Here is a 57,671-nt window from a genome sequence, read left to right on the forward strand (position 1 = left end):
GGTTATCACAAGTTCAAGGAGCGGGTGCTGCGCGGCGTCACCCTCAACCCGGAAGCCATGGTCGCTGACCGCATCTTCTGGGCCGAAGATCAGTACGTCGCCAACATGCACGTCAAAGCGGTGCAATAGGAAAAACCTCGTTTGGGGAAGCGTGATCAAGTGGCCGACACCGGTGGGGATCTGTCGTTGGCCCGGGCGTAGATCACCCTTCCCCTTTTTTATTCCCGTCGGGGGATCTTTCCCCCGGCCATCCGGGGTGCGTCACGGCGCGCCCTGCTATCTCGCCCGGCGCGGCATTGCGAGCGGGCCAGCATCCGGAGCCTGTTATGGACTTTCTCCCTCTCTTCTGTCAGCTGCAAAACAAGCCGGTCCTGATCGTCGGCGGCGGTGAGGTGGCGGTGCGCAAGGCGCGCCTGCTGCTCGATGCCAAGGCGAAGATCACCATCAATGCCCCGCATCTGGAACCCCAGCTGATGAGCTGGGCCGAGCAGAGTCGCCTGACTGTCTGCGCCGCCAATTTTCATCCCGAACTGCTCGATGGCAAGTGGCTGGTGATCGCTGCCACCAACCAGCAAGAGGTCAACCAGCAGGTCTTCAACGAAGCGAACCTGCGCCAGATCTTCTGCAATGTGGTGGACTCCCCGGCCCACTGCAGCGCCATCATGCCCGCCATCATTGACCGCTCGCCGCTGATGGTGGCCATCTCCAGCGCAGGCGCGGCGCCGGTACTGAGCCGCCAGCTGCGGGAAAAACTCGAAGCGTTGCTACCGCAACACCTCGGCCAGCTCGCGGCGCTGGCGGGCAAGCTGCGCGAGCGGGTCAAGGCCATTCCTGACAAGCTGGCCCGCCGTCGCTTCTGGGAGCGGCTCTTTAGCCACGATCGCCTCGCCCGCCAACTGGCCCGCGGCCAGCAACAGGCAGCCGAGCAGAGCGTCGCCGAGCTATTGAATGAGCCGCTGCAGAGCAAGGGAAGCGTGACCCTGGTGGGCGCCGGCCCCGGTGATGCGGGGCTGCTCACCCTGAATGGCTTGCAGCAGTTGCAGCAGGCGGATGTGGTGGTCTATGACCGACTGGTCTCGCAGGAGGTGTTGGCGCTTGTTCGCCGGGATGCCGAGCGGATTTTTGTCGGCAAGGAGGCGGGCCGCCACTGCGTGCCCCAGCAGGCGATCAACCAACTGTTGCTGGAACAAGCGCAGCTGGGCAAACAGGTGGTGCGGCTCAAGGGGGGCGATCCCTTTATCTTTGGCCGGGGTGGCGAGGAGCTGGAAACCCTGGCCGAGGCGGGCATCCCCTTCTCGGTGGTACCGGGCATTACGGCAGCCTCAGGCTGCGCTGCCTACAGCGGCATTCCCCTCACCCACCGCGATCATGCCCAGCGGGTGCAGTTCATCACCGGGCATGACAAGGAGGGCAATATCGCCCAGGAGTGGTCGGCACTGGCGGCCCCCCGCCAGACCCTGGTGTTCTACATGGGGCTGGCCCACGCCGCCCGCATTCAGGATGCGCTGCAAACCCACGGCATGCCCGGTCACACCCCGGTGGCGCTGGTGGAGCAAGGCACCCAGCTCAGTCAGCGGGTGGTGCGCGGCGAGCTGCAGCAGCTGGCCGAACTGGCCCGTCAGGTGAAGAGCCCGAGTCTCATCATCATCGGCTCGGTGGTCACTCTGGCCGACAAGCTGGACTGGTATGGGGAAGCCAACGCCATCCACGGCATCTAACCCCGCACGGCTATCACCCAATAGAGACAACAAAACAGAGAGCGGCCATGCCGCTCTCTGCTTTTTGCATCAATGACCAAGCCGTGGCACAGCGCGTCTGTTACTCGAGCCGGATGGGGCCGGTGTTCTGAACATCGATGTCATTCCAGTCGCTCTCATCGCGAATACGCGGATCCCCCTGCAAGGTGTAGAGGATGGTGCCCTGACGAAACTGCAGCGCACCATCGGCCCGTTTCGCCTTCACCTTGACTCCGTTGACCCACACCTGCTCCTTGCCATCCACCTGAATATTGGCCACCGTGGCGCCTGTCTCGCGGTTTTTGGCGATCCACTTGCCCTGATAGGGCGAGTCCCCCTTGGCCATCGGCAGTGCGGCAGCCTTGCCCGCCGACCAGGCGTGCACGGTGCAAAAGCCGTGGGCCCGGCGATCATGCTTGATGACGTAATCCAGGGTGGGTTCGCTGGCGGGCAGATCGAAGGTGATCCCGATGACCACCTTGCCGCTCGTGGCCGAATAGGCGGCGGGCGCCAGCGTTTTCAGGGTCGCCTTCTTGCCATTGATAAAGACGTTGCCCCCTTGCGACTTGACCCGGATATCGGTGGGGCAAGTGGCGCTGAAGTTGGGCAGCGCCGCGAGGGCACTGCCGGCATGGGCGGTCATGGCCAACATGACAAGGGTCAGCAGAGCAGGTTTTTGATTCATAGTGATACGCCTTCAAAAGAAGAGAACCTCGTCCGTGAGCGGTGTCGTTCCTGATGGCGGCACTCTAGCTTGCCCCTCTCGGGCTACCCAGTGAAAAAAAATAAAACCGGCCAGTGGAATTATTAATAAATATAAATATTTAAAATCAATGGGTTGAGAAAAAACCTTACCAACAACACGTATCTGCCAAGCAATAAAAAAGCCGATAACCCGGTTATCGGCTCATTGCCCATGCAGAGGCTGGTGCCCGATCAGACCACCACGGCGGTACCACTGATGCTGACCATCAGCATGCTGCCGTTTTGCCCCACCACTTCGTAGTCGATATCGATGCCGACCACTGCGTTGGCACCAAGGGCGGCGGCACGCTCTTTCAGCTCATCGAAGGCGATATCGCGGGCACGGGCCAGCTCTTTTTCATAGGCGCCGGAGCGGCCGCCGATGATGTCGCGGATCCCGGCAAAGAGATCCTTGAAAATGTTGGCGCCGAGAATGGCTTCGCCAACCACGATACCGCGGTATTCACGAATGGTTTTGCCTTCCAGCGTGGGGGTCGTCGAGAGGATCATCTTGAACTCCTGTGAGTAGCAGAAGGGCTCAGACTACCCCAACTGCCCGAAAATCCCAACCGGGGGGTGACCTGTACGACGCCGTCCTTAAAAATCACGACAGCCAGATAAAAAACACCGCGCACGGGGCACGGTGTTTGTTTCAGAGGGCGATTACACCGCTACGGGTTGTAAGAGACTACCGAGCCACTGAGGCCGGTCATCTGGGAGATCCTCCCCTGCATCCCCTGCAGTTTGGCCTTGGAGACATCCGGCCCGATAAAGACCCGGTTGAGCTGACCCTGCACCGGTGTGCGCGGCGAGGTGTGGGCAGAGTAGCCCGCCGCCCGCAGCTTGCTCACCAGCGCGTTGACGCTGTCGACGTTCTTGAAGGCGCCAAGCTGAAGGATCCAGCTGCCCTGCGCCGGTGCCGCAGCAGGCGCGGGTGTGGTCGGCTGGGTCATCTTGCTTTCAATCAGATCGTCGAGGGACTTGATCTGACCCGCCTGCGGCTTGGCCGGTGCGGGCGCCTTGGCCACTTCAACCGGTTTGGCTGGCGTCGGCTTGGGTGCTGGCTTTGGCGGTTCTACCGGTTTTTTGGCCACCACTTCCGGCTTGGGCTGTGGCTTGGGTTGGGCATTCTGTTGCGGCTGGACCGGCGCCGGTGCGGCAGGGGTTGTCGCCGGCTGCGCACCGTTGCCCTGACCGGCGAGGGTCATGGGATCAGCCACCTCTTCCACTTGCCACTGCTGGGCCGCAGAGGCCTGTTGCTGGCTGGCCAGATGATCGGCTGGCAGGCTGCTGGCTGCCGAGACCTGCAGCGCAGGCTTGGCAGGCTCCAGCTCGGGGCGCAGCGGGATCTTGGCAAAGGCCTCCTCCTTTTGTGCCAGCTTGTGACCATCCAGCAAGTCAGGCAGGAAAATAACAACCAGGGCCACCAGGATGACGGTGCCCACCAGACGGTTTTGAAACTTCGAGGCCAAGTTGAATCCTACCTTTACGTAACTCAATATGCGATTTGGCTCCCCGCCCGAAGGCCGGGGAGCCGGGGTGTGGCCTAGACGGCGACACCCGCCAGAATGTCGGCGACAGTGTAAAACGAACCAAACACAATGACCATATCGTCCGGACTCGATGCGACCAACGCAGCCTGATAAGCGGCGCTGACATCATCAAACTCTCTGGCAGGGCCCTTGCCCTCCCCCAGCGCCGCAGCCAGTTGCGCAGCAGTGGCGGCGCGCTGGCCGGTGAGACTGGCCAGATACCACTCGCCAATCAAGCCATCGAGTTCGGCAAGGGAACCCGCCATGTCCTTGTCTTTGAGCATGCCGACCACTGCGCGGCGTACACCCGAGCTGGGCATCTTGCGCAATTGCGCTGCCAGATAGGCTGCCGAATGGGGGTTATGGGCCACATCGACGATCACCAGCGGCGCACTTTGCAGCTGCTGCATCCGGCCAGCCAGCCGGGCATTGGCAAGCCCGTCACGAATGGCGGACTCCGGCAGCGGCAAGCCGAGGGACTCCAGCGCAGCCAGTACAGTCACCGCGTTCATCAGCGGCAGGGCAGGTTTGGGCAGATCCCGCCACTGGTTGAGGCCGTGATAATCCCAACCGCTCTCGTGCTCATCGCCACGAAAATCGATACCGACCTGACGCAGGTTGGCGCCGATACGCGCCGCCTCGCTGGCGATAGTTGACGGGGGATTGGGCTCGCCGCTGATGGCAGGTTTGCCGGCGCGATACACCCCGGCTTTCTCCACCGCCACCGCCTCGCGGGTATCACCCAGCCAGTCGCAGTGATCGAGGGCAATGGAGGTGATCATGGCCACATCGGACTCCACCACATTGGTGGCATCGAGCCGACCACCCAAGCCCACTTCCAGCAGCAGCACGTCCGGCGCGGCGCGGCAGAAGAGCCACAAGCCAGCCAGGGTGGCAAACTCGAAGAAGGTAAGGGCAATCTCGCCACGAGCGGCTTCCACCTCGGCAAAGGCGGCGCAGTGATCGCTGTCGGGCAGCTCTTGCCCGTTGACCCGCACCCGCTCGGTAAAGCGCAGCAGATGGGGCGAGGAGTAGACGCCGACCTTGTAGTCTGCGGCCATCAGAATGCTGGCCGCCATGGCACAGCTGGAGCCCTTGCCGTTGGTGCCCGCCACCGTGATCACCTTGAACGGCAGCTGGGTAAGCCCCATACGCCGGGCGACAGCACCGACCCGATCCAGCCCCATGTCGATATTGACCGGATGGATCTGCTCCAAATAAGAAAGCCAGTCGACAAGCGACCGGCTTTGGGATTGTTGCATGTTTGAACTCATCTTCACTCTTCGATGACGTGAGTATTCAGCATTTTGGCGAGCAGGCTGGCCAGACGGTTACGCATTTCACGGCGATCGATGATGATATCGATGGCACCCTTTTCCAGCAGGAACTCGGAGCGCTGGAAGCCTTCCGGCAGTTTCTCGCGCACGGTCTGCTCGATAACGCGCGGGCCGGCAAAGCCGATTAGAGCCTTTGGCTCGCCCACGTTGATGTCACCCAGCATCGCCAGACTGGCAGAGACGCCACCCATGGTGGGGTCGGTCAGCACGGAGATATAGGGCAGGCCCGCCTTGGTGAGTCGGTCCAGCGCTGCACTGGTCTTGGCCATCTGCATCAGGGAGAAGAGGGCTTCCTGCATGCGAGCACCACCAGAGGCGGAGAAGCAGACCAGGCCACGGCCTTCCTTGATGCACTCCTCGACGGCGCGCACAAAGCGGGCACCGACCACGGAGGCCATGGAGCCCCCCATGAAGGAGAATTCGAACGAACAGGCGACAACCGGTACCCCTTTGAGGGTCCCTTTCATCACCACCAGCGCATCTTTCTCCGCCGTCTCTTTCTGAGCGGCAGACAAACGATCCTTGTAGCGCTTGGAATCCTTGAATTTCAGTACATCCTGCGGCTCCAGCTCGGCACCGATCTCGGTACGACCCTGCTCATCGAGGAAGCTCTCGAGACGGGCGCGGGCGCTGATGCGCATATGATGATCACACTTGGGGCACACTTCGAGGTTGCGCTCCAACTCTGCCCGGTAGAGCACCTGTTCACAAGCACTGCACTTGGTCCACACCCCTTCCGGAATGTTGTGACGACGGGGCGCAGTAATCTTGCTCTTGGGAAGAATCTTCTCAAGCCAGCTCATGGAATTCCTTAATGCTTTTGTGCCTGACAAAACGCATCGAGCCTAGATTGTTCAATGACTTAATAGCTCGATGGCAACAAATGACGGGTCATTAAACCACAATTTTTCGGGCGCAGTTACTAAAAACTGGTCGTACCCGGTGCCGAGTCCGGCAGCCACAGCGGGCCGAGCGGCAACTGCGGTAGAGCAAACTCGGCTGGGTAATCCACGTCGACCAGATAGAGGCCACCGGCCTTGGCGGTCGGCCCGGCCAGATTACGATCCTTGGCAGCCAGCACCTCGGCAATCCACTCCACCGGTTTGAGCCCCTGCCCCACCAGCAGCAGGGAGCCGGTGATGTTGCGCACCATATGGTGCAGGAAGGCGTTGGCCTTGATGTCGAGCACGATGTAGGGGCCGGAGCGGCTGACACACAGATGGGTCACATTGCGCCACGGGGTGTTGGATTGGCAGGCGACAGCACGGAAGGTGCTGAAGTCGTGCTCCCCCAGCAGGCTCTGGCCCGCCTGGTGCATCAACTCCGCATCGATGGTCTCGTGGTAGTGGCTGACGCCACTGCCGAGGATCGCCGGCCGGTAGTTGTGGTTGTAGATGACATAGCGGTAGCGACGGGCGGTGGCGCTGAAGCGGGCGTGGAAGCTCTCGTCCACCTGCTTGACCCAGCGCACGGCGATATCCGGCGGCAGGTTGGAATTGAGCCCCAGGGTCCAAGCCCCTTCGGCACGGTTCGCCTCGGTATCGAAGTGGATCACCTGACCGGTCGCATGGACACCGGCATCGGTGCGCCCGGCACACTGGATGGAGACAGGGTGGTTGGCAATCCGGCTCAGCGCCGTCTCCAGTTCAGCCTGCACGCTGATCACTTCACGCTGACGCTGCCAGCCGAAATACCGGCTGCCGTCATATTCAATACCTAGGGCAATTCGCATGGATAAACTTGTCTTGTTGTGAAAACGCAGTGAAAGAAACGGGGCGGATTATACGCGCTCAGCCCGAAAAGTCCCACCACACGCGCAATTGGCCTGGATGGTCAGCCTGCGCGGCCATGATCCCCCCATCGCAAATCGCCAAAAGAAGAGGGCAGCCTGCTGGCTGCCCCCGTTTTGCTGACCCCGTGATGGGAGATGCTTTAGCCCAACCGCTTGAGTAACTTCTCGGCTTCGGCACGCAGGTGATCGCTACCCTGCTCCGCCGCCTCTTGCAGCAGCTCGCGGGCGCTATCCTTGTCGTCAATCTCGAGGTAGGCACGGGCCAGATCCAGCTTGGCTCCTACACCGCCGTCGTCGGCATCCACATCAAACCCGGTGGATTCCGGCAGCACCTCGGGGAAGCCATCGAGCCCCACATCCAGCGAGAAGCCCTGATACGGCTCCTGCTCCGGCGCGGTGGCATCCGCTTCGGCCAGCAGCTTGTCGATCTCGACGTAGCCGCTCTCTTGCGCCTGCTCACGGGGTTGAACATCTGCCGGATGAGACTCCACCTCGGCGAACGCATCTTCGAAATCGGAGAGCGCCAGCTCGTTGGGATCCCACTCCAGATCCAGCTCCGCTTCTTTCGCCTTGACAGGCTCAAGACCGAGCTCGGCCAGCATGGCATCCGCACTCTCGTCAGCGTCCTCTACGGCACTGAGATCAATGGCGTTATCATCTTTGCCAGCAGCAGGCTCGTCGAGGGCACTGTCGAAATCGCCGAGATCGAAGCTCGCCAGATCGTCGTCAGCGGCGCCGACTTCGTCGATGGAGCTCAAATCGGGCTCGAGGTCAGCTGAGAGATCCGCATCCAGCTCGGCAAACAGGGCTGCCTGCAGCTCCTCTTCGCTCATGATCTCGTCAGCGGCCTTGGGCTTGGGGTTGAACTCGCTGGCCAGATCCATGGCGGGCTCGTTGGCCAGCGCAATGGGCTCATCCAGCGAGAGATCGAGATCCGGCACCAGATCCGGGTCACGACTGGCTGGCTGGGCCGCCATCCGCTCGGGCTCGAAGCCCTGCAGCTCCATCTCGCCCTCGTCGCTGAACACCAGATCGACATCCGGCTTGGCGGCCGGCTCGTCAGGCTCCATCGGCATAAAGCCATCCGGGGTGTTGAGATCCGGCACCGGGCGCACCGGCTCGTTGTCGGTCACATCGACGCTCAGCAGATCATCAAACTCGCTCTGCTCCTGATCCATCATCATGGCGGTGGATTCGGAGAGGCTCTTCTCCTGCTCTTCCAGTTCGCGGCGGGCACGGGCACGCAGCCACAGGGTCACCAGCGCCAATACCAGCAGCACTGGCAGCAGGATGATCATGGCGAGGTTGAGCGGTGAGGAGAGCAGATCCATCAACCAGTTTTTCTCAGGCTCCAGCTCGGCTGCCACCGGCGGGACCGGTTGGGCCTTGAGCTCGGCAATCTCTTTTTGCAGCGCCGTCTGATCCTGCAGCTGTGCCTTGAGGGTCTCCACCTCTTCGGTCAGGGATTGCAGACGCAGTTTGAGCCTGTGGTTCATCTCGGTCACCTGGCCGAGCTGGGCATTGGCATCTTCCAGTGCCAGCGCCATCTCGGTAGCCGGTTTGCCCACCGGTTTATCCAGATCGGAAGGCAGAGGCGCCGGGGTGGTGCCTTCTGCTGCGCTCGGAGCAGGTGCTACCGCCTCTTTCGGCGCAGGCTCGCTCACCTTGGCCACTTCTTTGGTTTCAGCAGCCGGTTGCGGAGCCACCACCGGGGCGGGAATGGGGGCGGCTTTCGCCACTGACAGCGGCGCAGGCGCAGCCTTCACCGGCTCGGTCTTGGCGGCTTCCACCTTCGCGGGTTTGGCGGCAGCCGGCTTGGCGGTATGGGCCTGCTTGTCAGCCAGATATTTGGGGCTTAACCCCTTCCAGCTGGCGTTGTCGCTGCGGAACTTGGCGCGGGCCTGTGCATCAGTGATGACGCTCGCCTCGGCCGCGGTCGGCAGCAGAATGCGGGAGCCCACCAGAATGTGGTTGATATTGCCATCGGCAAAACTGCGGGGGTTTTTCTCGTAAATCGCCACCATGGTCTGGTAGACGCTGACCCGATTGGAGGGGCGATATTTGCTCGCCAGGCTCCAGAGGGTATCGGTCGGACGAACAGGGCCATAGCTACCGGCATTGGCAGTGACCTGACGCGTCACCGGCTGGGCGGTTGCACGCACCGGTTGTGCGACGGGTCTGGCGACCGGCTGCGCCAGCGGCTGGGAATTGACGGCGGGAGGTGCGGGTTCGTCAGGGCCTTTTAGCTCGACAAAAAAAGGCTCCCGCGCCGAGTCTTCAGCCTGGACGGTGCCCAGCAGACCCAATGCGAGTAGCGTTGCCAATGTTATGCGGGAATGTCCCATATTCGTTCCTTCGTATGACGGCCCTATCACATTGAAAAATCTGGATAGTTACCCCAAAACAGTCGGTTCAATATAAATCAGGCTCGCCTGGCAAGCCAGCAGTCCGACACATTTAGCACCCAACTTGACCCTGAGTGTAGGAAAAAACTTAATCAGTTGATATCGCAACAGAATCTTGAAGTGACGGAGTGCGGCATGGGTCACACCCCGGTTTGATCACAGGCCGGATGCGCAGCACTCCCTGCTGCGCATCTGTGGCATCTGACCGGCCTTACAGATAGTCGCGAACCAGCAGCTCGGCAATCTGTACACTGTTGGTTGCCGCGCCCTTACGAACGTTATCGGCCACGATCCACATATTGATACCACTTGGATGAGAAATATCCTGGCGCACCCGACCCACCAGCACCTCATCCTTGCCGGTTGCGTCACGCACCGGGGTCGGATAGTCCCCTTCGTCATCAAACAGGGTCACACCCGGCGCATTGCGGAGCAGCTCCTTGACCTGTTCGGCATCGAGCGGCTGGTGCAGCTCAACGTGTACCGCCTCGGCGTGGCCGTAGAAGACCGGCACCCGCACGCAGGTGGGGTTCACGGCAATGCTGGCATCGCCGAGGATCTTCTGGGTTTCCCACACCATCTTCATCTCTTCACGGGTGTAGCCGTTGTCAGTGAAGCTGTCGATCTGCGGGATCAGGTTAAAGGCGATCTGTTGCGGATAGAGGGTCGGTTCCACCGGACGACCGTTGAGCAGATGAGCGGTCTGGCCTGCCAGCTCACTAACCCCCTCTTTGCCGGAGCCTGACACGGATTGATAGGTGGCCACGTTGATGCGGGCAATGCCCACTTCGTCGTGCAGCGGCTTCAGGGCCACCAGCATCTGGATGGTGGAGCAGTTGGGATTGGCGATGATGTTGCGATTGCGAAAATCGGCCAGCGCATCCGGGTTCACTTCCGGGATCACCAGCGGGATATCTTCGTCGTAACGGAAGCAGGAGGTGTTGTCGATGACGATGCAGCCGTGTTCGGCAGCAATCGGCGCCCACTTGGCAGAGACATCGGCACCGGCGGAGAAGAGTGCGATCTGCACCTGGCTCCAGTCAAACTCCTCCACATCGAGGATCTCGAGGTTCTTGCCGCCAAAGCGCACGGTATCACCGGCGCTGCGGCTGGAAGCCAGCGGATAGAGGGTCGCTACCGGAAATTCGCGCTCTTCCAGGATCTCGATCATTGCCTGACCCACGGCGCCGCTGGCACCCAATACCGCTACGTTAAACTGCTGGCTCATTCTGTTCTCCTCTGATAATGCTGCAATGGCGCCGGGTGGCGCCATGGTCGGCAGGCTCCCGCACGGCGAGATGACGCAGCCTGATATGGCTGAGCCGGCGCAGTAGCATCTGCGCCAGCTCAGTAAAAAATGGGGTCGAGGTAGGCAGTACGGCTCACCCCTTCCGGTTATCTTCCAACTCCTAGTCCCCGATTCAGGGGCGTGACAGCGCAAATCCCAACGCGCCCAGCGCCTGGTCGGCAAACGCCCCCTCAACCTGCAGGGAGGATAGTTCACGGCGCTCGGGATAGTGTTTGCGCTGCTCGTCAAAGCTGCTGGGCAGACCGAGTCGGGCCCGGAAACGGGCATCATCGCGACGCACGTCATAAACCAGATGCACCAGCTGCTTGATCAGCGCCTGATCCGGCGCACGGCCCGGCACCACCGCCTGCACATCGGGGGCGGGCAACAGCTGACTCAAATCCTGACGAGGCTGGCGTCCCAGCTGCTGGCAGAGCGCCTGATAGAGCATCCAGGTACCGCGGGCCTTCCCCTCCAGGCTGTAACCGGCGATATGGGGGGTGGCAATCTCGGTATGGGGCACCAGCGCAGCCAGTGGCTCGGGCTCGTTCTCCCACACATCCATCACCAGTCGCAAAGGCGCATCGCCCAACTGGCGCGCCAGCAGGGCCCGGTTATCCCACACCTCGCCACGGGATGCGTTGATCAGGATCTGTCCGGCAGGGCGCGCGGCAATCTGTTCGGCATCGAACAGATGGTAGGTGGCATCCAGCCCTTCACGGGTAATGGGCACATGGAAGCTGACGATATCGGCGCCAAGAGCGGTCTGATAATCGACAAAACCCGCTGCGGGATTTTCCCGCGCCTTGGGCGGATCGCAGCGCAGCACCCGCATGCCGAGCGCTTGGGCCTTGCCAGCCACGCACTCGCCGGTATTGCCCGCGCCAATCACCGCCAAAGTCATGTCCGAGAGGTCGAGTTCGTAACGCTCGGCCAGCACCAGCAGGGCGGAGAGTACATAATCCCCCACCGAATACTTGTTGCAACCGGGGGCGCTGAAGAAGGGAATATTGCGGCTTGCCAGCAACGCCTTGTCCACATGGTCTGTGCCTATGGTGGCGGTGCCGACAAACCCGAGTTTGGGGCTGGTCGCCAGCAAATCGCCGTTGACGCGGGTGACCGAACGCACCAGCAGCACATCGGCATCCAGCAGATCGCGGGCCTGCATCTGCCGTCCGGGCAAGGCGACCACCTCGCCAAATTCGGCAAACAGTTCCACGGCATGGGGCATATTCTCATCAACGACTATCTTCATCGGGCTCTCTTTGGTCACAACCGCCACGGGGGCGCCATTCTAGCGCAAAGCCGCCCGAGATTTCAGCCTGTGATGCAATCCGGCGCGAAACGGGACCACATTGCGCGGCAGCCGCTCCATCCGCCCGCTCAAACAGAGGATGTCGCCACAAATGTGTAAGCAGAGGTAACAAACGTGCTGCTCGGCTTTGTACGAGCATATCACGGTGGCACAATGCCCCTCTTTTTTCGCGATCGCCCATACCCACCATGCCGCCACACACTTCGTCGCACCCAACATCAACCGCCTCACTCACCCGCAGCCAGGTGCTTGGCTTCACTGCCCTGTTGATCCTGCCCCTGTTACTGCTCGCCACCCTGCCCTGGCAGCCTTTTCTGACCGGCTCCCTGCAATCAGGCTGGTTATGGTGGTCATACGCCCTCACCCGCATGGTCGATCTTCCCGGGATCGGGGTCAGTGGCGCCCTCTTGCTGATGCTGACTCGCTACAAACTGAGACTGGAGTGGGCCTCCTTCATTGCGCTGGGGTGTGCACTGGCGGCCCTGCTTGCCAGCGACTGGGTGCTCAAAAGCCTGATCAAGCACCTGACCGAAGAGCCCAGACCCTATCTGCTCTGGCTGGAGAGTCAGTCGCTGATCCCGGCCATCAAGCACTTCTACGCCAGTAGCGTCGATGTGCGCAGCGAACAGGTTCACGCCGCCAGCCAGCTGCTGGCCCTGCCCGAGTGGCTCGGCCACCACTGGCAGGCCGAGGTAAACTACGCCTTCCCCTCTGGCCACAGCATCGCCGCCATCAGCCTGGCCCAGTTCTTTGGCCTTATCTGGCTGGCCCGCGCCCCCACAGGCGTCTGGCTGCTGCCACTGTGGGCACTGGGAATTGGTCTGTCGCGCATGGTAATGGGGATGCACTGGCCGGTGGATGTACTGGCCAGCGCTCTACTGGGTACGCTCACAGCGCTGATTGCAGCCCGCTGGTGGCTGCACAGATATTGAATCCGGCGCCATCTTGGCGCGGCATCCTGCGTGGGATGGGAGGACAAGCCTGTGCTTTTTTGCCATAATGCCGCCTCATTTTATCCCGACCGAGCTCCCATGACCGACGCAGTTCATACCCTCAAGGGCCGTTTCCGTGGTTTTTACCCCGTCGTCATCGATGTTGAAACAGCCGGGTTCAACGCCAAGACCGATGCCCTGCTCGAAATCGCGGCTTACACCCTGAAAATGGATGAGCAGGGCTGGCTCGTTCCCGATCAGGTATTCCACTTTCATGTCGAGCCCTTCGAAGGGGCCAACCTGGAAAAGGCTGCGCTGGAGTTCACCGGCATCGACCCCTACAACCCGTTGCGTGGCGCTGTCTCTGAAAAAGAGGCACTGACCGAGATCTTCAAGGGGATCCGCAAGGGGATGAAGGAGCAGGATTGCGGCCGAGCCATCATAGTGGCCCACAACGCCACCTTCGATCACGGCTTCGTGATGGCTGCCGCCGAGCGCGCGGGCCTCAAGCGCAATCCGTTCCACCCGTTTGCCACCTTCGACACCGCTGCTCTCTCCGGATTGGCGCTGGGTCAGACAGTGCTGGCCAAAGCGTGCCAGAGCGCCCGCATCCCGTTTGACAATAAAGAGGCGCACTCGGCCCTCTATGACACCGAACGCACCACAGAGCTGTTCTGTCATATCGTCAACCGTTGGAAGAGCATGGGGGGATGGCCGCCAGCGCATCCGGATGATGACACAACCGATGCCCCTGCCGATGATGAGGGGCAAGAATAAACGGACGAAGGCTGCCACTGGCAGCCTTCGCTTTTTGGGGAAATGATTGATTGCACGGCGCACCGGAAATAGCCATCAATGTCACTATCAATCGCTGCGCATGCGATGAACGGAGACAAACAGGTCACAACCCCTCATGTTGAGCAACCTTGTGCCACATGCGGCTGCGATATGAGAGGTTTGACTGATTTTTTACTCGACATTTGTCACATTTTTCGCAAACTAACTCCCCTTCACATGACAGACAGCAATAACAAACTATAAGGAAATCAAATGAATCCAGTTGTTATCGCAGTCGGGCTGATGCTGGTGCTCAGTCTGCTGCGGATCAATGTGGTGGTCTCGCTGGCGCTGGGGGCCATTGCTGGCGGCCTGGTCGGTGGGCTGTCGTTGACCGATACCCTCACCACCTTCAGCGGTGGCCTGGGCGGTGGCGCCGAGATTGCTCTCTCCTACGCCATGCTGGGCGCCTTTGCGGTTGCCATCTCCCGCTCCGGGATCACCGACCTGCTGGCCCGCAAGGTGATCAACCAGTTGGGCAAGGATGCCAGCTCGACCCGCATCATGTGGGTCAAAACCCTGCTGCTCTCTTCCGTGCTGGCCGTGGCGATCTCCTCCCAAAACCTGATCCCGGTTCACATCGCCTTTATTCCCATCCTGATCCCGCCGCTGCTGCATGTGATGGCGCAGATGCAGATTGACCGTCGTCAGGTGGCCTGTGTCATCACTTTTGGTCTGACCGCCACCTACATGGTGCTACCGGTCGGCTTTGGCGGCATCTTCCTGAACAACATTCTGGCCAAGAACCTGATTGATAACGGCGTGCCCATCACCACCAGCCAGATCCCGCTGGCGATGGCCATTCCGGTCGCCGGTATGGTACTGGGCCTGCTGATTGCGGTATTCATCAGCTATCGCAAACCGCGCCAGTACGATCTGGCCAAGATCCTGGATGCCGAGCCCGAAGCGGTCGAGCTCAACCTCACCCACATCTGGGTGGCTCTGCTGGCCATTGGCGTAGCGCTGGGGCTGCAACTGATGACCAACAGCATCGTACTGGGTGCACTGGCCGGTTTTGTCATCTTCACCTGCGGCGGCGTCATCAAGTTTCGCGAAAGCCAGGATGCCTTCACCCAGGGGGTGCGGATGATGTCGCTGATCGGCTTCATCATGATCTCCGCTGCCGGTTTTGCCGCCGTGATGAAGGCGACTCACGGGGTCGACTCTCTGGTACAGGTGGTCGCCTCCGGCATCGGTCAGCACAAAGGCATCGCCGCCTTCCTGATGCTGCTGGTGGGCCTGCTCATCACCATGGGGATCGGTTCTTCCTTCTCCACCGTGCCTATCATCGCCACCATCTATGTGCCGCTCTGTCTGCAGCTTGGCTTCTCACCGATGGCGATCATCGCACTGGTCGGTACCGCTGGCGCGCTGGGGGATGCGGGTTCACCGGCCTCCGACTCGACGCTGGGCCCCACCTCCGGCCTCAACGCCGACGGCCAGCACGACCATATCTGGGACAGCGTGGTGCCCACCTTTATTCACTACAACATCCCGCTGGTGATCTTCGGCTGGATTGCCGCCATGGTGCTCTGATAGCCCCTCGGGCTGCGAACTCTGCACGTCACAATGCACAACAAGAAGGCGACCTGATGGTCGCCTTCTTTGTTTATTCGGCTAGATGAACAACAGCACGGTAGCTTGTGGTAACGGTGAAAAGGCACTGCTCGCTAACCCAGCGCCACCTCCTGCATGATGCTCCGATTGATAAAATAGCGATGGCAGAACAGCAAAAAGTCCTGTAGCGGCAAGGGCCTCGAGTAGAAATAGCCCTGAATTTCATCCACGCCGATGCTCAGCACTGCCTTCAGCTCATCATTGTTTTCCACCCCTTCCGCCACCACCCGCACACCGAGTTGATGAGAGAGGCTGGTGATCGCCTCGACGAACAGCGCCTGACGGGTATCGTTGTCGATGGCCGTGATAAATGAGCGGTCAATCTTGAGCTTGTCGAAATAGAGTTCCCGCAAGTAGGAGAACGATGACCAGCCGGTACCGAAATCATCGAGGGCAACCCGTACTCCAATCTGGCGCAAGGTGTCGATGATCTGCTTGCTCAGCTCGATATCATCCAGAGCAATCGTTTCGGTCAGCTCGACGATCAGCTGTTGCAGGCTTAGCGGCCCCTCCCTCATGTTCTCATCCAGCTGGGCTGCCAACTCCATAGTGAACATGGAACTCGAGAGGTTGACCGAGATCTCCAGCGGTTCAATCAAGTCGCTCGGGAAAGTAGCGAGATCAAGCTGCAAGCGCCGGAAGATCCATAACCCGAGCGCCTCCCCCAGCCCGTTATCTTCCGCCAGCGAAATGATATCGAGGGGCGGAATAAAACCGTACTCCGGGTGATTCCAGCGGATCAGTACCTCGGCTCCCAGTCGCACCGTGCCTTGACCACGGACAATCGGCTGATAGTAGAGGCTCAACTGCAAATTGCTGTGGTGCTGGATCAGCTCGCGCAACTCGGTCGACAAACGGCGGTTACGCAGATAGTGCTGATACATGCTGCTGGAGAAAACCACGTAACGATTCAGCCGCTTGCGCTTGGCACTGTCGAGGGCGATATCGGCAAACAGCAGCATCTCCTCCGGCGTGTGTACCGGTCGCACGTACTGGCTGACCCCCATAAAGACCCGCACCCGGTGGGCGGGATCAGTCGCCAAGGCGAGCCCGGCAAGTTCGTTACGCAGCTGCTCCAGAAATGGAAAGCGCAAATAGGTGGGCATAACGCCGGAAATAATGATGGCAAACTCATCGCTACCGGTACGGGCGGCAAAGAGACCGTCAACCGATACCGCGCGGATCCGCTCGGCCAGTTGCGTCAGCAATGCATCCCCCACCTCGTAGCCCAGGCTGTCATTTACCTCCCTGAAATGGCCAAGATCCACCAGACAGACGGTCACGCTACTGCGCCCCCCTTTATGTCCCGTCAGCTGCTTGAGGTGTTTGATCAAGGAGGCCCGGTTTGGCAAGCGGGTTAGCGCATCATTCCACGCAAGAAAGTGCTGGTGGCGCACTTCGCGAAACAGCATCAGCAGCATCACCACGGTCGCCAACATCAAGAAAGCCAGAATGAAGAAGTTCTGAATACGCGACGAGTTGAGTACCTCCCGCTGGGCAATAGCGGATGGGCCGGTGAAATTTTTCACCATCACATCGCGGATCGCAGCCAGATCCCGAGCCAACTCCTCGGCAAAACGAGCAAGTTCTTTTGAATCTCGCTCTCCGCTAACCACGGCCTGCTCATACTTCTCGAACAGGGCCATGATCTTGCCTGCTGCCTGTTCAGCCCCAAAGCGGGTTCTCACCGGCTTGGCCTCCTCCCCGTGCAGGAAGACATCGAGGCGGTTCCAGGCAATATCAAAGCGCTTGTTCATCTCTTCCTGACTGGTCGAACCGGTGCGATAGAGAGAGAGCGCTTCATCAAAGCCATGGATTTCCAACTCCAGCTGCGCCAACGCCCAGGCGGAGAGCTGGGTATAGCGAGTCACTGCATTGAATGCACGGTCATAGTTCCAGACCGACCAGATGGCAACCCCCAAAAAGGTAGTCACCATCAGGATCAAGCTCAGAAACTTGCCGCGCAGCATCTTATTTGCTCTCGATCGCCGTCAGTTGCCACACCATCCGGCTGTGATAGAGCTCCTTGTTCAGCTCCGGGTGATCAGAGAGGGGATAGATGATCCAGAGCGGCCCCTTGTTGCGCAGGGTCAACGCCTTGCCATCCTGCTTCTCGGCCAGCAGTACCGCATACTTATCTCCATCTTCCAGCGGCACCGCCGCCCAGTAGTCATTGATGGCGACCGCCTTGACCTCCCCACTCTTGAGACCATATATCTTGACCAGCTCTCGCAGCAGCACGCCACGATAGGTGTGGTCCCCCTCGGTCCAGGGGGTCTGGGTCTTGACCTCTGTCTGAGGTAAAGCCTCAAACTCGGCCCGGGTCAACACGACCTCCCCTTTACCATTGCAACAGCCATCCCCCTTGATCTTGAGAAAGGGATCATCAGCCAACACCATGCCAGAAACGAGACAGCCGGATAACAGCAGTATCCTGCCAAGCCATCCACCCATGATAGACCTCCGTATCGTACTGTTTATTTTATTGGTTTCACTCTGCTCACCCACATGACAACGGCAGAGTCACAATGTAAAACCATGTTGCTGCAACCAGCTCACCACAACAGGCAACCAGCATCAGGCTGTACCCGAATGCCACCAAAAGCATGGCATCCTGGCTCCGAATGTCACAACTGCATCGGAAAATATTCATGTCCCTTTGGCTCACGACTTGGGTTATGGAACAGATATATGACCCCCACACAGACAAACTGACGGTGCAGTCCCTATCGCAGATACAAAAAAGGCCGCTCAATGAGCGGCCTTCTTCATAACGGGATCAGCAATCAGCTTTCGCGACGCTTGCCACCGAATTTGCGATCTTTGTTGAAGCCACCTTCACGGCGCTCCCCGCTCTTGTTGAACGGACGGTCACCCTGGGGACGGCGATCCTTGTTGAAAGGACGGTCGCCACGGAACGGACGATCACCACGGGGCGGGCGGCTGCTGGTGTTACCACCGGCTGGCACTTCGGTGTAGCGGGTGATTTGCAGCGGACGCTGGCAAACACGGGCTTTCTTGATCACTTCCAGTACATCTGCGGTCATGCCTTTCGGCAGATCGACGGTGGAGAAGTCATCAGCGATGTCGATGTTGCCGATGAAGCGGCTCTCGATGTTCGCTTCGTTGGCGATGGCGCCTACGATCTGGCCCGGCTTGACGCCGTGATGCGCACCCACGTCTACGCGATAGCGCTCCATCTCCACATCCGGGTTGTCTTTCAGCGGACGCGGTTCGAGGGACGGCATGCGACGGGCAGGACGATCGCCACGGTCACCGAAGTCACGACCACCACGGTCGTTGAAGTCACGGCGCTCGAAGCCACCACGATCGTTGCCAGCATTCAGCAGCGGATCCGGAATGGAGTCATCCAGCAGCAGCGGTTGGTCACCCTGTACCAGCTTGGCCAGTGCGGCAGCCAGCTCCAGCGGATCGGCAGAATCCTCTTCGATCAGCTCGTTCACCAGGTTGTGGTAGATCTCGAGCTCTTCACCCATCATGGTTTCGCGGATGCGCTCCTTGAACTTGGCCAGACGATGCTGGTTGATGTCCTCGGTGCTCGGCATCTTCATCGGCTCGATGGCCTGACGGGTTGCGTGCTCGATGGCGCGCAGCATACGACGCTCGCGGGGAGCGACGAACAGGATGGCTTCGCCTTTACGACCGGCACGACCGGTACGGCCGATACGGTGTACGTAAGATTCGGTGTCGTACGGAATGTCGTAGTTCACTACGTGGGTGATGCGCTCAACGTCCAGACCACGGGCGACAACGTCGGTGGCGATCAGGATGTCCAGCTGGCCCTGACGCAGCTTGTCGACGGTACGCTCACGCAGTTTCTGCGGGATGTCGCCGTGCAGCGCTTCACAGGCGTGACCACGGGCGGCCAGCTTGCCAGCCAGCTCTTCGGCAGCGTTCTTGGTACGTACGAATACCAGCAGGGCTTCGTAGGATTCCACTTCCAGCAGACGGGTCATGGCGTCCAACTTGTGCAGACCGGTCACTTGCCAGTAGCGCTGGCGAATAGTGGTAGCGGTAGCAGTCTTGGAGGCGATCTTGATCTCTTTGGGCTGCTTCAGGTGCTTCTGGGCCACGCGACGGATCTGCTCCGGCATGGTGGCAGAGAACAGGGCAACCTGACGAGTGCTCGGGCACTGCTCCATGATCCAGTCAACGTCGTCGATGAAGCCCATACGCAGCATTTCATCAGCTTCGTCCAGTACCAGAGCTTTCAGGCCGGAGAGGTCCAGGTTCTTGCGACGGATCAGGTCCATCACGCGGCCCGGAGTACCGACGACCACCTGGGCACCGCGACGCAGGGCGCGGGTCTGGGTTTCGTAGGAAGCACCGCCGTAGATGGGCAGTACGTGGAAATCAGGCATGTGGTGGGCGTAGCGTTGGCACGCTTCAGCCACTTGCAGCGCCAGTTCGCGGGTAGGCGCCAGCACCAGGATCTGGGTGTTGCGGTTACCAGCTTCCAGACGAGACAACAGAGGCAAGGCAAAAGCAGCGGTCTTCCCTGTACCGGTTTGCGCCTGCCCCAGCAGATCGTGTCCCGCCATCAGGTGGGGAATTGCTGCGGCCTGGATCGGTGACGGGCGCTCATAGCCCACGTCCTGCAGCGCTTTCAATACAGGCGCGGCCAGTCCAAGCTCACTAAAAAGGGGCAGTTGTTCGGTATCAGACATAGATTCTTCCAGATTAAGGCAGGCGGCTAACACCGCGGAATAGCAAAAAGGCGGCGATTATAGCGCCACTTTGTTCTGCTGTCTTGAAAAATGTGATAAGCCTCTCAAGACGTTGGCAATTATAGAGGGATCTGACGAGTATGGCTTGCTTATTTTGCACTCATAGTGCGTTATTGCAGATCACTCCTCGCTGGAGTCCTTGCCCCGCTTGTGTTTGAGCACCGCCATGGTCAGTCGGCTGGTGCACAATAAACGCTCACGTTCGTCCCGAATTTCAATCTGCCACACCTGGGTTGTTGCTCCCAGATGGAGCGGTTGACAACGCCCTGTCACCACCCCTTCCCGCTTGGCTCGCAGATGGTTGGCATTCACCTCTAACCCCACACAGTAGCTATCTGGCCCGACCGCCATATTGGCGGCAATCGATCCCAAGGTTTCCGCCAGCACCACGGACGCGCCACCATGGAGCATGCCAAGGGGCTGGTGAGTGCGATGATCCACCGGCATGGTCGCTTCAAGCCAATCGGTGCCAAAAGCCGTGTAGACGATATCGAGATGGGCCATCAGGGTGTTGCGAGAGGTGGCGTTGAGCCCCTCCAGACTCATGGGTTTACGCCAGATGGGCGCAATATCGTGACTCATTGCGAGCAGACTCCTTATGTAAGCGATGAATGCGTACCGATATGGGTGAAACGCCCTCCATCGGCAAAATGGTTCTGTTATATGAGTTGTTGGTTACCGGGTGACGTGGTAACAACGCAGCCCCGACCCGGAACTGCGTGTTACACAATCATGCCCTTAAGCGGGATGTCACCAGGGATAGGTAACGCCGGGCCACTCGGACCAAGGCACTTCTCGCCCCGGCAGACGGGGTTCTGGCCACGGCCACACCCTGGCGAGCCAGTCGCGCAGCTGAATCTCCAACTCCTCATCCGTGATAGGCGCCTCGGCCACCTTCCAGAAGAAGAGCTCCACCGCTACCTCAGGCAACACCGAGGGGTAGAGATAAACCCCGCCCCAAAATTGCGGCTCCCGATCCGGGCTCCAGAGGCCATAGGCGAACGAGCGCTTGGCCAGAAACTCCGACTGCTGCCACTCCAGATCTCCTTCGTGCTGGCTCAGGCTGAAGTTGGCCGAGGGCCAGATATCGTTCGGGCGAAACAGTTGATGGAGTTGCTCGCGCTCGCGCAACATGGCAACAAACTCCACCACCGCCTGAGCAGGAGTGGCGGGTAACAGCAAGAAACGCGGGTGCCGATAGGCCTTCGGCACCCGAAACCGCTTGGGAAACGTCAGCATCAGAGCAGCTCCAGCAGGGCTTGCAATGGATGTTTGAGCTTTTCCCCCTCCATCCGTTTGACCTGACTGCGGCACGAATAGCCGGTTGCCAGACAGCGTCCCTTGGGCAGGCGCGCGAGTGGCTCAGCCCAGCTCAGTCCATAGATCCCCTTGGAGTTCTCCACCTGTTTGACGTCATGACCATAGGTGCCCGCCATACCGCAACAACCCACAGAGACCGGCTGCAAACTGGCCCCGAAACGGCCAAACAGGGTGCTCCAGTCACCGTGAGTGGAGGGCTTGGCGGTCTTCTCGGTGCAGTGGGCAAACAGATACCAGGGCTCGCTCCCCTCCTCGCTCTTGGTCTTGTCGGTTCGAGCAGGCAACTGAGCTACCGGCAGCGAGAGCAGCCACTCCTGCGGCAACAACACCTGAAAATCGCCGCGAGCCGACCCCAACGCCTTGGCATACTCGTCGCGATAGCAAAGCACCATGGCCGGATCCACCCCCACCATGGGAATGCCAAGCGCCGCCACCTTGTTGAGGAACTGGGCGCTGTTGGCGGCGGTGCGGGCAAAGGCGCGCAGGAACCCCTTGATATGCTGGGGTTTACCGTTGGGTTTAAAGGGCAGCAAGTAGGGCTGGAACCCGAGCTTGCTGGCGAGTTTCACCAGGTCGCGCACCACAGGGGCGTCGTAATAGCTGGTGAAGGGGTCCTGCACGATGAGCACAACCTGCTTGCGCTGCTCGGCACTCATCCGCTCCAGACCCGGCAGATCAAAATAGCGGGCGCGGTTGTCATGCAGGCTCTCGGCCAAGGTCGGCACCGAGAGCAGCGGCACATCCACCATGCCGATGCTCTTCTCGGTCGCCTTCTGGGCCCACTCTTTTTCGAGGAAGAAGTTGACCAGCTTCGGCGCCTTGGCAAGCAGCGGCGCATAGCTCTCCACCGTGCCGACGAAGTAATCCTTGGGAGCGCGCAGGTAGCGGCCGTGGTAGAGCTGCATAAAGCGGGCGCGAAAATCGGGCACATCCACCTTGATTGGGCACTGACTGGTGCACGCCTTGCAGGCAAGGCAGCCCGCCATCGCCTCCATCACCTCATGGGAGAAGTCATACTCGCCGCGCTGTTTGGCCCAGCTGTTGCGCACCTTGTCCACCAGCTGTTTGAAGCGCACGCCACCGGATTGCAGCGCCACCTCTTCCGCCAGCGGGTCAAAGCCCTGCTCCGCCAGCTGACGCAACCATTCACGCATCAGGCCCGCCCGCCCCTTGGGGGAGTGGCGGCGATCACGGCTGATCTTGACCGAGGGGCACATGGGGGAGTCGGTCTCGAAGGTGAAGCACAGACCATTGCCGTTGCAATCCATGGCGCGGGTGTAGCTGGTGCGCACCGCGAGCGGGATCTGGCGGTCATACTTGCCGCGCTTGGGGCCATCCACCGACACCAGCTCGGCGCCGCTACCGTAGGGGATACAGATCTTGCCCGGGTTGATGCGGTTGGTCGGGTCGAACGCCCCCTTGACCCGCTGCAGCTCTTCCCACAGCTCTCCAAAGAAGGCTGGGCTGTATTCGGAGCGAAAGCCCTTGCCATGCTCGCCCCACATCAGACCGCCATATTTGGCGGTGAGCGCCACCACCTGATCGGAGATGCGGCGCAGCAGCACCTCCTGCTCGGGATCGCACAAATCCAGCGCCGGGCGCACGTGCAGCACACCGGCATCGACGTGGCCGAACATGCCGTAGTCGAGGCCGTGGGCGTCCAGCAGGGCACGAAACTCCATGATGAAATCGGCCAGCGACTCTGGCGGCACTGCGGTATCTTCAGTGAACGCCACCGGCTTCTTGCGTCCTTCGGCGTTGCCCAGCAGCCCCACCGACTTCTTGCGCATGGTGTAGATGGTCTCGATGCTCGGCAAGTGGTCACACACCTGATAGCCGATGATCCCCGCCTCGCCCTTGGCCAGCAGCGCGTCGATACGGCGGCAGAGCTCTGCCACCTTGGCCTTGTGTTCTACCTCGTCGGTATCGGCAAACTCGACAATGTTGAGCCCTTGCAGATCCTTGCCGGGCACATCCTGAATAAGTTCTTTCACCGAATGCCAGATGATGTCGGCGCGGGCCAACCCGAGCACCCGGGAATCCACCGTCTCCACCGACAGCGCCTGCGCCTGCACCATAAAGGGGGCATTGCGCAGGGCGGAGGGGAAGCTGTCGTACTTGACGTTGACCAGGGTGCGGTAGCGCGGGATGGGGGTGATGTTGAGTTTGGCCTCGGTGATAAAGCCGAGAGACCCTTCAGATCCGCACAGCACCCGGCTCACATCCAGCGTGTCGGTATCGGGTTGATAGAGGTGCTTGAGATCGTAGCCGGTCAGAAAGCGATTGAGCTTGGGGAAGGTCGCCTCGATGTCGGCGCGGCGCTCCTTGCCGATACGATAGAGGGTGCGATAGATCTCCCCTTCCCGATTCTCCAGCGCCAGCTTGTCGGCCAGTCGCTCACCGGTCAGCGGCTCGGTGGCCATCAGGTCACCATTCTCCAGCACCGCTTTGAGGCTAAGCACGTGATCCGAGGTTTTGCCGTAGACCAGAGACCCCTGCCCCGAGGCATCGGTGTTGATCATGCCCCCTAAGGTGGCGCGGTTGGAGGTGGAAAGATCCGGCGAGAAGAAGTAGCCGTGGGGCTTGAGATAGGCGTTGAGCTGGTCTTTCACCACCCCGGCCTGGGCACGCACCCACCCCTCCTCCAGATTAATTTCCATGATCTGGTTCATATAACGGGAGAGATCGACGATAATGCCGCCGCCCAATGACTGACCATTGGTGCCGGTACCGCCACCGCGAGGGAAAAAACTCAAGGAGGCGAACGCCGGCTCTGCGGCCAGCTTGAGCATTGCTGCTATGTCATCCGCACTGCGCGGATAGAGAACCGCCTGAGGTACTACCTGATAGACGCTGTTATCCGTCGCCATCGCCAACCGGCTTGCATAAGACTTTTCGATATCACCACGAAATGCGCTGCGCTCTAGCAACTCAAGAAACTGCAGGGTTGCGGGTGACAAACTGTCCTGGTAATCGAGTCTCGGGATCATGAATCCTTGTTCCCATCCTTTGCTTGATGCCGGCACGCCGGCGACAACGACTGGCCAGCCGCCTGTCAATGGCAGTCAGGCCAGTCCGCTCACATGTGAGCGGGCAGTATATCAGCTAGAAAACCGCTTGCGCTTGGCAATATTCACCATTTGAAAGGAGGACTTTTATGGCTCACCACAGCCATGTTATCAGTACGCTGGTCACCACCGAAAAACAGGCGCTTACCCTGTCGCTGTTCGGTTGTATCACCTTTGCCATCTTCGGCATCGGCTACGGCCTCTTCGTCGGTTCCAACGCCATCATGCTCGATGGTATCTTCACCCTGTTCAGCATGGGCATGACAGGCCTCGGTCTTGTTACCGCCTATCTCGTTACCCGTCCTTCCGATGCGCGCTTCCAGTATGGCTACGCCCACTTCGAGCCCATCACCAACGTTATCAACGGCTCCATTATTCTGCTGCTCTGCCTTGGCGCTCTCTATAGCGGCATCACCACCCTGCTGGATGGCGGACGAGAGATCGATCTCGGCCACGCCCTTATATATGCCGCCGTCTCCACCTTCTTCTGCGCCATCATCTATCGCATCGAAGCCCAGGTTGCCGAACAGGTAGACTCCGAGCTGGTGCGGGTCGACTCCAAGGAGTGGCTGGTGGATACCCTGCTCAGCGCCACCCTGCTTATCGGTTTCGTGGTCGCCATTGGCCTCGATGCCATCGGCTACGGCCAATACAACCGCTACATAGATCCGGTGCTGGTCTCGCTGCTGGCCCTCTGCGCCACTCTCATTCCCATCAAGGTGCTCGGTCGCAACCTGCGGGAAGTGTTGAAGATCGCCCCCAAGGGGGATGTGCCACGGCAAGTAGAGCAGGAGATCGAGGCGCTGCGCCAGCGCCACGGCATAGAGTGCTACAGCCATCTGGCCAAAAGCGGTCGCCGCTTCGATCTGGAATTGAACATTCTGGTGGCACCGGGTCAGGAGTGGCCCGTCGAACGTCAGGATGCCCTGCGTCAGGAGCTCTGGTCTCGCCTTGGCGACACCCTGGGGGATGCCTGGCTGTCGGTCTGTTTCACCCGCGAAAAGCGCTGGTTGTAACGACCGCACGGGGGAGCGCGGCACCGCCGCCTCCCCCTGTCGCATCACAACCCCCGATTACGCCCACTGACGCGGCTCTTGCCAAATTGGCGCCAGCCGTTATCATCAGGGCTCATTTTTCACCCGAGGTTTTATTGCCCATCATGGACAATCCCCGAAGTTGCCCTTCGTCTCTCTCTGTCAAAGCCTATCTTTTTCTGCTTAATCAGCGCCTCTGAATAACACCTTTGCCTTGCTGTTACTGCGGCCATCTTGCGCCGTGATCACTGTTTGCTCTGTCTGTTTTTATTGAGGTCGTCACAATGGAATTGCTGCTGGATCCCCATATCTGGATCGGTCTGTTTACCCTGATCATTCTGGAAATCGTGCTGGGGATCGACAACCTGGTCTTTATCGCCATCCTGGTGAAAAAACTGCCCCCCGCCCAACGGGACAAGGCGCGCATCATCGGCCTGTCGCTGGCCCTGCTGATGCGACTAGGACTTCTGAGCGTCATGTCATGGCTGGTCACCCTGACCACCCCGATTTTGCACCTGTGGGATCACCCCTTCTCCGGTCGGGACCTGATCCTGATGGGTGGCGGCCTGTTCCTGCTGTTCAAGGCCACCTCCGAGCTGCATGAGCGGCTGGAAGCCAAGCCCCAGGATGATGGCCCGGTCGGCGCCTACGCCAGCTTCGGCGTGGTGATCGCCCAAATTCTGGTGCTCGATGCGGTCTTCTCGCTCGACTCCATCATCACCGCCGTCGGCATGGTGGAACACCTTGGCGTGATGATGGCCGCCGTGACCATCGCCATGGTGGTGATGGTGCTCGCCTCCAAGCCGCTGACCCGCTTCGTCAACGCCCACCCCACCGTGGTGGTGCTCTGTCTGAGCTTCCTGCTGATGATTGGCTTCAGCCTGGTGGCGGAAGGGTTCGGCTTCCACATTCCGAAGGGCTACCTCTACGCAGCCATCGGCTTCTCGGTGCTGATCGAGTTTTTCAACCAGCTGGCCCAGCGTAGCGCCATGCGTCACGAATCCAAACAGCCGCTGCGCGAGCGCACCACTGCCGCCATCTTCAAATTGATGGGCAGCAAAGCCTATCAGGATCAGCCAGATGACGATCTGGATGCCCCTGCCGTAGCGCCGGTGAGCTTTGGCGAGGAGGAGCGCTATATGGTGACCGGGGTGCTGTCGCTGGCCGAGCGCTCCATTCGCACCATCATGACCCCGCGCTCGGAGATGGCCTGGATTGATATCAACGACTCCAGCGACGAGATCCGCGCCCTGCTGCAGCGCGAACCCCACAGCCTGTTCCCTATCTGTGACGGGGATCTGGACGAGGTGATCGGGGTGGTCAAGGCGCGCGATCTGCTGTTTGCCTTGAACGAAGGGCAATCCTTGAGCGAACTGGCCAAGCAGAACGACCCCATTATCGTGCCGCAGACCATCAACGTGATCCGCCTGCTGGCGGAGCTGCGCAAAGCCAAGGGGAGCCTGATTCTGGTCTCCGACGAGTTTGGTGTGATCCAGGGGCTGGTCACCACCCACGATCTGCTGGAGGCCATCGTCGGCGAGCTGCCAGACGAGGACGAAACCCCGGATATCGTGCGCGATGGCGAAGGGTGGCTGATCAACGGCAGCACCAACATCCACCATGTGGAGCAGGTGCTGGAACATGAGGGGCTGGTGAGCGAGAGCGACGAGTACGTGACCCTGGCGGGCATGCTGCTCTCCCACTTCGGCACCCTGCCCACCCCGGGTCAGCAGTTGCAACTGCAGCAGCTCAACTTCGAGGTGATCGAGGTGAGCGAGCGGCGCATCGAGCGGGTAAAAGTGATGCCCGCCGCGGCTTGAGCCTGCCACCGGCAGAAAATAGAAGAGGGCCAGACGGCCCTCTTTTTTATGCTTCAACTTTATGCCTCAACGCCTCCTTTCCCGGTGGGTTGCACTGATTGCTGCATCAAGCACAATTCTCTTGTGCAATTACCCCTCTTTTTCACAACAAGATGGCGGCATAAAGTGGCCTCACTTCCACCATGAGGAACTCAAGATGAGCCACGATCACCTGTTCTGCCCGCTGCGCCTCGGCCAGCTGCACCTTGCCAACCGCATCGTCATGCCCCCCATGACCCGCTCCCGTGCCAGTCAGCCCGGTGATGTGGCCAACGCCATGATGGCGAGCTACTACGCCCAGCGCGCCGAGGCGGGCCTGATCATCAGCGAAGGCACCCAAATCGACCCCATGGGCAAGGGCTATGCCTGGACGCCGGGCATCTACAGCGCCGAGCAGATCGCTGGCTGGAAAATGGTGACCGATGCCGTGCACGCCAAGGGGGGCACCATCTTCGCCCAGCTCTGGCACGTGGGCCGGGTCACCCATCCGGATAACATCGGCGGCGCCCAGCCCATCTCCGCTTCAGCCCTGCCCGCAGTGGGCGTCAAGGTGTTCGTCGATAACGGCAGCGATGCGCCGGGCTTTGTCGAGACCGTCACTCCGCGCGCCATGACTCAAGCCGATATCGATGCGGTGGTGGGCCAGTTCCGTCAGGCAGCTCGCAACGCCATCAGCGCCGGTTTTGACGGCATCGAGCTGCACGCCGCCAACGGATATCTGATCAACCAGTTCCTCGACTCCGAATCCAACGCCCGCACCGACAATTACGGCGGATCGCTGGAAAACCGGCTGCGCTTTCTCAAAGAGGTGACCGAGGCAGTCAATAGCGAAATCGGCGCCGATCGGGTCGGGGTGCGTCTTGCGCCGCTCACCACCCTCAACGGCACCGTCGATGCCAATCCGCAGGAGACCTATCTGGCCGCCGCCCGCCTGCTGGGCCAGCTCAATGTCACCTACTTGCACATCGCCGAAGCGGACTGGGACGATGCCCCCCTGATGCCGGAGAACTTCAAGCAGGGTCTGCGCGATGCCTTCCCCAACACCCTGATCTACGCCGGTAAATATGATGGTGATCGCGCACGCGCCGCCCTCGAAGCGGGCTGGGCCGACATGATTGGCTTTGGTCGCCCCTTCGTTGCCAACCCGGATCTGCCGAACCGGCTGCGCCACGGCTATCCGCTGGCCCCCCACGATCCGGCCACCCTGTTCGGCGGCGGCGAGAAGGGGCTGACCGATTACCCCGTCTATCAGGCCGATGACGCAACCGCCAGCCGCTGATTGTCGATGGCCAACCGGCTACGTAACGCAGGCCCCACAGGTTGGGGCCTGCCGTATTGTTGCGCATTAGCAACAGTGATATGACTGACCGAATCACTGTTGCAATAATCTCGTTGTTCTCTCCCCTCGCTTTCACAAGGAGTCATCATGAATCACACCCAAGCCTGGTGCTGGCATGCCCCCGGTGAACCGACCCAGCTTACCCTCGCCGATCTGCCCCTGGCACCGCTCGCCCCTGACGAGGTGCTGGTGGCAAACCGGGTCATCGCCTTCAATCCGGTGGACTGGAAGCTGATCGAATATGGCCACTCCAACTGGCTGGACGGTCAGGTGCCCGGTGTCGATGGCATGGGCACTATCGTGGCCCTCGGCGCCAACGTCAGCCATCTGCGTCTCGGCACCCGGGTCGCCTATCACACCGACCTGCGTCACCACGGCAGCTTTGCCCGCCACACCAAAGTGGCCGCCCGCGCCCTGCTGCCGGTGCCCGATGCCCTGAGTGACGAGGCGGCCGCCGCCCTGCCCTGTCCCGGCCTCACCGCGTGGCAGGCGCTGGCCAAGTTGCCGCGCCTGCACGGGGAAGCACTGCTCATCACAGGTGCCGGCAGCAGCGTCGGCCGCTTTGCGGTGCAGCTCGCCCTTAAACAGGGAGCGCGAGTATTTGCCAGCGCCAGCTCACGCCACCACCACTGGCTCAAACAGATCGGCGTGCAGGGGGTGGCCGATTATCGGGATCCCGACTGGCTGGCCACCTTGCAGACTGCCAACGGCAACGAGCCGTTTGAGGGAATCATCGATCTGGTCTCCAGCCAACAGGCAGAGAGCCTGCTGCCCGCGCTGGGCTACTACGGTCACATGGTGACTGTGCTCGGGCGCATCCCGCACAATCCGCTGCCCGCCTTTAGCCATTGCCACTCATTGCACGAGATTGCGCTGGGCGCCCAGCACGCCTTTGGCACCGACAAGCAGTGGAGCCGACTGGTGGCCGCAGGTGTCGCCATGATGGAGCAGATGGCGAGCGGCGAGCTGACCCTGCCGCCGCTGGTGGTCGGCGACTTTGAGGCACTGCCTACTTTGCTTGAGCGCTTCAAGCGCGAAGGACAGGGTGAGAAGTTTCTGGTGCGAGTGGCATAACGCTGACCTTCCCTAATAACCACACCGACCATTGAAACAAAAGAGGCCCGCCAGTGATGGCGGGCCTCTCTTTATATAGTGCATGTCATCTCGACTTCATTGGCGCCTGACTCAATGCAGGATCACGCCGTGAGCCTCGGCATAACTGCGGATCTCCCGGGTCAGCCGCCCCTTGTCGGCCACAGAGAGCCAGCTCGCCTCCACCGCATTGAGCGACAAGCGGCAGAGCTGACTCATGGTCGCGCCAAGGCCATCGGCCAGCGCCACAAAGTTGGCATTCATATAGCCGCCAAAGTAGGCAGGGTCGTCCGAGTTGATGGTGACGCAGAGCCCCTGCTCCAGCAGCCGCAACACATTGTGCTGGGCCATATTGCCGAATACCTTGAGCCGGGTGTTGGAGAGGGGGCAGACGGTGAGTGGCAGCCTGGTATCGGCCAGATAGCGCAGCAACTCGGGATCATCGGCCGAGCGTACCCCGTGATCGATACGGCATACCTGCAGCTCGTTGATCGCCTGCCAGATGTAGTCGGCGGGCCCCTCTTCACCGGCATGGGCCACCACCGGCAGCCCCAGCTTGCGGCAGCGGGCAAAGACCCGGGCAAACTTGGTCGGCGGATTGCCCCTCTCCCCCGAGTCGAGGCCGATGCCGTGAATCCGCGACAGGAAGGGCATAGCCTCTGCCAACGTCGCAAAGGCCTCCTCTTCGCTCAGGTGGCGCAAAAAGCTCATGATAAGGCGCCAGCTGATGCCAAACTCCTTCTCCCCGGTCTGCAGCGCCCGCTCGATGCCGCCCAGCACGGTAGCAAAGGAGATACCGCGGGCGGTATGGGTCTGCGGGTCAAAGAAGATCTCCACATGCACCACCTTATCGGCGGCGCAACGCTCAAGATAGGCCCAGGTGAGGTCGAAGAAGTCCTGCTCGGTCACCAGCACGCTGGCGCCGCGATAGTAGAGATCGAGAAAGGATTGCAGGCAGTCAAAGTCATAAGCGGCGCGCACGCTGGCCACGTCGGGCCAGGGTAGTGGCACACCGTTGCGGCGGCCCAGCTCAAACATCAACTCGGGTTCGAGGCTGCCCTCGATATGCAGGTGCAGCTCCAGTTTCGGCAGTCCGGCGATAAATTGCGCGGCGGTGAGGTGTTCGGGTGTGACTGGCTTGGGAATCGGGGTGTCCATAGCGACGGCTCCATCAGCAAAGTGATCCGGCGTCAGCCCCTCCACCAGACTGACCCGACGGCAGCTTTATTGTGCACCGAAGTGGCGAGACAGGGGAGACTTGTCATCAAACAGACTTATAATGGCGTCACAAAAATCATAAATGATTGAACATCTTAACGATTGGCGGCTCGCCTGCGTCCTGACAAGGAGTTTTCATGAAGAAGAACGTCATCTGCGATATCGACGGTGTCATCCTGCACAACAACGATCTCATCCCCGGTGCCGACCGTTTCGTCCATCGCCTGCTGGAGCAGGGCAGCAAGCTCTTGTTCCTCACCAACTACCCGGCCCAGACCCAGAAAGATCTGCAAAACCGCTTCCGCTCCGCCGGGATCGAAGTGCCGGAGGAGTGCTTCTACACCTCCGCCATGGGCACCGCCGACTTCCTCAAGCGTCAGGATGGCAAGAAGGCGTATGTGATCGGTGAAGGGGCGCTGACCCACGAGCTCTACAAGGCCGGTTTCACCATCACCGATATCGACCCGGACTTCGTGGTGGTGGGCGAGACCCGCAACTACAACTGGACCATGATGCAACAGGGCGCCAAGTTCGTCGATCAGGGGGCCCGCTTTATCGCCACCAACCCCGATACCCACGGCCCCATGATGCACCCGGCCTGCGGCGCCCTGTGCGCCCCCATCGAGCGGATGACCGGCAAGAAGCCGTTCTATGTCGGCAAGCCGAGCGCCTGGATCATCCGTGCGGCGCTCAACCGGATGGAGGCCCACTCCGACGACACCATCATCATCGGCGACAACCTGCGCACCGACATTCTGGCGGGCTTTCAGGCCGGTCTCGAAACGGTGTTGGTGCTCTCCGGGGTGAGCAAGGTCGCCGATATCGACCGCATGCCGTTTCGCCCGAACCATATTTTCGACTCCGTGGTCGACATCGATATCGTCTAATCACCACCCAAGCGTTAAACAGGGCAGGTCTCTCCTGCCCTTGCAGGATCTGTTATGGAACCCATTCTGATCGCCGTGGCCTTTGGCTGCGGCATGGTAGTCAATCTGATTGGCCTGCCCCCCCTGCTCGGCTTTCTGGCCGCCGGTTTTATCCTCAACGGCATGGGATATGAAAATACTCCTGCCCTGAGCGAGGTAGCCGATCTCGGCGTCACCTTGCTGCTGTTCACCATCGGTCTCAAGCTCAATATCAAAACCCTGATGCGGCGCGATGTGTGGGGTACCACCAGCCTGCATCTGCTGCTCTCCACCCTGCTCTTTACCGTGGTGCTGCTGGTCTGCAAGGGGCTGGGGCTTGAACTTGCCCTCTCGCTGGACTGGAAACTGGCGTTGCTGCTGGGCTTTGCCCTCTCTTTCTCCAGCACCGTCTTTGCGGTCAAGGTGCTGGAAGATCGCAGCGACATGAATGCCCTCTACGCCCGCATCGCCATCGGCGTGCTGGTGATGCAGGATGTGTTCGCCGTGGCGTTTCTGGCGTTTTCCAGCGGCAAGTGGCCCAGCATCTGGGCACTCTGGGTGCTGGGATTGCCGCTGCTGCGCCCGCTGCTGTTCAAGCTCTTGGAGCGGGCCGGTCATGGCGAGCTGCAGGTGCTGTTCGGAGTCTTTCTGGCGCTGGTGGTCGGGGCAGCCGGTTTTGAAGTGGTCGGCCTCAAGCCAGATCTGGGAGCCCTCATCATCGGCATGCTGCTCGCCTCCCATCCGGCGGCGGCGGGATTGGCCAAGGCGCTCTTCAACCTCAAAGACCTCTTTCTGGTCTGCTTCTTTCTCACCATCGGCCTCAACGGCCTGCCGACCCACGACACCATGTTGCTGGCACTGGCGCTGGTACTGGCTCTGCCGCTCAAAAGCGTTCTCTACTATCTGGTCTACAGCGGCGCCCACCTGCGGGTGCGTACCGCCCTGCTCTCCACCCTGGCGCTCACCAACTTCTCGGAGTTTGGCCTGATCGTCGCCGCCATTGCCGCCAAGGCGGGCTGGCTCTCCCACGAGTGGCTGGTGGCGGTCTCGCTGGCACTGGCGGCGAGCTTTATGATCTCCGCTCCCCTCAATGCCCAGAGCGAGCGCATTTACCACCGCATCGGCCACTGGCTGCGGGGATTGCAGGCGAGCAACCTCCATCCGGAAGACAGACCCATCGAATTGGGCGATGCAGAGGTGATCATCCTCGGTATGGGACGGATCGGTCAGGGGGCCTACTTCGAGCTGGAGAACAAGTACGGCAACGTCATCCTCGGGGTGGAGAACGACAGCGAGAAGCTGCCTACACTGCGCGCCCAGGGGATGAACGTCATCGAGGGGGATGCCACCGATACCGACTTCTGGGACAAGGTGCTGCTCTCCAATCAGGTCAATCTGGTGCTGCTGGCGATGCCCCACCACTCGGGTAATCTCTACGCCATCGAGAAGCTGCGCAGCCACGGATTCAACGGCAAGATCGCCGCCATCGTCCGCTTCGAGGATGATATCGCCTCCTTGCAGGAGCAGGGGGTGGATGCGGTGTTCAACGTCTACAACGAAGCGGGCAGCGGCTTTGCCCGCCATGTGATCCGCCGCTTGCAGCCGCTCTGATCCTGCGGTCAGCGGCTCTTGGCAAGGGAATGCGCATCGTTTAAGTTATGCATAAGCTCGTTTAATAAAACGAACAAACGTGGGGCCGAGATGGCCCCGCGTTCCTATCTACCGAAGCCAAGGAGGCACCATGAAGACCCTCAACGACTGGATTTTGCTCGATCGCCACGAGGCGGCCCCTACCCCGCTGATGCCTGCCCCCGAGCGCATTAAAGCGGGCAACCCGGCGCAAACGGTGTGGAACCACTACTCCGACCCAAGCCAGCAGTTTCACGTGGGCTTCTGGGCTTGCGAGCCCGGCCGCTGGGCCATCCACTACACCGAGCACGAGTATTGCCAGCTGCTGGAGGGAGATGTGGTGATCCACGACAGCCTGGGCGGCCAGCTGGCCCTCAAACCCGGCGATCAATTCGTCATTCCCGCCGGTTTTGTCGGCGAGTGGGAAACACTTACCCCCTGTCGCAAGGTCTATGTGATCTTCGAACCCGCCTCGGCTTGACGTTCACGTCACCCTGCCCCGTTGCAGCAGCCCTTATCCTGTTGATCCGCTTGACGCTTACGGCATGATTTTCTGCGGTTTTCCCGCTTGCAAAAGATTTTTCCGCTAGGCATTGTGTCTAACGAGGAATGTAAATGGAATTTCGAGCCCAAACGTGGGGGGCTCATATAAAAATCAAGAGGATTACCGCCAATGTGTTCAATTTTCGGCATTCTGGATATCAAGTCCGATGCAGTATCCCTGCGCAAATCGGCCCTGGAGATGTCCAAGCGACTGCGTCACCGCGGGCCTGACTGGTCCGGCGTCTACAGCTCCGACAAAGCCATTCTGGTGCATGAGCGTCTGGCCATCGTCGACCCGGGCAATGGCGCCCAGCCGCTCTACAACCCCGAGCGCACCCATGTGCTGGCGGTCAACGGCGAGATCTACAACCACAAAGAGCTGGAAAAGACCCTCAAGGTCGACTTCCAGTTCCAGACCAAATCTGACTGTGAAGTGCTGCTGGCTCTCTACAAGGAGAAGGGCCCGGCGTTTCTCGACGATCTCAACGGCATCTTTGCCTTCATTCTTTATGACGCCGAGCAGGATGCCTACCTGATTGGTCGCGACCACATGGGAATCATTCCCCTCTATACCGGCCGCGACGAGCACGGCAACTTCTATGTCGCCTCCGAGATGAAGGCGCTGGTGCCGGTCTGCAAAAGCGTCGAGACCTTCCCGCCGGGACACTACCTGTGGAGCAAGGATGGCGAACTCAAACAGTGGTACAAGCGCGACTGGATGGAGTACGCCGCGGTCGAGCACAACGTCAGCGACAAGGCCGAGCTGAAAGCCGCGCTGGAAGCGGCGGTCAAACGCCAGCTGATGTGTGACGTGCCTTATGGCGTGCTGCTCTCCGGCGGGCTGGACTCCTCCGTTATCTCCGCCATTACCAAGCTCTATGCGGCGCGCCGCATCGAGGACGATGGCAAGAGCGAAGCCTGGTGGCCGCAACTGCACTCCTTCGCCGTGGGGCTGGAAGGGTCGCCGGATCTCGCCGCCGCCCGCAAGGTGGCCGATCACCTCGGCACCATCCATCACCAGATCCACTTCACCGTGCAGGAGGGTCTGGATGCCCTGCGCGACGTCATCTATCACCTCGAGACCTATGACGTCACCACCATCCGCGCCTCCACGCCAATGTATCTGATGGCCCGCTACATCAAGGCGATGGGGATCAAGATGGTGCTCTCCGGCGAAGGCTCTGACGAGCTGTTCGGTGGCTACCTCTACTTCCACAAGGCGCCCAACGCTAAAGAGTTCCACGAAGAGAACGTGCGCAAGCTCGCCTCACTGCATCTCTATGACTGCCTGCGCGCCAACAAGTCGATGGCCGCCTGGGGTGTGGAAGGTCGCGTGCCCTTCCTCGACAAGGAGTTCATGGACGTGGCGATGCGCCTGCAGCCTGCCGACAAGATGTGCGGCAAGGGCAAGATCGAAAAGCACATCCTGCGCGAAGCGTTCGAAGATCTGCTGCCCCACGAAGTGGCTTGGCGCCAGAAGGAGCAGTTCTCCGACGGAGTGGGTTATTCGTGGATCGACAGCCTGAAAGCCATGGTGGAACAGGAAGTGACGGATCAGATGTTCGAGGCGGCCGCATTCCGCTTCCCCATCAACACCCCGCTCACCAAGGAGGCCTACTTCTACCGCGCCATCTTCGACGAGCACTTCCCGCTGGAAGCCGCCGCCCGCACCGTGCCCTACGGCAAGTCGGTCGCCTGCTCCACCCCCACTGCGCTGGAGTGGGATGCCAAGTTCAAGGAGATGGCCGACCCGTCCGGCCGCGCCGTGATGGACGTGCACCAGCAAGGCTACTAAGCCCTAACGGGTTCACCAGAGCGGATAACGCCAGATAGCAAAAAGCCCTTCACCATGGTGAAGGGCTTTTTCATCTCCCCGCGGTCACGCCCGCCAAATCACATCAGACCATCGCAGCTAGTTGATTTTTCATAAATATTTAATTTTTTTACCGAGTGACCATGCATTGACAGGAAACGCGTCGATTGACTATGCCTGAAGGGTGATCAACAGGATGACCACGATGACAACAAGGATCGGGAGGGGGCATGGACGCTAACACTCTATCAAGGATTGGCATGCTGACAGCACTGCTCGTCAGTCCGTCTGCAATGGCCAATGACAATATCGTGGTACTGCAGCTTGGCAGGGCCTTCAGCAAAGAAAAGCTCGACATCAACATCGCCGACGCCAAGTTCCACCACATGTTCTGGCGCTGGGGAGACTCAGGCTGTCAATTTGGACTGGGGGTACGTGGCGGGACACTCAAGGTAGAAGATGAAGAGACCGCCAGACTGGGGGGCGGCGCCCGTATCGAATGCCAATGGGGTAACTGGGTGACCTGGATCCCCGGCGAAATGGTCTGGCTCGATCAGTACCAATTTGGCACTCGCGGCAACGGCTACAAGGATTACGGCGGCCCCTTCCAGTTCACACTAGGTATCGGCCTCGGTTACGCCATCACCAAGAATTGGCTGATCGGTTATCAGTATGAGCACATGTCCAACGCCTATATGTATGACAAGAACCCGGGGCTGGACAGCCATACCCTCCATATCGAGTACCGTTTTTAACAAACCCTCCCACATTCTGCGCCGTCGAATCCTTGGCATGACGATCCTGATGGGTTACCTGACGCAACTGCTGTTTTAAGTCGCCCATCTTTAAACAGACAAAATGCCAAAGCAGCCGAGTGTGAAACCATCAGGCGCAGCATAGACAAACGCCGATCAACAGATCGGCGTTCTGCATGTTCCGTACGGCAATCTTCAACCGGCGTTACAGATATTGCCCGACGATGGGGAGCAGATCCTCGACGTCACGGGCGATATGGTCGGGTTGGTGTTCCCAGCGCTCCGGGGTCGCGCGGCTATAGGCGACAGCCACCGATATCACACGGCTCTGCTCGCCAAGCGCCCCTTGCAAATGACGGGCAAACTGCACATCCGCTTCATGGTCACCGATATAGATCAGCGACTGGCACCTGGCTGGGCCGAAGATAGACTCCAGACATTTGAGGCCACCGTAAGGATGGGGTTTTTGCTGCTGTCCGGGCACGTCATCATAGCCGACCACAGCCTTGAAGAGGCTGTTCACGCCATGCAGCTCCAGTACCCGGCGAATGTTTTTTTGGGAGTTTTGCGAACAAATTCCGTGGGGAATGGCAGAGAAATGGTCAATCACCGCCTCCAGCCCCGCAAAAAACCGCACCTCGGTCCGGTTCATCTCCTGATGCTTGGCCCACAGACTGCCAGCCAGCACCATCTCGTCCCGCGACAAACCGTAGTAATCCATATAGAGCGCCTGCCAGTTCTTGGCAGCGTGATTGGCATGGTGATACTCCGCTTCGCTGCGCAGATAGCGCGGCAGATGTTCTCCGGTCAGATGGGGGGCAACCTCAGCCAGGATCTGCTTGGTGATATCGATATTCTTCGGCACCGAATTGACCAGAGTACCGTCATAATCCCATAAAATCGCATCCAACTTCATTGCGTTACCTGTCTCGCTTCACAGCCATAAGTCACGCCATGTTACTTGGCTTGCCTCCCCTCGCCAAACCGCGCTGTAAAAATGTGAGACCCATCCCGTCCCCACGCAGTAGCACAAGAGTTAATGTGCAACAACACAATAAATGAACATCCTCTGCCATACTCAAACGAAGTATTCCGTTACGCCGAAACCGGAGCCTGATCATGGTAACCAGCTCGCTTCACACCACAGATACCGAGGTTGAATTTGCCGACGATATCCAGTTGGTATCGACGACCGACCTCAAAGGGGACATCACCTACGCCAATCCGACGTTTTGTCAGGTGGCAGGCTATCGCTTGGAAGAGATGTTGGGGCAGCATCACAATCTGGTGCGCCACCCCGACATGCCCAAGGCAGCGTTTGCCGATCTCTGGGCCCACCTGCAGGCAGGCAAACCATGGCGAGGCATGGTAAAAAATCGCTGCAAAGATGGTCGCTATTATTGGGTTGATGCCTATGTCACCCCGATTTATGAAGATGGCAAGATGGTGGGTTACCAATCCGTCCGCTGCCGTCCCGCCGCAGAGCACAAAGCGCGTGCCAACAAGATGTACAAAACCCTTAAAGCCCGTGAAACCGGCTCTGCCATTCACATGGGCCTGCGTCAACTCACACCGGCCATGATGACCATCCCCCTGCTGCTCGTCAGCGTGATCAGCGCGGTCTGGCTGCTCTCACCGCTGCAGGCGCTCTGGGTCATCATTCCCCTCTTGGCAGCCATCTGGTTCAATCGCCACCCTCTCTTCCTCACACCGCGATTCTTGCAGCAGCTCGAACAGGATTACGACAGCATCAGCCGCCTTATCTTCTCGGGGGATGCCCCTCACAGCATTGCCGATTTCCATATCAAGCTCGGGCAAGCGAAGATCCGTACCGTACTCGGCCGGGTGGATGACACCACCGCGTCACTCAATGCCATGGCCAATGACCTGCGCGGCTCCGCCTCGCTGGCCAGCCAGGATATCTCTTCGCAAGACACGCAGATCCAGCAGATTGCCACCGCTGTCACCCAGATGGCTTCGGCCGCCGAGGAGATCAACCGCAATATTCAAGACAGCAACAGCCAGATTGAAGAGGCCCGCAGCCACTGCATCACCACCAGCACCCAGCTTTCGGAAGCAGGAGAAGAGATGTCGGCGCTGGCCACCCAGGCGGAGCAAGCCTTTCAGTCAGCCGTTGAGCTGGCGAGCGAGTCCGAGCGGATCGGCACCATCATGAGCGAAATTCGCGGCATTGCGGATCAAACCAACCTGCTGGCGCTCAATGCCTCCATCGAAGCCGCACGGGCAGGCGATCAGGGGCGCGGCTTTGCAGTGGTGGCGGACGAGGTTCGCAGCCTGTCGACCAGAACCCATAAGGCGACAGAGCAGATCCAGAACAGCATTGGCCATATCCAACAAACCCTAGGGGGATGGAAAGAGATGATGCATCTCAATGTGACCAGAACCAACGCCTGCCTCGCCACCACCCGGGCAAGCGCCGGCAACCTGAATCAGGTTGTGGTCGAGATAGACAAGGTCTCTGATTTTTCCAACCAGATCACCGCCGCGGCCACCGAGCAACAAGCGGTCATCGAGGAGATCAGTCGCAATATCAACCAGATATCCTCGCTCTCTCACGATAACAGTCTCAAAATCGATCTGGTGAGTGAAACCAGTGCCAACTTGCAGAGCAAAGCGAGCCAGCTCAAGGACTTAAGCAGGACGTTTGGATAGCAGCAATCAGATGACATATAAAAAGGGCCACCCGTCTGGGTGGCCCTGTTGTTTATACGGCTTAACTGTTGCTCCTAGAAGTGATCACAACCATTTAAGTTGGAAACTGGCAGATCAAAGTATTCAATGAGTTAACGATACCAAATGTGACATTTAAGTTGGAAACTCAAAAGTAATACTACATCTGCTCCGTGAGCAAACAGGACATTTAAGTTGGAAAACAGGCTCTATTTGACGTGATGGGGAGGGTGCGAACAAATCCTTGACACGAGATCATCAGATTTTCTTAGTACCATGGATGAGAACCAACGTGAGCCATCAACTGACCTTCGCTGACTACGAGTTCAATGGCAAACACCGCCAGACCCGCAAAGAAATCCCCCTTTTGTTCGGATCTCCCTAATTTATCAAAGGCTATGCACATACACATTTTCAAGAATACTTGTCGCGTGAAAAATAAAAATCACTGGCGATAGATTTAAAATTACTACCGTTAGCACTGCCCCATAGACAGCATCATTTATTATTACCCTGGATGGACATATATTTTTCATCTAATTGTGCAGAGAATCCAACTATTAATGATTTCAGCCCGAAATGGAAGGCCGTTTCAGCAGTGGTTCTCGTCTGAACATTAAATGCCTCCTGTAATAATGGTGGCACAGCGTCCATCACTGTATTGTATTCTGTCGGGTTTGTGGCTTGCTCTTCCAATACTGCACCCAGCGTAAAATGGCTGATAGATTGCAGAATGAAAAGAGCCTCCTCGACCGAAAACCCTGCATCGCATAGACAGCGTAGTTGCGCCTCTGCTTGTTCAAACTGGGGGGGCGTAGGAGAGGTCCCTATGTGCAATCGGGCTCCATCACGATGGACCAATAATGCTTTACGGAAACTCAGAGCATTTTCCTGGAGAAACTGCTGCCAACTCTCAGTCGGTAACGGTACTGAACGGGTGTGATGCTTCGCCAGTATTGCCTCTGAAAGCATGTTCATAAGGGTCTGCTTGTTGCGCACGTGCCAATACAGAGTCGGTTGCTCAATTTTGAGGGACTGCGCCAGCTTACGCGTAGTCAGGCCCTCTAGCCCTTCTCTGTCCAGCAGGGTGAGCGCCATTGAAATTACGTCGTCCAAGCTTAGTCGTGCCATCACTATCTCCTTTCGCTGTTGACAATCTATCACTGATAGAGTTACTTTTCAAACCCTATCACCGATAGAGAGCGTTAACTATGAACCGCACTGTGATGATGGCACTGGTCATCATTTTTTTAGATGCCATAGGGATTGGCATAATTATGCCTGTCTTACCGGCGTTATTACGGGAGTTTGTTGGAAAGGCTAATGTTGCGGAGAACTACGGTGTTTTATTGGCGCTGTATGCAATGATGCAAGTGATTTTTGCCCCTCTTCTCGGCCGCTGGTCAGATCGCATAGGTCGTCGCCCTGTATTATTACTTTCACTTTTAGGTGCAACACTGGACTACGCATTAATGGCAACAGCCAGCGTAGTGTGGGTGTTGTATCTGGGACGCTTAATTGCTGGTATTACCGGTGCGACTGGAGCTGTTGCAGCCTCAACAATTGCCGATGTCACACCTGAGGAATCCAGGACACATTGGTTTGGTATGATGGGTGCCTGTTTTGGTGGCGGTATGATTGCTGGACCAGTCATTGGTGGTTTTGCAGGTCAACTTTCGGTACAGGCACCGTTTATGTTCGCTGCTGCCATTAACGGGCTGGCATTTCTGGTCTCCCTATTCATTTTACATGAGACCCATAATGCTAATCAGGTTAGTGACGAGATAAAGAATGAAACAATCAATGAAACCACATCCTCCATACGCGAGATGATCTCCCCATTATCGGGATTGCTAGTTGTCTTTTTCATCATTCAATTGATTGGCCAAATCCCTGCAACATTATGGGTTTTATTCGGAGAAGAGCGCTTCGCATGGGATGGCGTAATGGTCGGTGTTTCATTGGCTGTGTTTGGGCTTACACACGCTCTGTTTCAAGGACTTGCTGCTGGTTTTATCGCTAAACATTTGGGAGAACAGAGAGCTATCGTGGTTGGCATCTTGGCTGATGGCTGTGGCCTACTTTTATTGGCAGTCATTACGCAAAGCTGGATGGTTTGGCCAGTTGTGCTGTTACTCGCTTGTGGTGGCATAACTCTTCCCGCTTTGCAGGGAATTATATCTGTTCGTGTCGGTCAGGTAGCACAGGGACAATTGCAAGGGTTGCTGACCAGTTTGACACACCTCACGGGTGTAATCGGTCCACTTATTTTTGCATTTTTGTATAGTGCAACCCACGAATCTTGGAATGGTTGGGTGTGGATAGTTGGATGCGGATTGTATGTAGTTGCACTGACTATACTGAGGTTTTTCTATCCCGGCAGGGCAGTCCACCCGAAAAATCAGAGCAATTCACAGCCATTTCTTTAAATGGTAATGGTAACTGAATGCCCCCAATTCCTAGACGTGAAACCGACCGTTGCACAGCATCAGAAATTGTGAATGTAACACATTGGACTACTACGAGAACCTACAATGCAAGCCATATTATTTGAGTAGTATTAACGCTACTCCATAACGACTGTCGCCATACTGAAAGTATGGTAAACAGAATAAAGAACTGTCCTCCACAATTGCAAGCCACCATGCCAATCTGTCAGCGCATAATGCCCATTATGTTGAATGGCAGAGTTCGCTTAGCAAAATGGTCGCTTCGCAGCCAAATAGTAATGTAGCGCCACTTTTACACCCTCTGTCGAAGCTCGGTAGGGCCTGATCGGGATGAAAGTTTAAGACAAATCGCTGGTGAGTTTGACTCAGCGAGGTGGCCGCTCTGGTTTGCCACAAGAAAGGCCGCCAAGCGGGCATTTTGATCGGTTTAGCGCAATGACCCACTCGCCACCGGCAGACGATAGTCCTGCTCGGGCGAGATGCCAGGCGGCAAAGCGGAAACTAGACGAAAACTTTCGTCATCAGATGACACCTCTCATAGGTTGGCACACGCCTGTGCGGCCTCTCTACCCCTGGGGCCATGGCAGCTCTGGAGGATTGAATGTTTATAGGTTGTAGGGCCGCGCATAGACTGATTCTATTCGCAGCAATAGTCGCCAGAAAGGGAACAGATTGAGCGCACAATGGTTGTCATATGGATACCATCAACTGATTGGTGCACACTTGTGTTGAACGATAACTGAGCCAATCGGGGTTGGCCAACTTAAAGTATTGATTTATATATAATTACATCATGATGTCAATTTTGTAGCCAACGGCTTGCGAAATGCCCCAAACTAGATGATGACCCAATGAACTCCTGAGTGATGATTCGCATTGGGCTGCCATCAACAACCCCCAGACGGAGGCGCAGACTCATAATGACTCATGTAGAGCAATCTCCCACAACCAGCAATCTATCTGTTCTGGAGTCGCTCGGTCTACCACGTAACTGGCTAGCCGCCCATCAGCACATAGTGTCTGGTGTATCTCCTGAGATCGTCGTCAAACTGAGCTCGCTATTGGGGTCTAATACCCGAACAATTTGCCAGATGATTGGCATTAGCCGAGACACACTGAATCGCCAAATCAAACGGGGCAATCGCTTATCGACAGCTCAGGGAGATCGCGTCTACTGGGTTGCCTTAGCAGTGGACGCAGCCATATCCCTACACCGGGGAGATACTGCTAAAACGATGAGCTGGCTCACCCGCTCTGCGTGGGGATTGGGTGGTGAAAAACCGGCCGATGTGATTACTACGCCTATGGGAGCGCAGGCAGTTATCGATCTTGTCGGCCGGATTAGGCATGGCATCCCCTGCTGATTAAGGGTCATACCATAAAGAACAAACAATAGGCTCATTTGGTGAGCCGATCACCCCGACCAATCGGCTCATTTGATGAGCCGATAACCTCGACCAATCGGTTCACTTGATGAGCCGATCACCTCGACCAACCGACTCACTTGATGAGCCGATGACCTCGACCAATCGACTCACTTGATGAGCCGATCAACACAACCACTCAAATCGTGGTTAGATAAGCTCTCGATTGCCTTCAATTTTCCCAAATTGATCAGGGTCTGCGGGTTGATAATCATCCGAAAACATATTCATCAACCGATGCTCCTGTCTCAGGTTGGCCAGCGCCCCAAAAAAGCAGCCTTCACATAGGTGTACCTGATATCGTTCACCATCGTGCTGCGAACCATAACCCCAGCAAGCTTCCAGCGTGCCGAATTCCTGCGTACCGAGCGATTTAGTAGTACTAGCACCACAGACATCGCACAAAATATCGACGACCTGTGTGGTAGGAACGATTGCTTCGACCTTCATGGCAATACTCCTCGTTGTGATGCCTGATATCAGAACCTGTATAGGTATCGACGGCGAGCATCAGGGCATAGGATGTTGAGCGGCATACGCCGCAACCAGCCGCACAGCCAATGCGTAACTGAGCGGTAGACGTGTTTTGTATTTCCTCAGGCAGTCTGGCCTATCGACTGCCCGTTCCAATGCAGATAGCGAACTTGCCTGCTCGGCCAGCAGCCCCAGTTGCTCAGCCAGTTTCCTATCCCGTTCTTCCCAATCCACACTGGGATGGTGAACTGCTCGCTTGGCGGCAGGTAACTGTTGATACAACCAAGCACGATCATGTTTATAGAGCCAAGTAAATGCGGTTCTACACACCTGTTCGACACAGCCTCGACTGACATCGGCATGCTGTGCCAAATATGCAGCCACCGTTACACGGTGCTCACGTAGACGGTTGACCCTTTTCAAATGCCGTCGCCAGTCAGAAAGCCCTTGGTGGCTCTGAATAATGGCTTCGACCGCCCCGACAGAAACGCCATGACTGTGCGCGATCTGCTGCCGTGCTCCCCCCATGAACGCCTGACGCCATATTCCCCGCTCAACCTCCACAGTGATGCGCTTGGCACGGTGGTCAACAGGTTGGTGGTGTCGCAGCGCGAGTTGCTTGATATAGCCGACACTGTATCCAGTCTGGCGGGCGATCTGCCGCATGGGGGTCTGTTCTGCCAGCAGCCTTAACACCGCTTGCTCGGCGGCTTGCCTGTCACTCGGAGAAGAGGCAGGCTCCGGCATCACGTGTGGCTCCTCGATGGAAAAGAATTCTGCTGGGCTGCGGCTCACAAACGCCATCAATACCGCGTGTTTTAGGTAGTGGTGGTTACGATTTCCGTGAACCAGAGCCGAGATGTACTGATAACTGGCCAGGCCCACTGGCACCATGGGGGCAGAGCCGGTAAACAGGCTCCGCCAGAACGCACTCAGAGCCTTCAACAGGGCCTGACTGCGGAGATGACCTTGGGCTGTCAAATAGCCCTGCTGTCCCAGCCATCGCCGATAATACTCAGCTGGTGATGCCACTGGCGACTGGACGCACAGATACCGATGCAGCTCGGTGATAAATGAAGAAAGGTAGATTTCTTGCTCGGACGGCAACGATTGCTCATAGCGCATGGCGGGATCGGGCAAGAGCAGTCGCCGATCGATACCTCCCGCGCTGGCCGCCAGGGTTTGCAAACGCAGCGTATGCCTGATACAGGCGGTCACTCCATACAGTTGATGCTCTGTATGCCAATATCCGGCCCCAAACGTCTGTTCATCCTCCAGCAGGCAACTAGGACACCATTTCAGGCAAACTACACCAAAGGCGAGTTTGCTGGCGGCTTGTCCTGACAGGGCCATTATTCCCCTCCCCTCACCCAGCATGGCGGCAGCCAGGGCGTGGACTTGGTGCTTATTGTTCAGCGTCAGGGCGAACAATGGGAAACCCGTGCCATGGTGCAGCAGGTATTGCGGATCCACCCCCGCCGCCTGGGCAGCCGCCTCAATATGCCCTGGTAATGCCGGATGCAACCGAACAGCAGGACAGTGGAATAGCTGGTTACAAAAATGGTTTCGATCACTGTAGGCCGAATGAACAAAATACTGGCTGACCCAGCTGTAGGCCGACTCGCCAGGAATATAGGTGGGGATCACCGAGGTCAACACCGATCACCCCTCAGATCCCAAGAGCCCCACCAGATCGACGCCTGCATGCTGCAACATCATTAGATGGGCCAGAGGGTGCAACGGATCTCGGGCTGACTTCTCATGGTAGCCCCGTGCATTGCGCAGCTGTGGGGGTAATTGCCATACCTGACCTGGCCCCCCACTATTGGTGAAATACGCAGTAAGTGCCAGGGGATCACATTGCGAGTCCATCTGCTGAAACCACGCATTGATCGTTTTGATACTTTTGACCGTGCGCATCTCCTCGCCCGAGATGCCCATCGAATCAGTCACCAGCTGAGTTAGCGCACACAGGGTGAGAGCACTCGCGGACTGGGCTAATGCCAGCGACGCCAACTCAATCTCTTTCATCCGCTCGGAAAAATGACCATCGTATCCCCCCATCCAGTGCCCACAATGGGGGCAGAGGCCCTCGTATGGTGGGATCAGTTGTTCCGACAATAATTTGGCAGAAAAACCACAGCCTGCGCAGTGACCAGACAAACCGCATTGATGCCGATAACAATGGAACACTCCTGGTAGTTGATGATCTCGGTGGTAGTAGGGCATACCATGGAGCTCATAATCCTCGGCAATACAGTCTGCGCACCAGCGCCAATATTGGTGTTGTACATTGTGCAGGCCAGTCACCCGTAACCGAAGCTGAGAACGGCCCGCCAATGCTGATGCCACTATCCTCTGCTCATCCGGAGTCAAAAAAGAAGCTAAATAATTGCCGACAGAGTGATCCTGCCACGCACGTTGAACGTGTCGGGCCCGAAATTGGGTATCGAGGACAGGATCGTCGGGATGACATAAACGATGGGGACGGATTTGTGGGCTGCTCAGCCCCAGCACCTGGGCCGTTGCAGTAAACGTCCCGTGCGTGCTCAGCACATGCATCCGGCCAACTACCGCCCCTAAATGCTCACCAGGTAGCAACTCCAGCCGATGGAGGATCATTTCCACGACCCCTTATCTACAGAGTAACCGAGTTGCCCCAGCAATGAATCCGGGGATAATTGCTCTAAAGTTTTTAGCTTCTTTTCCTCTGTTTTTGGCAGCTTTTTGGTGATTTTAACCTCGCCTTGCAGCAGGATTTCTCCTTCTGCTGAATATGCGTCTCCATCAACAACCTGACTATTTCCCACTGATTCGAGCAGTAACATCGGCGATAAGTCCTCAAATTGGTAGTAATCACCTTTACGCAGAGCACTCAACGCAGGCTGGAGGATTTTAAATTCGCGATTGAAACATAGGTCCAATGCTGCGATCGAGAGATCTTGATCTGTTGGTTTCAGCAGGGTTAGATATGATAGCGTGGCGCGAACTAGACTGGTTGCAATAGCCGGGATACCGGCACTCAAATAATGTATATGTTGGCGTAACACATCCTCTGATGTTTTCTGGTTTTTCAGAAATCTGGTTTGACATATCAGGCGGATAAAACGCAGCCAAAATGAGCTATTTATATCGCAGCTTACCAACTGCATAAATCCATTTTTAGTTGCTCGGCGGGTTAGCGTCATTTCGCTATCAAACAATTTCATCGTGGCCAATGTTCCGACAAACATCAACGGGATCCCCACTCGATTTAATAGTTCCTCTAGGAATTTCATGGTCGTTTTCTCGTTGTTACTGATCACTTCATTCTTGGCAGACCTGGCCAGGTTCTGCGCTTCATCAAGGATCAGCAAACCAACCCCATGGCCGATAAACGATTTTTGCACTACCGAAATCAACTCATTAACAGAGCGGTTCCTATGGGTATGGCTATAACTCTCACCAGTGACAGCGTCGAGTGATTCTAACAAGTTCAGCAAAAGTGCTTTTTGGCCACGGCGATCATGAATTTCAATGTACAGATAGGTCACCTGCACTCGACTCACAATAATTTCGTGACCATGCAGGTCCGTATAGCGATCATGCTCTATCGTTTGTGGTATCTGTTGGCAAATTTGCCTAACCATCGTGCTCTTCCCACGTCCGCTGAGCCCTAGCAGTAACAGGCTATACTGAACAGACAAGCCAAGACTCAGTACATGAGAGGCTTTCCATGGCTCGGCTTTGTCACGATCAATTGCAGCTAATATCCGGCGCACATCTGCCCCCACTGGATTGCGTCGAGTATACCCGGCCTCGATCATTCGTCGTATTTGGTCATATAAACGGTACGCCTCATCTGGAGAGGTATACACGTCCGCCAGTTGATCTATGGCTGTGCGGATAAAATATGAATGCAGCGATTCATCCACCCCTGCAAGATCCAGATCACACTGAAAAGGGATCTCACAGTTCGCATAAAATTGTGCCGTTGAGAGCGGCAAGCCAAGCCCCTCGATATAGGGGTTTCCCCGATATTTTGAATTGGGATGTGGGTAATATTGAGGTGCGGCCATGACTATTTCTCCTGAACTGTAAATATTGTCGGATCAGCAAGGTTCTGACTGGGTGTTTTTTTAATATAATTATCTTGCTGACATGTATTTCTTAAATCAGCAGCAATAGCCATTTCCTCATGATGACGTTGCAAGTTCCCTTCGACCTGTTTATGGCTTTTCATTCCTGACTGTATATTTTTTGCAGTGGATTTTTTCAGTCCACGATTAGTTTTTCGAATTACCTCATCACATTCGCGAAAGTCCATTTCTAACACTGCGCGAGCATTGAATCTCTTCTCATCCAACGCAGCCAATTGTTGTTTAACAATATACAGGCGATGCATGACATTTGCCCAAACCTGATTCCGATATGCCTCACTGCGATCTGTCAGCTCAACCTGATAGACCTCATCACTATCCTCAGTTTTAAACCAAAGATGATTAGTACATGTATCTATGTACCTGACTTTGATTTTGAAACGTCCGAGATTTTTCGCCTGATCCAGCCACTGCATTCGAACAATTTCATTACTGCTATAGTAAAGGCCTCGAAAAAATATCCCATCAGCACGCACCGTAGCCTCATCCTCTGGCAACAGCGCAAATCGCAGGCGGTCTATGGGAACAGGCCTCACCATCACTGAATTTTTCAGACCCCAGTTCCATACATCACGAGGAGTAAAACCAACCCCATCACGTGACATTTCTAGGTTGTGCGAGGTCACGCGCTGACGATGATTATTTGAATAGATAATGATATTAATGAGTCGATACATGAACTGTTCATACGTCAACAGGGGGCGACGAGATGCGTGCTGATCCTCCTTATGTGGATACTTAACCACCTTGCCTGCCTCGAACGGGATCGCTAAAGTCTGAATAATGTCGAAAGTTTTCTCCACTTGGCCTTTCATATCCCCGCGATGATAGGCATTAAAATTACCGACTGTGATACCAATGAGTCCGCGCAGCAGGCTGCAAATATTGGTATCAGTATTCTCAGAGCCCCGGTCGAACGTTAATTCACGACATGGTAAATTGCAGGGCCAGTCAGCCTCTTCGATCTCCACACCATACTGCCGACAAAACTCTCGCTTACTACTCATCGCATTGAATAATGCTTGACTTGCTCCATGCCAACAAGGCGAGTCGAAACCGACATGCAATCCAACAATCATACTGCTGGCGGTATCAACGACAAAATATATAACCGGTCTTCCAGTACTCAGTAGCTCATCGTTACTGTACGGGTAACGGATGTAAACATCGGCAATAGTACTGTCTATTTCATATCGTGACGTTGGCCCCCGCAGGCCGGCACGGGCAAGACCTGGTTTTCCTGCATGGTCACGGGAATAATTAATACTGCCTACTCGCTTTTTCAGGAACGTGAGATCACTGACGAACTTTTTCAGATGATATTTAAATATTCTTGGTGATATTAAATATTCCCTATGAAGTAACATTTTAATTGGTTCTGCTATGTCACAATCCTCAATGCCCTTCGGTAAAACATTGACACATTCATATTTCAAACAATAGTCAAAGTATAGCTCTGACAACCTCACTTCAGAGCCAGATTTAATAGATTTTGAAAAACGCTCAATTTGTATAATATCTCGCTGAGTAATGCCACGATATGGTGTACCATATCGAGTAATTGGGCCACTCTTGGTTGCTTTCTGACCCAATGGCACATCTGGTAGTTGAAAGTTGCTGCCACAATTAAAATAGTGTGGAAGCAATGAATTTGGAAAAGCTCCAAAAAAGAAATAACTATTCAATTGAGCGCAAATGTATTTCCTACTTCGGCCGGAATGTTCAATCAATGTTTTCAATATACCACTTGCATCACCATATAAATAGCGATGTAACAATTCAGGCTGACTAAGCAACGGACTAATTACAGCCAACCTCTCATTGCGAATCTTGATCCATTGAGGTTCTAGCTCACTATCAGAGGAAAATAAAACTTTTGGAAATTGATGTTCAGCCAGAGTCCACTCACCACTTTCAATATTAGACTCGACATTCTCGATTAATAGATTAGTCGGCCGTTTTGGTGGCCCATCTAATAATTCACTTACAGCTAACAACCCCATGTCATAACAAATAGAGACAATCAGAAACTCTGAACCACCATTTGTATTAGTGATCAGTTTCTGGTTAACTCGCATGGACCACCTCGTTGAATGGCACAGGCCTATACAACTCTAAACGTTGTGTAAGATCAACGATTATAACACCATGGTAAACTGCATATTGAAATACACATTTCACCTGCACGTCAGAAATATTCAACTCCTTGGCCACCAGCTGGATCAACACTAACAAGGTATTTGAGGGACGGGCAATCAGGTGATGTTTGATTCGTCCCAATATAATGAGGTATATGGCCTCAGATACCTGAATATACTCAGGCGTATCAAAACACTCACGTAGGAACTCCAGATTATATATATGTACTTTATCGAAGCTTTTTTCCGTTAACAGCACATGGTCAATATTTTGAGTACGCCAATATTCAATGGCAATTTTCTCCTTTGCCCTTGTACGATTAACAACACGGGGGGATGTTATTTCTGGATCCAGCGCATCAGAATATTTGAAGCTATATGGACTCAATATATGCTTCCCTGCCTCCGTTTGCCGAATAATGACAAAATCCTGAGTCATAGTTTTGGCTGGGATGCGGCCACCATAATTCGCCCGCTCTTTGTAATTACCAGGATGGACAATGTGCAGAGATGCCGCAATTTTGAGCGTTTCATGCAGTGGTAACGGATACTGTTCGAGAATGTCGATAACAGTTGGATCGCGTTCGAAATAGAAAAATGGTGCCCTCTCGCCACGACTCAGCAGATGATGCTCACGCCGAGTTTTGTGACTATACACAATCTGCCCCTGACCATAGGTATGGGACTGCCGCACCGTGACCCAGGGCCGATACCCCCGAGCCTGGATACTGCGGTTGTACCGTTCTGTTTTTGCGATCTCCGCATCGGTGACGATGGGCTGCTGAACCGTTTTTTGCTGCATGACTACTCCTACCTGACTTGCATACAACCTAGTAACTGGGCAGGGAGTCGTCAACCGCAATGGCGCACGTAAGACGTTGTTTTTACTTATTTATTTTTATAAATAATAACTATCGACGCTATCATGGCAAAAATGCCACACTCAACAAAATTTCATTTTTTATCTTAAAAAACATAGAGTTATAAAAAATCACATAAGCATACATAATCACGAATATTTATTTTTATAAATAATAAGCAAATATTTTTTATTCCTTTTTTGACATAAGAGGGTGGCGGATATAGAACATTATTCTGAGGCGATTGGTGATTCCGCTCAGAAAAAATGTCCATTTTGGGCTACAAAAGGCTCCATGCGAAGAGCAATCAATGCATCCATACCAAAAAATTCAGCCCGGCAAGGGTGGCCTGCCGGGCTGTGGGTTGCGTATTCTGGTGAAGTTGAACAGTGATTCCGGAATCTGTGAACACCATTTCCGGAAAGTATGCTGACAGGGATTCTTCGAGCAGAAGCTGAGCTTTGAGGGGAGGCATCTTTTCGACTCACCGAACAAGCCAGCAGCCAAGCGCAGCGCGGCAGTTATGGATCCAGGACGTTGGAACAGGACGGTTCATCTGACATCAGAGTACGTGCTCTGAGGTGTCCGGAATCGGTGTACACGCAAGCCGGAATCAGCGTTCATTTTAAACCGGAATAGGTGTTCATTTTCGACCGGAATATGCATGGGTGACTGACGAGCGGATAACTCACGTCAACAAGCGATTAGACATGCCATCCAGCTTCGCTTTGGTCTTTTCCCAACCGGGCATCACCTGACTCATCAACCGGTAAAACTCAGCCTGTTAGAGCTCGCCAAAGAGCTCAATAACGTCAGCAAAGCCTGCAAGCTCATCGGCTACAGCCGTCAGCAGTTCTACGAAATTCGCCGTAATTACCAGACCTATGGTGCCGATGCGTATTCTGGTGAAGTTGAACAGTGATTCCGGAATCTGTGAACACCATTTCCGGAAAGTATGCTGACAGGGATTCTTCGAGCAGAAGCTGAGCTTTGAGGGGAGGCATCTTTTCGACTCACCGAACAAGCCAGCAGCCAAGCGCAGCGCGGCAGTTATGGATCCAGGACGTTGGAACAGGACGGTTCATCTGACATCAGAGTACGTGCTCTGAGGTGTCCGGAATCGGTGTACACGCAAGCCGGAATCAGCGTTCATTTTAAACCGGAATAGGTGTTCATTTTCGACCGGAATATGCAGCCGAGGGATTGCTCGACAAATTGCCCGGCTGCAAAGGGGTTCATCCCAATCGGGTCGCTCCCGAGATTGAACAGGCCATCCTCGATTACTCCCTCACCAGACCAACCCATGGCCCACTGCGGGTCGCCCAAGAACTGGCTCTGCATGGTATCAACGTCAGTGCCGGTGGAGTGCGTGGCGTGTGGCAACGGCACGACTTGCTCTCCAAACACGACCGCTTGCTGCGCCTTGAGAAAACGCACCGTGAGCAGACCATTGAGCTCAATGACGAGCAAATTCGCCTGTTAGAGCGCTTCAGCCCCGAGTTTCGCGAACGTCAGATTGAGGTCCACTACACCGGGGAACTGGTGGCGGTCGATACCTTCTTCGTCGGCGCGCTCAAGGGGGTTGGTAAGGTGTATCTGCAAACAGTGCTGGACTGCTACAGTCGCCACGCCTGGGGGCTCTACACCAGCAAGCTGCCGGTGACCTCGGTCCATGTGCTCAATGAAACGGTACTGCCGTTTTTCGAAGCCCACGAGGCACTGATCTATACCATCTTGTCGGACAACGGGCGTGAGTTCTGTGGACGACCTGACCACCATCCCTACGAGCTGTTCCTGCAACTGGAGGGGATTGAGCACCGGACAACCAAGGTACGCAGGCCGCAGCGCAACGGCTTTATCGAGCGACTGCATCGCACACTGCTGGATGAACACTTCCGTATCAAGGGGAGGACGACCTGGTATGAGTCGGTAGAACAGATGCAGGCAGACCAGGATAGCTACCTGGAGCACTACAACACCCAGCGGTCACATCAAGGCAGGATGATGGAGGGTCAACCCCCCTACAACATGTTCAAGAAGAGTCTGAAATTGATACCGAAGGAAGTGCGCACTAAAATAGCGTAAACAAGACACCGGTTTGAGGCCGGTGTCAGGTGATAACTAGATCTGTACATACCAATAGAGGCTTATGATCTCACATCAAGGACTTATTCGCTCTTTCCCTAACCTTCCCTTAATGTCAGGACACCAGTTGATAATACAAATTATTTTCTACTCAGCATCTTAAATATGTCTAGAGCCTTTGAACAGGTGTGATACAAATAAGGTTCCAAGATGCAAAGCCTTTCGAGCATTGCCTCTATTCTAAAAATTGCATCATCACTGATTGGCAGATATGCTAATTCTGTACACCATTGCCCTATATATTCAGCCCAGTCATTCTTATCCTCAAAGGCAGCTCCTGCGACTAAACCTAATGAAAGATAGTTTTCGGGCTCAGAGTCCACATCAATATAGTCCCGATATAGACGACTTAAAATCACTACCGACGCAGAAAGTTTTCTGCTTCTAGTCAGACAAGAAACTTGCGCTAACCCGTTCAGCACCTGATAGACTGAATCTTTATCGTTTACCGAGGATAACTTATGCTGTGCGCTTTCTAATAGCGAAACTGTATGTTCCAAATATTTTTCATCAATTTTCCAGAAAGGCGCTGAATTCATCAAAACTTTGAACGATGCTAATGAAACATTAGCGCCGACTTGCTTATCAAGCAAATTAAATATTTCTCTCGGCACATCAGCTGGAATAGAGTTACCTTCCAACGGTCCAGGTAAAAACGAATTCATATTGAGTCGAGAACCAGTCATAAGCTCTTCTTGCAGACATTCAGCGATCTCGAATTCACCAACTTCTTGACATACATTATATACCCGCCCATAAATCTCATTAATGAATTGATCTGCTGTCAAGTACGTTGGTAACCATCTTGGCTCCTCTAGTAGATCAATAAAATTTTGACAGTAAAAATAAAGCCCTCTCTGTTGAGCCGCCCATTGCTCTACTTTGTCAAAGGTAACATTTTCTTCCAGTGCAGCTTCAACAATTAAGGCTGACTGGGCAAGTGAAGCGAGACGCCGGTAGAATGGTGGCATACTGCGAAATATCTGAAGTCGCGCCAGTTCACCATCGACGAAAACAGCCATCGAGCAAAAAAGACGTAGATTTTCTAATGTTTTTACAGCCGACACACTCTCAAAAAGAGCTTTAAGAGTCGCATCTAATGAATTTGCGAATTTCAAAATACCGATTTCAAGGCAAGATATCAAAAGTATCGGATGACTGCTTTCAATTGCTCGCTTTGCTATTGACTGATACGAATCTTCGTCAACGAGCCTAGTTGAAATGACTTTTGATATTGACTTATGCATACAAAGCAATAAATTATTTTCAGTTACTCCACCTTCTATTCTACCTTCGAGGTACTGCTTGAGTTCATTATTACAGAACTCCTCAATGTTTTTACTCCCGCTGTACTTACCCACAAGCCGTTCATAATAACAAATTTCATTTGGGACCAGTGTTGAAACACTATTTGATGGTCCTTGAAACTCATTCTTTAACACACCTTTAATGTGGGCTGGTGATAAATCCAAATCAAGCAACAAGTCAGATACATCATCATCACTTACTGCCTCCATTGAGAGAACTGCTCTCCAGTACTCAAACTCCTCTTTCGAAAGGCAACTCTTCTTCGCTACTGTCTCAAATATACTTAACCGTCTGTCGATATCTCCCAAAAGCGGCCAAAAACTATTATTAAGTATCTGCACATCACCTTTGGTTAAAGAAAATGCTGAACTTTCTTCTGGAATATTTCGTAGAAACCAAACATTGCGATTAATATCCTCTAAGGAGGACTCTTCCTCGACATTGTCAAAAGTACTGCGAATAGCTTTAAAGAGAGCGGTTCTGGAAAATGCGACTTCTTTATCACCAAAACTAATCGTGACATCTGTTACTAGCTCTAGTTCTTCCAACAACTTACTATCAGATAATAGTTCCTCTCTCACCAAACTGGGGAATAAATTGAGAGTGTGCGAAACCATATAAGCTCGCACTGAATATGAGTTAGTCATAAACCTCTTCCTCCAGTATCGATTTCTGAGCGATACTTTTAACCTCCGACTTCATCGAATCAATTACAGTCTTAAAGCTCCACGGGTCATTATCCTTTAGCGGCCCCAAAACAAACTCATCCAACCATGCTTTGTAGCCTTTCTTTTGCTCGTCTGATAAAGACTCCGGCGGAATCAACACTGAATTCACTTTAATAACCTCGCCTAAATAGGCCATACCTTCATCCCCTCTTATTTTATGAGCTTGGGCCCACTCCCTATAACCCATAAGCTCATATAGCCAGCAGGAGCTAGCGCGACTTAGTTCAGGTGAGATATCGGCGGTCCACTGAGTTTTTATTGCTTTTGCAATAGTCTTCATCGTCTCATGTAGCCACTGGGCATCTCTTGGGAGCTGAACCAGACCACTAATCCTGATCAAAAACAGATTTTCTCTTATCATTCTTAGCTGTTTAGTTGGTTTAAACTCACCATCAGACATAACGGAGTGATTTAGGTGATATTCAAGCTCTTCACTGGAAATGCTAACAATCTCTAACCCAAACTCCCGAAGTAATGTTCTGAATTCAAGCTTCTGAGCTTTAGAAATAAGTCCTTTATGGTGTAGCGTCTCGATAAAGTCTAATGATGTATAGATTGGTACTGTTCTTTCATCAAATGCAATATTTCGATGCTTATTCATAAATCGATCATCTATCAAAGCTGCATCGCATATTTTTAGCGCCTCAAAAAGCTCTTCTGTTGGCTTGGCATAATTGTTCTCAGAAGCAGCTACTTGGTCTTTTTTTAAAGGTATTTCAGCGAGTGTAACTTTCCCAGATGTAAGCCCATTAAAAAACAACTTTCTTATACTTTCTATTTTCGAATCTGCCTGCTCGACAACTGAACCGTAGTTTATCAGCGTTCTATATCTATCACGCTCGCCCTTAAATACATACACTTCGAATCCGGCTTCGCTAAGTCTATCAAGCATATCAACGGTAATCAGGTAGGTAATTGACAGTGAATCGAGAAATAATCGTGCTCCACTGACCACTTCAAGATCGACAGGCCATTCTTTTTCGTGCTGGCTAAGATAATTTAAGGCTTTAACACACTGAAATTCAGTGATTACGGCTAGATCTTTGAGTTTTTTTATTAATTGGGAACATGAAGTCAGACTGTGATGAAATAAAGAAAGGTCAGCTTCCACCTCTCTAAAGGTGCCTCCTGCCTTATATACAGGGTAGGAACACACGACCACAGATTGCGACTCATTCGCAGGATTCTCACGCACCTCTTCTAGCATAAACGCAAGCTCTTCACCTACATCTAGTGCCAGCTCAGGATTATTAATTTTCTTAGGATGAAAAACGGAAATTTTGCCATCAGTAACAAGCCGCTCAAAATACTTTGCCTTTTCAATTTGGCTCGGCTGATGAAAAGCAACTTTCTGCTTCTCTTCAAAAAGCCATCGCATAAAAGAATGCGGGATAACTATTTTTTCAAAACAATCAAACAGATGGGTTAATATCCCAATATTTTCCATCACCAAAGCACTGGAAGCATCGACTACAATTGTATTACCAACAATGACCTGATCCAACCTTACACCATGAAATAGCGGAATTACATTTTTCCGCCTTATATCTTTAGCCTTTTTATTTTCAAATGGCTGGATCAGATAAAAATCAGACATTGTCTTATTCAATAGTTCCGCCACTGTAAAAATGGGTGCATCGCCATCTAAATAGGCTTTATAGACCCTCTCATTTTTCTCTCTAGCCTCGGACACCATCTCCCTTACATCTTCGAATGAAGCCCTTCGCAATGGACCGTTGTCATTAGAGAGATCTATTGCCTTATTGAGCCATGCTGATGTTTCTTGATTGTCCTCCGTGCCCATTGTTGTAGCGATGAAGTATGATGATGCTAGCACTTGAGGATCATCCATATATTTTCCTGTACAGAAATCTAAAATTTGCCTTGCTCTCCGTGGAGAAATTGCTTTAGCTAACTGGGCAGCTTGTAAAAGGTCATTGGCCTTTAACTCATCCCGATTATTCCAGCAATCTTCCACAAAAATGCTAAGAGACTCCCAGTCACCACCAAATATAGATAGATTGATCTCAAGAGTTTTAAGATCAGTCTGTTGCGACTTATACTGCTTCAATCGAACAATCTGTTCATGAGCACCGATTAAGTCTCCTTTTCTAAAAAGAGACCAAGCCCAATGGGCTTGCAGCCTCTCGCTTCTTTTTACAAGATCTATCTTATCTAATAAAAACTGATGAAGTTCAGCAAACCGCCCCAATAAACAGGCCGCATTACAGACTCTGATAGCATCAGTTTCCTGGCCTGTACGGTAAAAAAGATCTCGGCAGTATGAGTAGTATTTACTACCTCGATTTGTCCTTTCTAACAAATTTACCAAATGAGCAAGATCACTTGTATCTTCACTTTGTTGATATTGACTTATAGCTAATGCAACTGGGTCAGCCCCCTTAACTGATTCGATGATATTTTGCAACTTTCTGACATCAGCATCTGACGCTCCA

At 55.7% G+C, this 57,671-nt stretch carries 43 protein-coding genes and 2 pseudogenes (2 of these 45 cut by a window edge); 19 read left to right on the plus strand and 26 right to left on the minus strand.

All coding sequences use genetic code 11. The features are described from left to right. Both asrC and cysG read left to right on the plus strand, forming a co-directional pair. On the plus strand, positions 1-129 hold the final stretch of the coding sequence (asrC, locus tag I6L34_RS01770) for a sulfite reductase subunit C (protein WP_058056676.1). 882 nt of this gene lie to the left of the window's left edge; the window shows 129 of its 1,011 coding nt (coding positions 883-1,011); the start codon falls outside the window, past its left edge; its stop codon occupies positions 127-129. Positions 130-326: 197 nt separating this feature from the next. Then, a complete protein-coding gene (cysG, locus tag I6L34_RS01775; protein ID WP_216955467.1) occupies positions 327-1,718 on the plus strand; it encodes a siroheme synthase CysG in 1,392 nt (463 codons plus the stop codon). 100 nt (positions 1,719-1,818) lie between these two features. Here the strand turns inward: cysG and I6L34_RS01780 are convergent, their stop codons facing one another. The 9 genes from I6L34_RS01780 to I6L34_RS01820 all read right to left on the minus strand — a co-directional run bounded on the left by I6L34_RS01780 (position 1,819) and on the right by I6L34_RS01820 (position 12,089). Then, complete coding sequence (locus tag I6L34_RS01780) at positions 1,819-2,421, minus strand: hypothetical protein (RefSeq protein WP_058058509.1); 603 nt, start codon at positions 2,419-2,421, stop codon at positions 1,819-1,821. Positions 2,422-2,672: 251 nt separating this feature from the next. Beyond that, positions 2,673-2,990 carry a heavy metal-binding domain-containing protein gene (locus I6L34_RS01785; RefSeq protein ID WP_005344950.1) on the minus strand — a complete coding sequence of 106 codons (318 nt, stop codon included), beginning with the start codon at positions 2,988-2,990 and terminating at the stop codon, positions 2,673-2,675. 161 nt (positions 2,991-3,151) lie between these two features. Further along, entirely contained in the window at positions 3,152-3,952 is an 801-nt protein-coding gene (gene dedD / locus I6L34_RS01790; RefSeq protein WP_005352757.1) for a cell division protein DedD, read from the minus strand. Positions 3,953-4,026: 74 nt separating this feature from the next. Next, positions 4,027-5,286 (minus strand): bifunctional tetrahydrofolate synthase/dihydrofolate synthase, encoded by a 1,260-nt coding sequence (gene folC / locus I6L34_RS01795; protein WP_058058507.1) that lies wholly within the window; start codon positions 5,284-5,286, stop codon positions 4,027-4,029. Positions 5,287-5,288: 2 nt separating this feature from the next. Beyond that, entirely contained in the window at positions 5,289-6,152 is an 864-nt protein-coding gene (gene accD, locus I6L34_RS01800) for an acetyl-CoA carboxylase, carboxyltransferase subunit beta (RefSeq protein ID WP_005333765.1), read from the minus strand. Positions 6,153-6,271: 119 nt separating this feature from the next. Beyond that, positions 6,272-7,081 (minus strand): tRNA pseudouridine(38-40) synthase TruA, encoded by an 810-nt coding sequence (gene truA / locus I6L34_RS01805; protein WP_040066446.1) that lies wholly within the window; start codon positions 7,079-7,081, stop codon positions 6,272-6,274. 200 nt (positions 7,082-7,281) lie between these two features. Further along, the gene (locus I6L34_RS01810; RefSeq protein ID WP_216955469.1) at positions 7,282-9,486 is read right to left on the minus strand and encodes a FimV/HubP family polar landmark protein; all 2,205 of its coding nucleotides are present in this window, start codon (positions 9,484-9,486) and stop codon (positions 7,282-7,284) included. 271 nt (positions 9,487-9,757) lie between these two features. Beyond that, positions 9,758-10,774 (minus strand): aspartate-semialdehyde dehydrogenase, encoded by a 1,017-nt coding sequence (locus I6L34_RS01815; RefSeq protein WP_058056670.1) that lies wholly within the window; start codon positions 10,772-10,774, stop codon positions 9,758-9,760. 193 nt (positions 10,775-10,967) lie between these two features. Then, positions 10,968-12,089: a 4-phosphoerythronate dehydrogenase gene (locus I6L34_RS01820; protein WP_058056669.1), complete on the minus strand. Its 1,122-nt coding sequence runs from the start codon at positions 12,087-12,089 to the stop codon at positions 10,968-10,970. A gap of 248 nt (positions 12,090-12,337) precedes the next feature. On the opposite strand from I6L34_RS01820, the gene I6L34_RS01825 reads away from it, so the two are divergent. The 3 genes from I6L34_RS01825 (at position 12,338) to I6L34_RS01835 (ending at position 15,454) form a co-directional block, all read left to right on the plus strand. Continuing rightward, positions 12,338-13,081 carry a phosphatase PAP2 family protein gene (locus tag I6L34_RS01825; RefSeq protein ID WP_058056668.1) on the plus strand — a complete coding sequence of 248 codons (744 nt, stop codon included), beginning with the start codon at positions 12,338-12,340 and terminating at the stop codon, positions 13,079-13,081. Between the two features lie 99 nt (positions 13,082-13,180). Beyond that, positions 13,181-13,858 carry a ribonuclease T gene (rnt, locus tag I6L34_RS01830; protein ID WP_005333780.1) on the plus strand — a complete coding sequence of 226 codons (678 nt, stop codon included), beginning with the start codon at positions 13,181-13,183 and terminating at the stop codon, positions 13,856-13,858. 273 nt (positions 13,859-14,131) lie between these two features. After that, on the plus strand, positions 14,132-15,454 hold the full coding sequence (locus I6L34_RS01835) for a Na+/H+ antiporter family protein (protein ID WP_005361308.1): 1,323 nt from the start codon (positions 14,132-14,134) through the stop codon (positions 15,452-15,454). 134 nt (positions 15,455-15,588) lie between these two features. On the opposite strand, the gene I6L34_RS01840 is transcribed toward I6L34_RS01835, so the two are convergent. The 6 genes from I6L34_RS01840 to I6L34_RS01865 form a co-directional block, all read right to left on the minus strand. Further along, positions 15,589-17,505, minus strand: a complete 1,917-nt coding sequence (locus I6L34_RS01840; protein WP_058056667.1) for a bifunctional diguanylate cyclase/phosphodiesterase — start codon at positions 17,503-17,505, stop codon at positions 15,589-15,591. 1 nt (position 17,506) lies between these two features. Next, positions 17,507-17,989 (minus strand): molybdopterin-binding oxidoreductase, encoded by a 483-nt coding sequence (locus I6L34_RS01845; RefSeq protein ID WP_058058505.1) that lies wholly within the window; start codon positions 17,987-17,989, stop codon positions 17,507-17,509. Positions 17,990-18,321: 332 nt separating this feature from the next. Then, a complete protein-coding gene (locus I6L34_RS01850) occupies positions 18,322-20,223 on the minus strand; it encodes a DEAD/DEAH box helicase (RefSeq protein WP_005337260.1) in 1,902 nt (633 codons plus the stop codon). A 180-nt stretch (positions 20,224-20,403) separates the two neighbouring features. Continuing rightward, on the minus strand, positions 20,404-20,865 hold the full coding sequence (locus I6L34_RS01855; RefSeq protein WP_058056665.1) for a hotdog fold thioesterase: 462 nt from the start codon (positions 20,863-20,865) through the stop codon (positions 20,404-20,406). Positions 20,866-21,033: 168 nt separating this feature from the next. Beyond that, complete coding sequence (locus I6L34_RS01860; RefSeq protein ID WP_216955472.1) at positions 21,034-21,522, minus strand: hypothetical protein; 489 nt, start codon at positions 21,520-21,522, stop codon at positions 21,034-21,036. Further along, positions 21,522-24,593, minus strand: a complete 3,072-nt coding sequence (locus I6L34_RS01865) for an FAD-binding and (Fe-S)-binding domain-containing protein (RefSeq protein ID WP_058056663.1) — start codon at positions 24,591-24,593, stop codon at positions 21,522-21,524. The genes I6L34_RS01860 and I6L34_RS01865 overlap by 1 nt, the downstream gene beginning before the upstream one ends. A 167-nt stretch (positions 24,594-24,760) precedes the next feature. Between I6L34_RS01865 and I6L34_RS01870 the strand changes: the two genes are divergently transcribed. The 4 genes from I6L34_RS01870 to I6L34_RS01885 all read left to right on the plus strand — a co-directional run bounded on the left by I6L34_RS01870 (position 24,761) and on the right by I6L34_RS01885 (position 29,977). Next, positions 24,761-25,687: a cation diffusion facilitator family transporter gene (locus I6L34_RS01870; RefSeq protein ID WP_058056662.1), complete on the plus strand. Its 927-nt coding sequence runs from the start codon at positions 24,761-24,763 to the stop codon at positions 25,685-25,687. Between the two features lie 302 nt (positions 25,688-25,989). Beyond that, positions 25,990-27,525 carry a TerC family protein gene (locus tag I6L34_RS01875; RefSeq protein ID WP_021231440.1) on the plus strand — a complete coding sequence of 512 codons (1,536 nt, stop codon included), beginning with the start codon at positions 25,990-25,992 and terminating at the stop codon, positions 27,523-27,525. Between the two features lie 196 nt (positions 27,526-27,721). Beyond that, positions 27,722-28,843: an alkene reductase gene (locus tag I6L34_RS01880; RefSeq protein ID WP_058056660.1), complete on the plus strand. Its 1,122-nt coding sequence runs from the start codon at positions 27,722-27,724 to the stop codon at positions 28,841-28,843. Positions 28,844-28,990: 147 nt separating this feature from the next. Further along, positions 28,991-29,977, plus strand: coding sequence for a zinc-binding dehydrogenase (locus I6L34_RS01885; RefSeq protein WP_216955474.1), 987 nt, complete (start codon positions 28,991-28,993; stop codon positions 29,975-29,977). Positions 29,978-30,088: 111 nt separating this feature from the next. On the opposite strand, the gene I6L34_RS01890 is transcribed toward I6L34_RS01885, so the two are convergent. Then, positions 30,089-31,153, minus strand: coding sequence for an adenosine deaminase (locus tag I6L34_RS01890; RefSeq protein WP_216955476.1), 1,065 nt, complete (start codon positions 31,151-31,153; stop codon positions 30,089-30,091). Positions 31,154-31,350: 197 nt separating this feature from the next. On the opposite strand from I6L34_RS01890, the gene I6L34_RS01895 reads away from it, so the two are divergent. The 5 genes from I6L34_RS01895 to I6L34_RS01915 all read left to right on the plus strand — a co-directional run bounded on the left by I6L34_RS01895 (position 31,351) and on the right by I6L34_RS01915 (position 36,858). Beyond that, positions 31,351-32,100, plus strand: coding sequence for an HAD-IIA family hydrolase (locus I6L34_RS01895; RefSeq protein WP_005337281.1), 750 nt, complete (start codon positions 31,351-31,353; stop codon positions 32,098-32,100). A 54-nt stretch (positions 32,101-32,154) separates the two neighbouring features. Then, positions 32,155-33,729 (plus strand): cation:proton antiporter family protein, encoded by a 1,575-nt coding sequence (locus tag I6L34_RS01900; RefSeq protein ID WP_005344770.1) that lies wholly within the window; start codon positions 32,155-32,157, stop codon positions 33,727-33,729. Positions 33,730-33,859: 130 nt separating this feature from the next. Then, positions 33,860-34,228 (plus strand): cupin domain-containing protein, encoded by a 369-nt coding sequence (locus I6L34_RS01905; RefSeq protein WP_216955477.1) that lies wholly within the window; start codon positions 33,860-33,862, stop codon positions 34,226-34,228. Positions 34,229-34,420: 192 nt separating this feature from the next. Then, positions 34,421-36,085 carry an asparagine synthase B gene (gene asnB, locus I6L34_RS01910; RefSeq protein WP_216955479.1) on the plus strand — a complete coding sequence of 555 codons (1,665 nt, stop codon included), beginning with the start codon at positions 34,421-34,423 and terminating at the stop codon, positions 36,083-36,085. Between the two features lie 248 nt (positions 36,086-36,333). After that, on the plus strand, positions 36,334-36,858 hold the full coding sequence (locus I6L34_RS01915) for an acyloxyacyl hydrolase (protein WP_216955481.1): 525 nt from the start codon (positions 36,334-36,336) through the stop codon (positions 36,856-36,858). A gap of 205 nt (positions 36,859-37,063) precedes the next feature. Here I6L34_RS01915 and I6L34_RS01920 read toward each other — a convergent pair whose 3' ends face one another. Beyond that, the gene (locus I6L34_RS01920) at positions 37,064-37,774 is read right to left on the minus strand and encodes an HAD family hydrolase (RefSeq protein ID WP_139405314.1); all 711 of its coding nucleotides are present in this window, start codon (positions 37,772-37,774) and stop codon (positions 37,064-37,066) included. A gap of 203 nt (positions 37,775-37,977) precedes the next feature. Here I6L34_RS01920 and I6L34_RS01925 point away from each other — a divergent pair, with 203 nt between their 5' ends. Further along, positions 37,978-39,531, plus strand: coding sequence for a PAS domain-containing methyl-accepting chemotaxis protein (locus I6L34_RS01925; protein WP_216955483.1), 1,554 nt, complete (start codon positions 37,978-37,980; stop codon positions 39,529-39,531). A 516-nt stretch (positions 39,532-40,047) separates the two neighbouring features. Here I6L34_RS01925 and I6L34_RS01930 read toward each other — a convergent pair. Further along, positions 40,048-40,680 carry a tetracycline resistance transcriptional repressor TetR(E) gene (locus I6L34_RS01930; protein ID WP_011899269.1) on the minus strand — a complete coding sequence of 211 codons (633 nt, stop codon included), beginning with the start codon at positions 40,678-40,680 and terminating at the stop codon, positions 40,048-40,050. 80 nt (positions 40,681-40,760) lie between these two features. Between I6L34_RS01930 and tet(E) the strand changes: the two genes are divergently transcribed. Continuing rightward, positions 40,761-41,978 (plus strand): tetracycline efflux MFS transporter Tet(E), encoded by a 1,218-nt coding sequence (tet(E), locus tag I6L34_RS01935; protein ID WP_011899270.1) that lies wholly within the window; start codon positions 40,761-40,763, stop codon positions 41,976-41,978. A 941-nt stretch (positions 41,979-42,919) separates the two neighbouring features. After that, positions 42,920-43,363 (plus strand): antitoxin Xre/MbcA/ParS toxin-binding domain-containing protein, encoded by a 444-nt coding sequence (locus I6L34_RS01940; RefSeq protein ID WP_082182281.1) that lies wholly within the window; start codon positions 42,920-42,922, stop codon positions 43,361-43,363. A 210-nt stretch (positions 43,364-43,573) separates the two neighbouring features. Here I6L34_RS01940 and I6L34_RS01945 read toward each other — a convergent pair whose 3' ends face one another. The 6 genes from I6L34_RS01945 to I6L34_RS01970 are packed head-to-tail and all read right to left on the minus strand — an operon-like array spanning position 43,574 to position 50,976. Then, a complete protein-coding gene (locus I6L34_RS01945) occupies positions 43,574-43,873 on the minus strand; it encodes a hypothetical protein (protein WP_024941359.1) in 300 nt (99 codons plus the stop codon). Between the two features lie 60 nt (positions 43,874-43,933). Further along, a complete protein-coding gene (locus tag I6L34_RS01950; RefSeq protein WP_235655439.1) occupies positions 43,934-45,556 on the minus strand; it encodes a TnsD family Tn7-like transposition protein in 1,623 nt (540 codons plus the stop codon). A gap of 3 nt (positions 45,557-45,559) precedes the next feature. Then, entirely contained in the window at positions 45,560-46,519 is a 960-nt protein-coding gene (locus I6L34_RS01955) for a TniQ family protein (protein WP_103251530.1), read from the minus strand. Further along, positions 46,516-47,955 carry an AAA family ATPase gene (locus tag I6L34_RS01960; RefSeq protein ID WP_077097817.1) on the minus strand — a complete coding sequence of 480 codons (1,440 nt, stop codon included), beginning with the start codon at positions 47,953-47,955 and terminating at the stop codon, positions 46,516-46,518. The genes I6L34_RS01955 and I6L34_RS01960 overlap by 4 nt, the downstream gene beginning before the upstream one ends. A gap of 2 nt (positions 47,956-47,957) precedes the next feature. Next, on the minus strand, positions 47,958-50,114 hold the full coding sequence (locus I6L34_RS01965; RefSeq protein WP_103251529.1) for a transposase: 2,157 nt from the start codon (positions 50,112-50,114) through the stop codon (positions 47,958-47,960). Next, on the minus strand, positions 50,104-50,976 hold the full coding sequence (locus tag I6L34_RS01970; protein WP_103251528.1) for a TnsA endonuclease N-terminal domain-containing protein: 873 nt from the start codon (positions 50,974-50,976) through the stop codon (positions 50,104-50,106). Before I6L34_RS01970 ends, I6L34_RS01965 begins: the two co-directional genes overlap by 11 nt. 812 nt (positions 50,977-51,788) lie before the next feature. Here I6L34_RS01970 and I6L34_RS01975 point away from each other — a divergent pair. Continuing rightward, positions 51,789-51,929: pseudogene (locus tag I6L34_RS01975) on the plus strand (helix-turn-helix domain-containing protein); the annotation flags it as partial. 299 nt (positions 51,930-52,228) lie between these two features. Then, positions 52,229-53,119 (plus strand): annotated as a pseudogene (locus tag I6L34_RS01980) (integrase core domain-containing protein); the annotation flags it as partial. A gap of 140 nt (positions 53,120-53,259) precedes the next feature. Here the strand turns inward: I6L34_RS01980 and I6L34_RS01985 are convergent. Both I6L34_RS01985 and I6L34_RS01990 read right to left on the minus strand, forming a co-directional pair. Further along, complete coding sequence (locus I6L34_RS01985) at positions 53,260-55,134, minus strand: hypothetical protein (protein WP_103251526.1); 1,875 nt, start codon at positions 55,132-55,134, stop codon at positions 53,260-53,262. After that, positions 55,127-57,671, minus strand: partial view of a hypothetical protein gene (locus I6L34_RS01990; RefSeq protein WP_162628372.1) — the 3' portion only. Its footprint extends 1,553 nt past the window's final position; only the last 2,545 of its 4,098 coding nucleotides appear in the window; its start codon lies off the right edge, out of view; the stop codon is at positions 55,127-55,129. The genes I6L34_RS01985 and I6L34_RS01990 overlap by 8 nt, the downstream gene beginning before the upstream one ends.

This window comes from Aeromonas sp. FDAARGOS 1404 (assembly GCF_019047085.1).
In the GTDB taxonomy this organism is placed as follows: domain Bacteria; phylum Pseudomonadota; class Gammaproteobacteria; order Enterobacterales; family Aeromonadaceae; genus Aeromonas; species Aeromonas veronii.

Coding starts and splice junctions, on each gene's coding strand:
- cysG (WP_216955467.1), top strand. CDS start 327: ATGGACTTTCTCCCTCTCTTCTGTCAGCTGCAAAACAAGCCGGTCCTG.
- I6L34_RS01780 (WP_058058509.1), bottom strand. CDS start 2,421: ATGAATCAAAAACCTGCTCTGCTGACCCTTGTCATGTTGGCCATGACC.
- I6L34_RS01785 (WP_005344950.1), bottom strand. CDS start 2,990: ATGATCCTCTCGACGACCCCCACGCTGGAAGGCAAAACCATTCGTGAA.
- folC (WP_058058507.1), bottom strand. CDS start 5,286: ATGAGTTCAAACATGCAACAATCCCAAAGCCGGTCGCTTGTCGACTGG.
- accD (WP_005333765.1), bottom strand. CDS start 6,152: ATGAGCTGGCTTGAGAAGATTCTTCCCAAGAGCAAGATTACTGCGCCC.
- truA (WP_040066446.1), bottom strand. CDS start 7,081: ATGCGAATTGCCCTAGGTATTGAATATGACGGCAGCCGGTATTTCGGC.
- I6L34_RS01810 (WP_216955469.1), bottom strand. CDS start 9,486: ATGGGACATTCCCGCATAACATTGGCAACGCTACTCGCATTGGGTCTG.
- I6L34_RS01815 (WP_058056670.1), bottom strand. CDS start 10,774: ATGAGCCAGCAGTTTAACGTAGCGGTATTGGGTGCCAGCGGCGCCGTG.
- I6L34_RS01820 (WP_058056669.1), bottom strand. CDS start 12,089: ATGAAGATAGTCGTTGATGAGAATATGCCCCATGCCGTGGAACTGTTT.
- I6L34_RS01825 (WP_058056668.1), top strand. CDS start 12,338: ATGCCGCCACACACTTCGTCGCACCCAACATCAACCGCCTCACTCACC.
- rnt (WP_005333780.1), top strand. CDS start 13,181: ATGACCGACGCAGTTCATACCCTCAAGGGCCGTTTCCGTGGTTTTTAC.
- I6L34_RS01835 (WP_005361308.1), top strand. CDS start 14,132: ATGAATCCAGTTGTTATCGCAGTCGGGCTGATGCTGGTGCTCAGTCTG.
- I6L34_RS01840 (WP_058056667.1), bottom strand. CDS start 17,505: ATGCTGCGCGGCAAGTTTCTGAGCTTGATCCTGATGGTGACTACCTTT.
- I6L34_RS01845 (WP_058058505.1), bottom strand. CDS start 17,989: ATGGGTGGATGGCTTGGCAGGATACTGCTGTTATCCGGCTGTCTCGTT.
- I6L34_RS01850 (WP_005337260.1), bottom strand. CDS start 20,223: ATGTCTGATACCGAACAACTGCCCCTTTTTAGTGAGCTTGGACTGGCC.
- I6L34_RS01855 (WP_058056665.1), bottom strand. CDS start 20,865: ATGAGTCACGATATTGCGCCCATCTGGCGTAAACCCATGAGTCTGGAG.
- I6L34_RS01860 (WP_216955472.1), bottom strand. CDS start 21,522: ATGCTGACGTTTCCCAAGCGGTTTCGGGTGCCGAAGGCCTATCGGCAC.
- I6L34_RS01865 (WP_058056663.1), bottom strand. CDS start 24,593: ATGATCCCGAGACTCGATTACCAGGACAGTTTGTCACCCGCAACCCTG.
- I6L34_RS01870 (WP_058056662.1), top strand. CDS start 24,761: ATGGCTCACCACAGCCATGTTATCAGTACGCTGGTCACCACCGAAAAA.
- I6L34_RS01875 (WP_021231440.1), top strand. CDS start 25,990: ATGGAATTGCTGCTGGATCCCCATATCTGGATCGGTCTGTTTACCCTG.
- I6L34_RS01880 (WP_058056660.1), top strand. CDS start 27,722: ATGAGCCACGATCACCTGTTCTGCCCGCTGCGCCTCGGCCAGCTGCAC.
- I6L34_RS01885 (WP_216955474.1), top strand. CDS start 28,991: ATGAATCACACCCAAGCCTGGTGCTGGCATGCCCCCGGTGAACCGACC.
- I6L34_RS01890 (WP_216955476.1), bottom strand. CDS start 31,153: ATGGACACCCCGATTCCCAAGCCAGTCACACCCGAACACCTCACCGCC.
- I6L34_RS01895 (WP_005337281.1), top strand. CDS start 31,351: ATGAAGAAGAACGTCATCTGCGATATCGACGGTGTCATCCTGCACAAC.
- I6L34_RS01900 (WP_005344770.1), top strand. CDS start 32,155: ATGGAACCCATTCTGATCGCCGTGGCCTTTGGCTGCGGCATGGTAGTC.
- I6L34_RS01905 (WP_216955477.1), top strand. CDS start 33,860: ATGAAGACCCTCAACGACTGGATTTTGCTCGATCGCCACGAGGCGGCC.
- asnB (WP_216955479.1), top strand. CDS start 34,421: ATGTGTTCAATTTTCGGCATTCTGGATATCAAGTCCGATGCAGTATCC.
- I6L34_RS01915 (WP_216955481.1), top strand. CDS start 36,334: ATGGACGCTAACACTCTATCAAGGATTGGCATGCTGACAGCACTGCTC.
- I6L34_RS01920 (WP_139405314.1), bottom strand. CDS start 37,774: ATGAAGTTGGATGCGATTTTATGGGATTATGACGGTACTCTGGTCAAT.
- I6L34_RS01925 (WP_216955483.1), top strand. CDS start 37,978: ATGGTAACCAGCTCGCTTCACACCACAGATACCGAGGTTGAATTTGCC.
- I6L34_RS01930 (WP_011899269.1), bottom strand. CDS start 40,680: ATGGCACGACTAAGCTTGGACGACGTAATTTCAATGGCGCTCACCCTG.
- I6L34_RS01940 (WP_082182281.1), top strand. CDS start 42,920: ATGACTCATGTAGAGCAATCTCCCACAACCAGCAATCTATCTGTTCTG.
- I6L34_RS01945 (WP_024941359.1), bottom strand. CDS start 43,873: ATGAAGGTCGAAGCAATCGTTCCTACCACACAGGTCGTCGATATTTTG.
- I6L34_RS01955 (WP_103251530.1), bottom strand. CDS start 46,519: ATGATCCTCCATCGGCTGGAGTTGCTACCTGGTGAGCATTTAGGGGCG.
- I6L34_RS01960 (WP_077097817.1), bottom strand. CDS start 47,955: ATGGCCGCACCTCAATATTACCCACATCCCAATTCAAAATATCGGGGA.
- I6L34_RS01965 (WP_103251529.1), bottom strand. CDS start 50,114: ATGCGAGTTAACCAGAAACTGATCACTAATACAAATGGTGGTTCAGAG.
- I6L34_RS01970 (WP_103251528.1), bottom strand. CDS start 50,976: ATGCAGCAAAAAACGGTTCAGCAGCCCATCGTCACCGATGCGGAGATC.
- I6L34_RS01985 (WP_103251526.1), bottom strand. CDS start 55,134: ATGACTAACTCATATTCAGTGCGAGCTTATATGGTTTCGCACACTCTC.